Below are 57,671 nucleotides of genomic sequence, written 5' to 3' on the forward strand. Positions count from 1 at the left end.
GGTCTTGTCATGTACTTACACCGCTAGTATCAATGCTGTATATTTTTATTCATTTGTTTTATTGCCGCTTTTTCGAGACGGGATACCTGCGCCTGTGAAATGCCTATTTCATCAGCCACTTCCATTTGAGTTTTCCCTTGGAAAAAACGTTTCCGGATAATCATCATTTCCCGGTCATTCAACCGTTTCATTCCTTCTTTTAATGCAATTTCATCAATCCAATGGGTATCCTTATTCTTCTCATCGCTTAGCTGATCGACGACGTAAATAGGGTCTCCACCATCATTATATATTGGTTCAAACAAACTGACGGGATCCTGGATGGCATCTAATGCAAAAACAATTTCTTCGTGCGTAACATCCAGTTCTTTAGCGATCTCCACAGCAGTCGGCTCCCGTGAGGTTTTACTCATCAACCGTTCTTTCACTTGCAATGCTTTATATGCTATATCCCGTAAAGAACGGGAAACACGAATCGGATTATTGTCCCGAAGGTATCTTCTGATTTCACCAATGATCATCGGAACGGCATATGTCGAGAACTTCACATTTTGCCCCAAATCAAAATTATCAATCGATTTCATTAATCCAATACAGCCTACCTGAAATAAGTCGTCTACAAATTCGCCGCGATTATTGAAGCGCTGTATGACGCTTAGGACAAGTCTTAAATTCCCATTAACCAGTTTTTCTCGGGCGGAAAGCTCTCCAGACTGCAGTTCAGCGAAAAGCTTCCTCATTTCATCATTCTTCAAAACCGGTAATTTTGAAGTATCTACACCACATATTTCTACTTTATTACGTGACACAAATCCTACCTCCTTACAGGGGTGCTGTACAAAAAACAGTATCTCCCCTGCAGGAAAAAAATATGCAGTCGATTCCCAGCAAATAGTATATTCAAATAATAATTAACAAGTAAAAAATGGACAGATAGCTGTATTCCCCATGTTTTTATAAGGCTCAAATTAATTTGGAAAAATAAATGGAAAAATGCTCAAAAAAAAAAGGACCTAATAAAGGACCTCAGGAAATGTAGAAAAAAGTGAATGGACATAATCTCAATTCTTTTAATGAATGTTTGTATAAAGACGTTCCAGAACTCAAGCCCTAACTGAACCCAACAAAGGAAGCCATACCCGACGGAGGATAGCATTAGCCCATGATTGGAATCAACCATTTTCGCCGGTAACGCAGGTAAGTAGCTACCACGATTGCCGTTTTACCATTTTTCTCCACCCTGAATGCATTGGCCCATCTCTTATACCATTCGATTGAATTCTTTTCTCAGCCGTTTTATGATCCGCTTTTCCAGTCTGGAAATATAGGATTGGGATATGCCAAGCATATCAGCAACATCCTTCTGTGTTTTTTCTTCTCCTCCCATTAATCCGAACCTCAGCTCCATAATTTGCTTTTCACGATCATTTAATTGATGTAGGGCTTTTGTAAGTAGCTTTCTGTCAATGGTTGCTTCCAAATCTTTTGTGATTATATCTTCTTCCGTCCCCAAAACATCCGACAGCAGCAGTTCATTTCCATCCCAATCAATATTGAGCGGCTCATCAAATGATACTTCGGAGCGAATTTTATTGTTGCGTCTCAGGAACATCAATATTTCATTTTCTATACAGCGCGAGGCATATGTAGCCAATTTAATTTTCTTTTCCGGATTGAATGTATTGACGGCCTTTATTAATCCGATTGTTCCGATCGATATCAAATCTTCAATATTTATACCTGTATTCTCAAATTTTCGTGCGATATAAACGACCAGACGTAAATTCCGCTCAATCAGAATGGTCCTTGCCGTTTGATCGCCATTCGGCAATTTGTGGATTAGTATTTCTTCTTCCTCTTTCGATAAAGGGGGAGGAAGCGCCTCACTGCCGCCGATATAATATATTTCATCATTCTTCAGGCCTAGTTTTAAACGGAGTTTGTACCAGAGATATTTCAATCTAAAAATCATTTTCTTCAATTTGTTTCCTCCTTCTAAATGGATAAAGAATGAGTATAGTGTAATAGAGAAACACTTTAAGATGCACCCTTCATTGAAATAAGCATTCGAGGATGGATTATACAATCAAAAGAACCATCATGCGATAGTGTTTGTTCAGTAAAAGCCACTAATCCTTTATTGATGGTGCCGGAACTGTCTCCGGATGACAACTTGATCCAATCCGGTCTAAAGGCAACCAATAACTGCTGCTCCTTGCCTACCACTTTATAAGGGATAAACCGAATACGGTCTGCCCACACCACTTGAAAATCAGCTCCCCATTCTTCCATCTTCCCTCCGTTTCGGATGAGCCGATACACTTCTTCAGGCAATTGATCTTTCAAGGCTATAGCAGACGCAACCATGACAGGAATGTTCGTAATCGGCTCATACAGTTGATTCCCTGTATCAATAAACCCTCTGCATTCCAATAACTTCCCTTTCACACACATCTGCACGTCCATCATGCTTTCCTGCATGATATTTGTCATTTCCATTTCTGAAAATACTTTTTTAGCGTAAACCCACCCAAGCGGGAAGCCAAGCATGACAAAGAGCCAGCTGACCGGGTCACCGTAACTTTTTGGCATGTAAAAAACACTCGGCTCAGCAGCTAAAAATTTGTAAGAAAACAAATAATGGACCCCAAGCAAAATACCTCCAGACAAAAAAGTGACAAAATAAAAAAGGAATAAGGCTTTGACAAATACCTTCCAGCGTTTATATCCAAAACCCATCCATACCATAAGCACTGAAACTGCTAATTTGATGATGACTAAATTGGCTATCGCATAATAAGGGGAAAAAGTGAATACTATTAAAAGTGCTCCTATAAGCCCCCCCGCGAAAATACGATAGTACGGGACCCTTCTTTTTAATAAGAGGGATGTCCAATAGAGCAGTAGGCTATCAAAGCCCCAGTTTAATAGAACAATTATATCTACATACGCTACCAAGTATTCCCCCCCTACTGATTTTAAGGCTTGTAATGAAGTATAGCCTATAACCACTGGAAAAGGTTGTCATTTTCTGTACAATAAAAATCGGTTTTTTAAAGGGATTTTGTCGTTGCTTGTTTCACTTTATGCAAGCCGCACATCCCATATGACTAATAATGAAAAACAAAAGCGGAAAGCGCCTGAATATCCCCGACTAGCTTAAGACGTGTTCTGCTTAAAGGCCGGGCTTTGCCTTTAACAGAAACCGGCTTAAGACCTCGAGGGGATGGCGCTTGCAGCTGGATGAGAACAAAAGCGGAAGGGACCGTTTGGCCACGTATGAACTGGACCGCTCACTCTTGAGATAAAGGATACACGAAGAGCAGAGCGATTCGATGTTGACTTATCGTAGAAGATGAGGGGGAAGTTCACTAGTGGCTGGTCCCTATAGCTGGATGAGAACAAAGCGGAAGGGACAAAAGTGTATATTTCTATATCAAAGGAAAAAGGGGCTGCACTTTGAGTGCAGCCCCTTACGTTTTTAAAACCTATTTACGATTACGGTTGCGGTTGCGGAGGAACGTCGGGATATCCAATGTTTCTTCGCCGCCTTGACCAGATTGATGGCGTGAAGGCTCCTGCGCCTCTCTCGCTGGTTGAGATTGTGCAGGCCTTTGCGGTTGTGTTGCAGCCGCCTGATTTTGCCTTACTTGTCCGAAGCTTGGCTTTTGAGGTTTAGCCTGCACTTCCGTTTCGTTGAATCCTGTAGCAATAACTGTCACGATTATTTCATCTTTCAGGTTCTCGTTGATAACAGAACCGAAGATCATGTTTACTTCTTGATCGGAGGCAGATGCAACTATATCAGCCGCTTCCTGGACTTCAAACAAACTTAAGTTTGTTCCGCCTGTAATATTCATCAAGACACCTTGTGCACCATCAATTGATTTTTCAAGCAATGGTGAAGAAATAGCTTTCTTCGCTGCTTCTGCAGCACGGTTTTCTCCTGATGCGACACCAATGCCCATCAAAGCAGAGCCTTTATTGCTCATGATCGTTTTAACATCGGCAAAATCAAGATTGATCAATCCCGGTGTAGCGATCAGATCCGAAATGCCTTGTACACCTTGTCGAAGCACATTATCAGCTTCACGGAACGCTTCAAGCATAGGTGTATTCTTATCAACGATTTCAAGGAGACGGTCATTTGGAATGACAATCAACGTATCAACCGATTCTTTCATCGAAGCGATTCCGCCTTGTGCTTGAGTCGCCCTCTTGCGGCCTTCAAACGTGAATGGACGGGTTACAACTCCGACCGTTAATGCTCCCAGTTCACGTGCAATGCCTGCGATGACAGGAGCCGCTCCGGTACCAGTACCGCCACCCATTCCAGCAGTGACGAAAACCATATCAGCCCCGCGCAATGCTTCCTCAATTTGCTCCCGGCTTTCCTCGGCCGCTTTCTTGCCGACCTCTGGGTTTGCGCCTGCTCCAAGTCCCCTTGTCAATTTGCTGCCGATTTGCATTTTGACTTCTGCTTTCGACAGGTTCAATGCCTGGGCATCTGTATTGACAGCGATGAAGTCAACCCCTTGCACTCCATGCTCAATCATTCTATTTACAGCGTTGTTGCCGCCGCCGCCAACGCCAATTACCTTGATCGTTGCTAATGCATCTAAATTAGATTCAAACTCTAACATGATAATCCTCCTAATTCCGCTAGATTCCTTGGTTTACTTATTCAAAGAAATAACCTAATAATTTTTTAAATTTGCCTTTTTCATTAGGGTCTTTCGCCTGTTTTTCTTTCATTGGCACCGTTTCATTCTGTGCACTTTGACGATATTCCTGTCTCTCAGCTTGCGGAACTGCAGAATTCCCATATGAGACTCCTTGTTGCCTTTCCTTTTGGCATGCATATTTGATCAAACCGACTGCCGTTGTATACTGGGGTTCTCTTGCACCGATATAATTTGGTTCAGCAGTCCGGACACGATTTTGAAGGACATATTGAGCCAACTCCAGAACACCCTGCATTTTAACAACTCCGCCTGTCAAAACGAACCCGCTAGGCACATCTCTGAATCCCTGGTTGTTCAATTCATCGCTGGCCATTTCAAATATTTCCGTTAAGCGGGCTTCGATAATTTCAGCAAGCATTAATTGATTGCAAGGCTGTTTTTGATTGCTTCCAATAATCGGCACCTCGAACACTTCTTCTTCAGAAGCGTCGTCATAAAAGGCATGTCCGTATTTTAATTTCAGTTTTTCCGCATCTTCCATAGTCGTTCGCAATATCACGGATAAATCTTTAGTGATCATATCACCGCCGATTGGAATGACAAAAGAAGAAATCATGCATCCTTCTTCAAAAACAGCGACAGTCGTAGACCCGCCGCCTATGTCTATTAAAGCTACTCCCAAATCTTTTTCATCTTTAGACAGAACAAGGGAGCCTGCTGCTAATGGCTGTAAGACAATCTCAACAATTTCAAGCCCAGCCTTTTCGACACATCGAAGTGTATTATGTAATATGGTCTTAAGACCGGTAATCAGCATACCCTTCATTTCAAGACGGACGCCGATCATACCACGCGGATCATTAATTTCATCCAGTTCATCCACTTTATATTGCAAAGGGATGATATCAATCACTTCGCGATCGGAGGGTATTGTCATTACCTCGGAGGCTTCTCTTACTCTCATGACATCGGCTTGTGTAATTTCTTTGTTTTCACTTGAAACAGCCACTACGCCATGGCAAGGGTGAAGAAGTACATGGCTACCGCTGATGCCAACTATTACCTTCCTAATCTGTAATCCTACCATTCTTTCTGCTTCTTCTACAGCTTGACGGATTGAATGAACCGTTTCATCAATATCAACAATTGCTCCCTTGCGCAACCCGGTTGATTTCACATTGCCTACACCAAGTATGTTAAAAGTGTCATGAACCATTTCGCCAATGATTACTTTTACACTGGATGTACCGATGTCAAGACTAACATAAATATCGTTGCTGTTCATTCCATGGCACCTCCTTGTTTCAAAATTATATAAAATATCTACATTAAACACATTTTATCCTGTTAATAGAATCGTATTACCGTTAGCAAACATATTATGTATTCAATTCGTCACGAACTTTATTTTCCCTTTTTTAATATACATATTTGCTCCATATTAGGTAGAATGGACGATGTATATAAATACGCTAATAGTCAGTGGGAAAGCTAACATTTTTCTATTGTTAACAGCGTGGATTCTTTCAACAAAAAAGAACTGTTGCTATTTACAAGTCTACACCAATCTGTACCTCTAGAAAAGCTTATTTTGCTGTGAAAATGCGTTTATAACAGAAATTAAATTAAATTATCATTTTAGTTTCACTTATTAGAAATTGGTGACTTTCCTTTTTTCCACAAAAAAACGGAAAAATAACCTTTTAAGGGCAAACTTCACAAAAATCAATCGTTAGTCCATATTCCCTTACAAAAATAACCAAACCCCCAATAAACCTTCCTGTTATAGGAAAATACGACTAGTTGCGGCGATTATTTTTTTTCGGCCGGCTGATATTCTTCAAAATAAGAACCAACTTCCAAATGAATGACCCCTTTTACTTTCGGATTCAATTGGGCAATGATCGCTGGATAATGGATGAGTTTATCCGCCACTGTTTTGGATGTTGCGGTCACCTCATAGCCATCGTTCATATACATGCGTATATGGTATTTGTCTGTTTTGGCCGGTTCATAATGTATCTCCGATATCGCATTATTGATTTCCTCCGGCATCTGTCCCAACGCATCCACCATTGACTTAAGCTCTTTTCCTTTTTTGAATCCCATCAAAATTGGAGCATGGACTGGTATATCCCCTTTCTCCAGCGGCTCTAAATAATTTCCATTTGAAAGAATGGGATAGTATTTTGAATCCTTTAGAAGATAACCGAGGCGGCTGTATTCTTCCACTTTGATTTCAACCTTGTTCGGCAGAGAAATGGCAACTTTGGCCTTTTTCACTTCCGGCAATTCTTTTATCCGTTCCGCTATTTGCGCACGGCTCATTTTCCAGACGCTCGTATCTGTGCTCAAGCCACTGGCAGCAATAATTGAATCTTTTGCAACATAACGGTTGCCTTCCACCCTGACAGAACTTACATTGCTTAAAGGAGAAAGAAAATATAATACTAAAATAAGTAATAGAAAGAAAAAGGACAGCAGTATAATCGCCCGCCGATTCGCTTTCTTCTTTCTTCTTTGCTTTAATTTCGGAATTCGGTCTTCAAGAGAAACGACCTTCCCTTTTTCCATTTCTTTCACCTCTTAATATGTATTTCCCCTTTAACTTTTAATTATGGTGTACAAATCATTTGGAGCTCTCATACATGTTTAGAGCATAAAAATCCGTACAGGCCAGGAATGTAAATTTATTTTATACCATTACATGTTACATTTCTATCCATAAATCAAGAACTTCTATATAATATCCCTTGAATAAAAAGATGACCTGTCACATTGGAAGAGGCCAGGTCATCACAATTCCTTTTTCGGTTGTTCAGTCTGTTGCCATTTCAGGTTACCGTTGGTTGGATACTTCTTTCATTAACTTATAAACATGTTCACTAGCTTCCGGCATGCCCAAGCTTTTGGAAGCATCCTTCATTTTCTCAAGTTCGTCCTTCGATAGCAGTAGTTCATCCATGGCAGAAACCAGCTTGGAACCAGTTAGATCTTTTTCCAAGACCATGACTGCCGCTCCATTTTTCACTAATGCATTCGCATTCTTTTCCTGATGGTTATTCGTAACATATGGGCTTGGAACCAGTATGCTCGGGACGCCTAATGCTGTTAGCTCCGCAAGCGTCGTTGCCCCGGATCTAGCGACGACCAGATCAACCCCTGCAAGCACTGCAGGCATATTGTGAATAAAAGGCTTCACTACTACATTCGAAGGATTGCCGATCAGTTTCATCTCATCCATGACTTTCTCATAATGTACATCCCCTGTTACATACAGCAGTTGATAAGGCTTCTCCCCAAGTTCAGCCATTACCTTCAGGACAGCTTCATTAATCGGGCGTGCCCCTCTGCTTCCGCCCACAACAAGGACAGTCGGCTTGCCAATATCTAATCCTAGTTCTTTCAGTCCTGCTTTCCCTCTATATGACACCACTTCTGAAGCACGCGGATTTCCAGTAAGCACAGTTTTTTCTGCAGGGAAAAATGCAGCCGCTTCTTCGAAGCATACAGCTACCTTGGAGCAATAGCGGCTCAGGAATTTATTTGTTAAACCAGGCACACTGTTCTGTTCATGTATAATTGTCGGAATGCCTAGCTTGGCAGCAGCATATACAACGGGTCCGCACACGTAGCCGCCTGTGCCTATAACGACATCCGCCTTAAATTCTTTCAAGATTTTTTTACTGTCACTGACCCCTTTAAGGAAGCGAAAAACCGTTTTTACATTCTCAAATGAAATTTTCCGTTTGAAACCTGTAATATGTATGGACTTAAACGGTATGTTTTCTCTCGGGACCAGCTGGCTTTCAAGCCCTTTTTCAGTGCCGATATATAGAAATGAACAATTTTGATGTTTTTTCTGTATTTCTCTAATTAATGCAAGTGCCGGATAGATGTGACCGCCCGTTCCGCCGCCACTAATGACAATCTTCATAAATTCACCTCATACGCTTTTTACGCTTTCATTAACAATGGCACTCTGCAAAGTGCTATACCCTATTCTACTATAATGCAAACATCTTTAGAAGAAATCTTTCTAACCCTAGCTGTTTGCTTTAGGCTAAATAACAAGTAAATAGTATACCAAGATTTTTTTATTTTTACCAAACAAACCTCTTTTAGGAAACAAAAGGGCAAAGCGCTTTTTTACAACCAACTATCTTAAGACAGTCTCTGACTAAAAACGGCGTTTTGCCTTTATTAAAAATTGGCTTTAAGTCTAAAAGGGGTAGTGGCATATACATAAAAACCTCTTGTTGCACAAGAGGTTTGCCTAATAACGGGAATGTTTGCTGATGTTCAGTAACACGCCAATGGCCATGAGCATCAATGTAAGGGAGGAACCGCCATAACTCAGGAACGGGAGCGTAATTCCAGTTACCGGTATAAGCCCTGTCACTACCCCAATATTGATCATCACTTGGATGGCGACCATACTGACGATGCCAACAGCCAAAAAACTGCCGTATAAGTCCGGGGCTCCCAGAGCGATCCTTATTCCTCTCCATAGAAGCAGACCGAATAGCAATATGACGAAACTGCCTCCGATAAAACCAAGTTCCTCTGACAGAATCGCAAAAATAAAATCGGTCTGCGGTTCCGGCAAGTAGAAAAACTTTTGCCTGCTTTGGCCAAGCCCCAGTCCGAGCAAGCCGCCCGGACCGATAGCCAATAAAGATTGAATCATTTGAAAACCGCTCCCTAGGGGATCTGCCCATGGATCCAAGTATGAAGTAATCCTTTGCATTCTGTAAGGGGCTGAAGCAATCAATGCTATGAATCCTCCGAGCCCGAATGCGCCGAGCCAGACAAAATGGCTCACTCTTGCCCCTGCTACAAAAATCATAACAACACAAGTCCCTACCATAACCGTGCCTGTCCCTAAATCAGGCTGTAGCATGATGAGGCCGAACGCCAAAAAAACCAACCCCAATGAAGGGAATAACCCTTTTTTGATGGTAGTGATATACTTCTGCTTTTCTGACAGGAATTTGGCAAGAAAAGCAATCATCGCCAACTTCATGAATTCAGAAGGCTGAATAGAAAAAGCCCCTACCCCAATCCAGCTCTGCGAACCGTTCCTGGCCATCCCTATTCCGGGGATTAATACTGCAATCAACAGTACAAAACAGACCAGCAGGAAAACCTTAGAAATTTTGCGCCAAGTCCAATAGTCGACTTGCATGATAAAAAACATGGCCACTACCCCTACACCAGCAAATAAAAGCTGCCGCTTCGCAAAGAAAAATGAGTCATCAAACTTATAGGCCGCCCAGACAGCACTGGCACTGTAGACCATGATTAATCCTATGGACAAAAGAGAAAAAGTTACGATCATTAGAAGCAAATCGGGGTTATTTTTTTTAGTGTGCACAGTTCTACACCTCTGAAGGTCAAATTAGAGCCTGTAGCTTGCCAGAAAAAAAGGCTTAACAACCTTTTGAATGGCAGATGACATAAAAACATGGCGGAAGCACATATTTTTAGTTATTACGCCTTTCTTGGTTGTTAAGCCTGATTATGAAAACAATACGGGAATGCATCGTGGCCGGTCCTCATCCTTACAAAAACAAAACCCGGCCTTCATTGCCATACTCTCCTGTACTAGCTCTTATATAAGCTTATGCACAGCTTCAACAAACATGTCTCCCCGAACTTCAAAAGTTTTATATTGATCCCAACTTGCGCAAGCCGGCGATAGAAGAATACAATCGCCTTCATCCGAAAGATCATACGCCACTGGAACAGCCTCTTTTACAGTATCGACACGCTGAATGGCAGATATACCCGCCTCTTTGGCTGCACGTTCGATTTTCGGTGCAGTTTGTCCAAATGTAATGACAGCTTTAACATGCTTAAAGCATGGAATCAATTCATCAAATTCATTTCCTCTGTCCAAGCCGCCCGCAAGCAGGATAGTGGGTTGAGTAAAGGCAGCAAGGGCTTTTGAAGTTGCCAGAATATTGGTCGCCTTACTGTCATTGTAAAACTTGCGTCCATTCACATTTGCTGTAAATTGAAGGCGATGCCTTACCCCTTGGAAGGTAGTCAATACTTTACGGATGGCCCCATTGTCAGCCCCTTGTAATTTACAGATGGCAACGGTAGCCAAAATATTCTCGAGATTATGCGTTCCTGGCAGTACAATATCGTGAATTTCTATAATTTGTTCTCCCCGGAACATTACATAACCACCGTCTAAATACGCACCATCTTCGACGATTTCTTTTGTGGAAAAAGGAACTGCCACTGCCTTTGATGATGAGGCTATGTTTGTTACCCGTTCTTGGTCGGCATTGAAAACAAAATAATCACCGGCGTCTTGGTTCTTGGTGATATTGCTTTTCGCTTTACAATAGGAGTCAAAATCGCCGTGATAATCAATATGAGCTTCATATAGATTTGTAATCAACGCAATTTTGGGCTTAAACGTCTCGACACCCATCAATTGGAATGAAGATAGTTCCATTACAATGTGATTATCGGGTTTTGCCTCCATAGCAACACCTGATGCCACTGTCCCAATATTCCCGGCAATCAATGGCTTTAAGCCTGCTTCCTTCAGTACTTCGTACACTAATGTGGTAGTCGTTGTCTTTCCGTTCGTTCCTGTAATCCCAATGATTGGAGCTTCACTGATCAAATAGGCAAGCTCTACTTCTGTGATGACAGGTATCCCCTTTTCCAAAGCACCTTTAATCAGCGGATTGCTATAGGGAATGCCGGGATTTTTGACAATCACTTCAAAACCTTCATCCAGGAGTTCTAAAGGATGATCTCCGCAAATAACCTTTATCCCTTGTTCAAGCAGGCCCTGCGCCGCCGGATTTTCCGATAGTGGCTTCCGGTCGTTTACAGTCACAAATGCACCCAGTTCATGCAGCAGCACCGATGCGCTGACACCGCTCTTTGCCAATCCTAAAACAAGTACTTTCTTACGCAAAAATGTTTCTGGCGTTTTCATTATAACCACACCTCTAAGTAGATTCCCAGTACAGCCAATAACAGCCCTACTGACCAAAACGTGACAACAACCCGCCATTCGGACCATCCTGACAGCTCATAATGATGGTGGAGCGGACTCATCTTAAAGATTCTTTTACCTGTTGTCTTAAAGCTCGCTACCTGCAAAATAACCGATAATGTTTCTATGACGAAGACTCCTCCGATAATCACCAAAAGCAGTTCTGTCTTTGTCATGAGCGCAACAGTGGCAAGCGCTCCTCCAAGCGCAAGGGATCCTGTATCCCCCATAAAAACCTTGGCAGGATGCGCGTTGAATACAAGGAAACCGAGAAGGGCTCCTACAATGGCAATCGAGAAGATGGCTACATCATACTGGCCATTGTTCCAAGCTAATACAGCTAGTGCTCCAAAAGCAATGGAAGCTGTCCCAGAAACCAGTCCATCCAATCCATCTGTAAGGTTAACGGCATTTGAGAATCCAACCTGCCAAAAAATAATGATAGCTACATAGAACCAGCCGACATGCAGGGACAGATCTGTTCCTGGTATATTGATTTCCGGTGTGAACCCGGTTGTATTTTTGTACACAAAATAAAAGATAACGGCAATCACAATTTGGCCGATTAACTTCTGAAGGGACGTTAATCCTAGATTGCGTTTCATGACAACTTTAATAAAATCATCTAGGAAACCGAGTAATCCGAATCCCAATGTTACGAATAAGAGTAGGAACGTATTAGTTGAAATACTGTCGTATCTGGCAACCATAAACAGCGTTGTTGCCGTGATGGACAATAGAATGACCAATCCTCCCATTGTAGGTGTCCCCGATTTAACTTTATGTGATTGCGGTCCCTCTTCACGAATACTTTGACCAAACTTTAAGCGTCTTAGAAAAGGAATAAAAACAGGAGATAATAGTACGGTAATTAAAAATCCTGTTAGTATAGTAAAAAATATTCCTTGCTCCATCATTCTTTTTTGACTCCCTTTCCTAGTGCGTAAAACGATTTACATGATAGGTTGCTTTTATGGCTATCATTGGCTTAATGCCTTGAAAGCCCTTATATCTGTACCGATTAGTTCCATAACCATTCGTTCACACTCATTTATATTAAGTACATGCATTGAACATGCTATTTTTTTGAATTCCTTTGTAAAATTGCTTCTCTTGCCACTTCGCGGTCGTCAAAATGAGTTCTGACTTTATTCACTTCCTGGTAGGTTTCATGCCCTTTTCCCGCGATCAGGATAACGTCATTTGCTTTCGCTTGCTGTACAGCCCAGCCAATCGCTTCTCTTCGGTCCACAATGACCTTATACGCCTTACCTTCTACGCCTTTTTCCATATCCTTAAGAATTTCTTCTGGAACCTCGGTGCGTGGATTGTCTGAAGTAAATACAGGCTGATCTGCCAACTCACAGGCAATGCGAGCCATAATCGGGCGTTTTGTTTTGTCTCTGTCGCCACCGCAGCCCGCAAGGACATATGTTTTACCAGCAGCAAATTCATTCACTGTTTTCAAGACATTTTCCAGACTGTCAGGCGTGTGGGCATAATCGACGATGACTGTAAAATCCTGTCCTGCATTCACCAATTCGAAACGGCCGGGTACTCCTTCCACTTCCTCTAGAGATGCGATAATTTGAGGAAGTTTCATCCCTAGGCAAAGGCCGACCGAAACGGCAGCCAATACATTGTACACGGAGAATTTGCCGATCAATTTTAATTGGATTGCCATCGACTCGGATACTGTCTCCAATGTAAACCGTGTCCCAGCGGACGTAATGGCGATATCCTTCGCTTTGACGTCTGCATCCTTGTCTATCCCGTACGTGACCACATGGGCAGCTGTAGCATGGATAAAGTCCTCACTTGCCGGGTCATCTCTATTGATGACGGCGTATCGTTTCTTGTCGTCGCTGTACGCATTGCCTAATTGGGAGAACAGCAAGGTTTTGGCATGTTTATACCGTTCCATCGTTTTATGGAAATCCAAATGATCTTGAGTCAAATTAGTAAACACAGCTATATCATAATCACACCCATGGACTCTGCCAAGTTCCAAAGCGTGTGAGGATACTTCCATTACAGCACAGTCGACATCCGCTTCCACCATACGATGGAATATTTTTTGTAGCGTTACGCTGTCAGGAGTCGTATTTTTCGTCTCCAAAACTTGATCGGCTATTTTTGTATACATAGTCCCGATCAATCCTGTTCTCTTATCGTCATCAAGCAATAATTTTTCTATCAAGTGACTGGTTGTCGTTTTTCCGTTCGTCCCAGTTATTCCGATTAATGTCATCTTTTGTGTAGGATGTTGATAGAAACGGTCTGCCAATACAGCCATGGCACGAGTGGTATCTTTAACAATTATGACAGGCACTTCCAGATCTAATTGCTTCTCAGCCACTATCGCAACAGCACCATTCGCAACCGCGGAAGAAGCAAAATCATGGCCATCCACTGTATATCCCTTTACACAAACAAATAAACTGCCAGGCTGAACAAGCCGGTTATCATTCTCTATGGATGTTATTGTTGGATTCTGATTGAAATCACCCGCATATGAAGACAAGGATGACAGCAAAGTATGTAGTTTCATAATTCAACCTCCTTAAGTTTTATTTCAAACATTATTTATCATACCGTAAATCAGTAAAGTTTTCTATGCGAATAACATAATATCTTTTCATAAATTATCTTTCTTTATCAGATTGATCCAAGCAATCATTAATAAAACCTATCAACAGCCAAAAGAATTCAGCCAGTTAAACAAAAGCAGCTGTGAAAACAGCTGCTTTTGAAAAATCAAAGAGGAGAGAACCATCTTTTCATATTAATCACCCAGATATACCCGGATGGTTGCCCCTTCCTTCACCTTTACTCCTGCTTCCGGCGATTGTTTGACGATTTTCTTTCCTTTCCCTGAAATATCGAGTTTAACATTCAAAAGCTGGGTATCCAATTCCTGTTTTGTCATTCCTACTATATTGGGCAGTTCAATCATTACAGGATCATCCCATTTTTTCTTTTTTTCCAATCCATTTGCCCTCGGCTTTACGTCTAAGGCTTGCAATGCATCCTTCATAATATTGCCGACAATCGGGGCGGCTACAACTCCCCCGAATTGCACAGTGTCCTTAGGATTATCGACAGCTATATATACGACGATTTGAGGATCATCCACAGGGGCAAAGCCTATAAAAGAGACAATATAATTATTTTTGATATATTTACCATCTTTAACCTTTTGAGCAGTCCCTGTTTTACCGCCGACTCGGTAGGACTCAATGTAGGCTCCTCCGCCCGATCCCTTTGCTACGACTGATTCAAGCGCTTCTCTGACTTTTTTGGATGTTTCTGCAGAGATCACTTGCCTTTTGGCCTGCGGTGTCTTCCTCATTTTCACTTCTTGCGTTTTTGGGTCGACGATTTGCTTGGCAATATATGGCGTGTATAAAGTCCCCCCATTAACAGCTGCAGATACAGCGGCAACCTGTTGGATAGGTGTGACGGATACCCCTTGGCCGAATGCTGTAGTGGCCTGTTCAACAGGCCCCACCCTTTTTAGGTCAAATAGAATCCCTGTTCCTTCGCCAGCCAAGTCAATTCCTGTTCTTTGGCCAAAACCGAATTTTTTAATATAAGAAAACAATTTATCCTTCCCTAGCCGATTCCCCAACTCCACAAATCCCGGGTTGCATGAATTTTGCACAACCTCCAGGAAGGATTGAGATCCATGCCCTCCCCTTTTCCAGCAATGCAGATTAGCTCCTGCGACCTTTACGGATCCTGAATCATAAAAGTGTTCATTCTCCAAGTCTACTTTCTTTTCTTGTAAAGCAGCTGCAAGAGTTATGATTTTAAATGTGGACCCGGGCTCATAGGTGCTCCAGACAGGAAGATTTCGATTATATACTTCCGAAGGGACACTTTGGTAATCTGAAGGGTTGAATGTCGGCCTGCTGCTCATCGATAATATTTCTCCGGTATTCGGATTCATTGCAATTCCGATCATTCCATCTGGATTATATGTCGCTTGCGCAATATCCATTTCTCTTTCCATAACGGTCTGGATTTTGCTGTCTATTGTTAATTTCAACTTCATTCCGTCAACTGGTGCTTTATAATCATCGGCCATATTTTCTAACCGTTTTCCTTTTGCATCCGCAAAAAATTGGACGTGCCCTTTTTCGCCTTTCAATTCTTTATCGTATGTCAGTTCAACACCCATTAATCCCTGGTTGTCTATGCCTGTAAAACCAAGCACATGGGAAAGGTAACTCCCGAAAGGATAATAGCGGATGGAGTCCTCTGCAATGTATACCCCCTTCAAATCCAAAGCTTTGATTTCCTTCGCTTTTTCATGTGATATTTTCCGCCCTTTGCTTAGCCGGACACTTGATTGGTTTTGGATGATTTCTTTATAGACTACACTGGTTTTCATCCCCAATACGGCCCCTAGCTTTTCAGATACTTCCTTTGCGTCGGCAATCTGCCGCGGCACTACATAAACGGTCGGCGCACTTAAATTTGTGGCCAGTTTCACGCCGTTGCGATCAACAATTTCACCTCTTTTAGGCTGGAAAGGGATGTCTCTGCTCCAGGAATCCTTCGCCTTCCCTGTCAATGTATTCCCAAGAAAAAATTGGACGTAGCCGAGCCTCAGGTCGATCAGCAGGAAAACACATAAGCCTATTAAAAAAAACACTAGCAATCTTTTACGGACAGTCACATTCGAAACGCGCACTTCCAACACCTCCGGTACATGCTATCCCAAACAATATATGCTTGTACCTTTTTCAATAGAACAATGGCTCCTTTTAGTGAATAGACTATACAAAAAAACGCGGCTCCGGGGATCCGCGTTTTCATCATTCTAATCGTACGTTTGGTCTTCGACTGCCTGCTCTTCTTGTTTGGTTGCCGTCGCTTCAGGAGGGCTGAATTGGACAATGAAATAGTCGCCTTTTTTAATCGGCTGCCCGGGTTTAATGTTTTGCTTCCTTGCAAAACCGCTGCCCGTCGTATTTAAATCCATGCCTACTAAATTGACAACTTTCATCACATCCCGTAATGACCAACCGGTCACATCAGGCATTGTTGCTGTCCCGTCCGTTTTCAGGATGATTCGGTCTCCCTCGATTAATTGGGTATCCTTCGCTGGTGATTGGCTGATCACTTTTGTCCCTTTACCGATAACACTTACATCAAATCCATCTTTCTTAAGTGATTCCGCTGCTTCCGAAACGTTTTCTCCCGCATAATCAGCAATTTTTTCCACTTTCTTTTTATTCAGGTTAGCCGGTTTTATATTCAGATAATGCAACGCATTTTGCATGACCGGCTTAAATATTTCAGTCAACCCCTCTGTAGCAGATTTTCCATTCGATAGATCCGGCTGCTGCATAGCCACATACATCGTTAATTTTGGATTATCTGCCGGAACAGCTCCTAGAAATGAAAATAAATAGTTTTCACTTCCTGTTAAATATGCGCCATTTGGTCCCGGTATTTGTGCAGTACCCGTTTTACCTGCAACCTTATAACCCTCAAGTGCGTATTTCGTTCCCGTGGCTTTCTCGTCCGATACAACTGTTTCCATATAATCCAATACGGTCTTTGCTGTTTTGGCCGATATTGGGGTTCCTGCAACTTTAGGCTTATGTTCCTCAATGACTTTTCCATTTGCGTCTGTAATTTTTTTAATCACATACGGCTTCATCATTTTGCCTTCATTCGCAATGGCCGAGAAGGCTTGCATCTGCTGGATTGGCGTAATGACCGAACCTTGCCCGAAAGCGGTGGTTGCTTGCTCAATTTTTCGTTCAAACAGTATTTTTCCGCCTACTTCGTGGGGAAGATCGATCCCAGTCGTCTTATCAAATCCGAATTTAGTCAAATATTTTCTGAAGCGCTCTGGACCTAATTGTTCAAGGGCAACCTTCACGAATCCGACATTCGAGGAACGCTGAAGCGCCTGCAGATACGTAAGGGTCGTTCCGATTGGTATACCGCTATGGTCTTTCGGACGCCCTCCCGGTACTACATAAGGCTTTGAAACATAAGTGGCATTCGGATTGAACACCCCTTCTTCAACCGCCGCTGCAAGTGTAAATACCTTCATAGTAGATCCCGGTTCAATGTTTTCCTCCACCGATAAATTCTGCCATGTTTTATCTAACCCTTCCTTTGTGGATGGACTGAATGTAGGCCTTTGGCTCATTGCATAGATTTCTCCTGTTTTAGGGTTAGCGACAATGGCAATCATCTTTTTGGGATTGTATTCCTTTTGTACCTTCGTCATAGAATCCTCGAGAAAGGTTTGGATTTTTTTATCCAATGTCAATTCAACATTGTCCCCATCCTTGGCCGGAGTCACCTGTTTTTTCTTTGTAGGCAACAAATATCCCCAACGGTCGCTTTCAAAATTCAATGAACCATTTTTTCCTTGAAGTTTATCATTCAGCATTTTTTCCAGGCCTAATTTGCCTACTATTTTCGATTCGCCTGTCTTCTCATTTGATTGTTTTTCCGCATATCCGACAACATGGGAAGCAAAAATGCCGTTAGGATAAAAGCGCTTTGTATCTCTTTCAAATGTAATTCCCGGCAAATCCAATGCTTCAATTTTCTTTTTAACCGTATGTGATATGTCTCTTCCGGCAATACCAAACTCAACTTGGAAAGCCCCTTTTTTTTCAAGCCTTTTGAGAATATCCGATTCATCCATATCTATATATTTGGCAAGCTTCCGTGCCGTTTTCTCAGGGTCCACTACATGCTGTGGATGCTTTTCGTCGACTGTCATCTTTTTGCTCAAAATGGCAACTAGCTTATATGAAGATGTATCTTCCGCAATCACACTGCCATTCCGATCGACAATATCTCCTCGTTTCGCTTCCACTACTTGATGTTTCATCGTCTTTTCTTTTGCCTTGGCTGCCAGGACTTCGCCATTCGCCTTGCCTGAAATTTGGATGTAAAGGAACCTGCCTGCCAACAGAAAAAAGAGCAAGCCGAAGACTGTAAAAAGAATGGCTGCTCCAATATTAATATTTCTATTTTTCATTAATCTTGCACAACCTTAACATTGTTTTCATCTAATTTCAGGCCTAATTTAGATGCTTTTTCCCAGATTCTTTCATATCTGCTTAATTCGCTCACTTGAACCTTAAGGTCGTTGTTTTCTTTCACTTGTTCATCGACTGAAGCTTCTGCCTTCTGAATATCTTTATTGATCGTATAGATCGAATATTGATTAGAGACAATTTTCACAGCCAAGAATACAAGAATCAAGGCAAATGCAACAACAAGCACTTTCTCGCCCAGAGTGACCTTAGCTTTATGTACAACCACTGTGGTGACCGTAGTTTGAGGTTGTTGACTTTGTTGTTTATCTGCCGCGATCTTTCTTGCTAACATGCTCAAATTCTTCCCCTCCACCTATTTAGTCTCTTATCTTTAATCGATATTTGTTTTTTTACTGCTTTTCAGCAATACGCAGCTTTGCGGACCGCGCACGATTATTCATGTCCAATTCTTCTTCGCTCGGCAGAATCGGCTTTCTCGTAACAAGCTTGAGTACCGGCTTGAATTCCTCTGGAATAATGGGCAAACCAGGAGGCAATTCAGGAAGGTCGCTTTCTTTCTTAAATACGCTTTTGCAAATTCTGTCCTCAAGTGAATGGAAGGTAATAACGGATATTCTTCCGCCCTTATTCAATAATCCGATACTCTGCATTAATGAATGTTCAAAAACTTTCAGTTCATCATTAACTGCTATGCGGATTGCCTGAAAAATGCGTTTGGCGGGATGTCCACCTTTTCTTCTGGCTGGGGCTGGGATGCCTTCCTTAATTAATTCCACTAGCTCAAAGGTTGTTTCAATCGGTTTCTTTTCTCGTGCTGTCTCGATTTTTCTTGCTATTTGTTTCGAAAACTTTTCTTCACCATACTGGAAGAAAATCCTTACCAGGTCATTGTATGCCCAAGAGTTAACCACATCATACGCCGATAAGTCGGACGTTTGATCCATTCTCATATCAAGAGGCGCATCATGCTGATAGCTGAATCCTCTTTCCGGAGTATCTAGCTGAGGTGAAGAAACCCCCAAATCATAAAGGATGCCATCTACACCCGTAACTCCCCTTGCATGTAACTCTTCTTCGATATATGTAAAATTGCTTTGAATGAATTCAACGCGGCCACTGTATTTTTCAAGTTTTACTTTGGCATTCTCGATAGCCGTTTCATCTTGATCGAACGCATACAATTTCCCTTTGTCTGATAACTGGGATAATAAGTATTCACTGTGCCCTGCCCCTCCCAAAGTACAGTCCACATATACACCATCAGGCTTAATATTTAATCCATCAACCGTTTCTTTCAATAATACAGTAATATGTTTAAACAAATTTGTTCACTCCAATCGATCTTGTTTGCGCTGCTTTTTAGTCGGACAGCAATAGGTCTAGAGGTCAAAACCCACCATATTTTCAGCAATCTCAGCAAATGAATCTTCAGATTCTGTAAAATAGTCTTCCCATTGCGTCTTACTCCAAATCTCAATTCGATTGGAAACTCCTAGAATGACACATTCTTTTTCCATCTTTGCATATTGCACAAGTGGAGCGGGAATATTGATTCTTCCCTGTTTATCCAATTCACACTCTGTTGCACCAGAGAAGAAAAAACGAGTAAAAGCACGAGCATCTTTTTTTGTCAGTGGGAGTGTTTTGAGTTTTTCTTCTATGAGCTGCCACTCGCTCATGGAGTAACCAAATAAACATTGATCCAGGCCACGGGTAATGACAAACTCTTCACCCAACGCTTCCCTGAACTTAGCAGGTATGATCAAGCGGCCTTTCATATCAACATTATGATGGTATTCACCCATGAACATATCCACTACCCCACTTTCTAGTTTAAATGTACCACATCCCCCCACTTTTCACCACAAAATTTAGTATTCTTTTTCCACAATAAATAATCCTTTAAACAATTTTTTTAAAGTTCGGCAAATTATTTCATAATTTTCTAAAAAAAGCCCGTATAAAACCGTGCAATATCAAGGATTTTAGCAAATCCGCTAAAGAATGCTCATCATTTGTTGTTTAATAAAGTTGGTCAAAATAGGTGAGGGAATTTATGTTAGCATAGTCTTTTCTCTATAACAAAAGTCATTATAATTCGATTTTGCCTACTAAGTACATTGACATATTCCACAGGAAAAAAGGTCCACATTTAATGATTTCCGCAAATAAAAAAACAGGCTGCGCTCAGCCTGTTTTTTACTTATTTATCTTCCCCGATCACTTTTACTTCTGTCTCTAACTGCACACCGAACTGATTATTGACCGTTTCCTGAACATGCTTAATGAGCGCGATATAGTCGCTGGCTGTCCCATTATCCACATTTACCATAAATCCGGCATGCTTAGTGGATACTTGGACTCCTCCTATTTGATGTCCTTGAAGGCCGCTATCTTGAATTAACTTTCCTGCAAAATGATTAGGAGGCCGTTTAAACACACTGCCGCAAGAAGGATATTCCAGAGGCTGTTTCGATTCGCGCAAATAAGTCAACTCATCCATTTTGGCTTTAATTGCAGCATGATCTCCCTTTTTACATCGGAATGTACCTTCCAATACACAATAATGGTTTTTCGCAAATATGCTGGAACGGTAGCTAAAATCAAACTCATCTCTATTCAATTGACGGATAACGCCATCCTGGTCCATTACAATAGCACTTTCAAGCACATCCTTAACCTCTCCGCCATAAGCGCCTGCATTCATAAATAATGCCCCGCCTGCCGTCCCCGGAATGCCGCAAGCAAATTCGAGCCCAGTCAGATCATGCATTAAGGCCGTTTTCGATACATCGATGATGGCAGCGCCGCTCTGAGCGATAATCGCGTCTCCTTCCACTCTAATTTGGTTCAGTTCAGTCAAAATGACCACCAAACCGCGGATGCCTCCGTCTTTAATGATTAAGTTTGAACCATTCCCCAATATTGTAAAAGGAAGAAGGTGATCTTTTGCAAATGCATATGCCGAAACAACGTCGTCGTATGAGCGCGGGAAGACTAATAGATCAGCATGCCCTCCCGTTTTTGTAAATGTATATCCTTGTAAAGAAGCATCATATTGAACGTTGGCATTTGGCATTTTCTGTTTTAACTTGTTGTATAATTCTATTGTATTCACTTAGCTTTCCTCTTTTTTCTAAATTCTCTTTCCAACCTTAGTCTATTGTAACAACTTCAGCATGCCATATTCAATTGGTATTGCCACATTCGTAAAAAATTCAAAAATGCCTTATATGTTCTTTTCGCTATCAGCATATATATGCATGCATTTCACTTTTGGTACCCTTCTTCAATAAAAAGCAGAGGCGGCTCTGAGGCGCCCCCAAAAAGGTAGAGTTTTATATGAAGCAGCCAATTGGCTGGTGTGAACACAGTATTGGACCAGGCTCTTGCCAGCTAATCATTGCCCTTCTATATATTCTTTCACAACCATTAATTGTACTTTTTCATGATATAGCCATAAATAAACACCCCAAAAGTTAGATTTCAACTCTAACTTTTGGGGTGCAGTGCACTCTTCTTTTTATTACATTATAATGACTTTATGGAAGGAATTGCATCTTAAATCCAAATCCATCAATTGCTTGATGAAATCTTCGCCATATTGGTTCATGTAATAGTATATATTCACCAACCGCTCCTGCGGCCCTTCATTCGGGCGCAAAGCATTCGCAATACGGTCATATTTCCCTAACACTATTCTATGCTTAGATTCAAGGCTTTGCTGAATGCGGCTGCGCATAAAGGTTAACTGTGATTCAATGAACGCTTCATTTTTTTCCAAAAGCGGTTCCAAGCCTTTATCAATCAGAAGCGCTGCTTGCGTAACCATTGCATGGTTATTCTTTAATTGCTCAACCATTTTATGGAATGCCACATCCAATTGTTCATCTTCTACTCCTGCCATAAATCGTTTTTTTGCATGCGCCGTTCCTTTAACAAGAGCCTCATACAAATCCATATCCACTTCCAGAAGATCCTTCTGGATTTTACGTTCTAAGATCGATATATTCATACGGGGAACAATGATTGGCAGTTTCATACCCAGATACTCAAATGCTTTTTTTAATTCAGCCCAATAGGCAATCTCGCCAGGGCCAGAAATGAAAGCGAGCACTGGAAACATCTTCTCTTGCATCAACGGCCGTGTAACCACGTTATTACTTAATTTCCACGGTTCCTTCTCCGCTGTTTCAAGCAGCTGATCTATCGAGAATTCAAGTTCATTGTTTTTTCCTTTAAAGCATTTTTTTGCCGGATCATATTCCAGCAATGTTCTTTCCCCATCGCTGTAATAGAAAAGGTTCGCATTATGTCCATCCATTTCAATTGCAGGCTTATATCCATTCTCTGATATGTAGGATTGTTGCTCCAATACAGCAGCATTTATCGGCGCATGCTCTTTGATTAATGTCTGGAAGAAATCAGACTCCAGCTCCCTGAATGAACGGTCGGCTGCATCAATCATCAATAGCCCATATTCATTGAATAGGTCATTGACTATGGCAGTGAAAAAACCGGTAAAATTCGTGGTCCGTTGTGCCATATCATATAGTTTTGCATACAACTCTCTTGTGAATGGGGTTTCTTCGAGTGAAGAAAAAATCCTATTAAGCCATTTTTGGCTGGCTTCCATATCCATTTCCATATCTGAAACCATTACTTTTGTCATTGGAAAAGAAGGATAGGTTACTTTATCGAATTCACCGTTTGATTCCATATATACATGGTTGACCTCATCCAGGTCATGGTCCTCCCCGGCAATCCAAAAAACAGGAATGACAGGCTTTCCAAGAAGCGCCTCCTGCTCGTTGGCCAATTTAATAATGGAAATGACTTTATGGATTGTATAAAGCGGCCCGGTGAGCAAGCCTGCTTGTTGTCCCCCGATCACCACCACTGAATCTTTTTCAGCCAACCTTGCCAGATTCCGTTTCACCTCAGTAGACAGTCCATATTTTTCCATATATACTTCTATCGTATGAGCAAGCTTTTCCCTGTCGAAAGATTGCTCCATTACATCTTTATACCGTTGTTCGTATACCTTAACATCCTTTACATCATAATGAAAAAAATCTTTCATGAGAGGAAGATTCTTAACATAATCTGAAGCAAATTGGTTGATAGATGGCAATACGATTTCATTTATTTCCATCGCAGTACGTCCTTTCCGCAGCTTCTTCACATCATGTTAAAGTATATCATCACACTATGTAATTACAAAAAAATCAGCCCGGAACAGATAGCGGATAAATCGGTCAATAGAGTGTCGAAACTACATTTTTGCATATTCCTATAATAATTAATATAACATATGCACACATAAATACGAGTGCATTAATCCGCCAAATGCCTTTGGCTATCCTACTGAACACTATCTCTTGCCTTACTTTCAAATGTACAGATACAACAATCATGGAAATTAAAATGATTGTTAGCAAGATGAACCAGAAAAAAGAAATATTCCAGATCGTTTTTATCAGAAAATATACAGACAAAATAAATAAGAAAGCTGAGCTATTCATTGCTAAATCGACTGCCGATCGATGGTTCTTCGTAATCTGTTTCGTACTTACAAATACAAGCAGATAGCCGAGAACCGGCAGCGTAACTAATGTTGCGATAATCCAGGAAAGAACAGTCCCCATTTAGTTCTCCTTCCGCCTGCGCTCTATTCCTTTAATCAAACAATACAAATAGTTGATAATGGGAGCGGCGCAGTTTTTTTCTTGTGCTTTATGCAGTATGTATCCAAGTATGGCATCTACTTCCGTAGGGCGCCCTTCCTCCACGTCCTTTCGCATGGAAGATATATTAGCTTGAGTCTTCCGGCAAATGCTTTCGATATGTAATCTTTTGATTTCTGCATCTTTTATGCCGAGTACATCCGATATCTCATTAAACAGAACGAGAAATGCTTCATAATAATAGGGATTATCCAATAACTCTCCATTGGCAGCGCCTAAAACAGCCGTCAGCGGATTGATCGTGGCATTGACACATAATTTATCAAGAAGCATCGATGTATAATCTGCTTCCATTATAAAAGGGAAGTCAGGAACGCCTGCCAGTGGTGATAAAGATGCCAGGTCGCCGGATACAGCAGCAACTTTGAGGACTCCCAATCCCGTGTGAATGACACTGTTATGGCCATCTCTAAGCGCACCATGCTCTACAACTCCGACATAAACATCATTCCTCTTTGCGAGCATTTCACATGCCTCTAAATGGCCCATGCCGTTTTGAAGAAAAAGAAACCTGGTATCCAGCTTTTTCAAATCGTCCATTATGCCTGCCAACTGGTATTGCTTGACTGTCACAATCAGCAAATCCTCCTGGTTCACTGATTGATTTGGAAACTGGCTGGCTTTGCACGCTATTTGGTATGCATGCCCGCTTTTTTTCAAGATAAGTCCATCTTTATTCAATACATCCGCTTGAAGCTTACTTCTGGTATAAATGGTTACCTCATGATTGTTTGATAAATAAGTCCCAGTCAATAATCCTATGGACCCACCGCCTATAATGCCAATCTTCATCATCGAACCTCCATTTAGTCCAATATACATCCATTTTAACAAAAATGAATTTCTAGGGGAATATACCAAAAACCGAATTTTCATAAGCTACATACGATTTGGAAATGTTACCTTGGAAATCATAGTGTAAATGGAGAATTTTAAAGAAATGTGTTATATAATCAATGAGGAAGTGTTTTCCTATTCAGTTTACGGGGAATATTTCTTATATGAATAGAAAAGACAAGCCGGGATTGCTTTCAGGGGAAAACAAAACAAGGGGGAAATGCAAATGAGTTACAAGATCGAACGTCTTTTGGTTAATTACAAGACACTTGAAGAATTCAAAAAATTTAAAGAATATGGCATCCAGGAGCTTTCTATGTTAGAGGATTTGGAATCGAATATCATAGAAAACGATAGTGAATCTCCATTCTACGGCATCTACTTCGGGGACAAATTGGTCGCCAGAATGTCATTGTACAAAAGGCCCGCCAAGGTAGATCAATATTTTACTCCTTCACAGGATTTCTTAGAGCTCTGGAAATTGGAAGTCTTGACTAATTATCAGCACAAAGGATACGGAAAAGCATTGGTTGATTACGCAAAATCATGCGGACTTCCGATTAAAACAAATCCTCGGGTACATTCCAGCGATTTTTGGAGTAAAATGGGTTTCGAACCCGTTGAATACGATATGGAAAGAGATTTAGGCCAAAACCCATTAATCTGGCAAAAAAAATAAGCCCAAAAAGAAGCGTCAACAAAAACGCTTCTTTTTTTATTCCTAACTCTTATTGACACGCTCCAAATTTCCGTTTTTATCCATTTGGAAGCGGACCTTTTGATTTTTTTGCCGATCATCCGAAATAACTAATTTTCTCGCTTTATCCATTATTTCTATCAAAGCGCGATAATCGTCCTCTACTATAACTAGCTTGGCAGATAACTCCCTCACTTCATTCTTCAGCGTCTCATTCTCTTCCTGTAAATAGGCAAGCTGATATGTTACTTTATCGTCTTCTGCACCCTTGGCGAGGGCTTGCTTCTGGAGAGAAACGATAAATGTTAATACTTCCTCTAGCTCCAGCTCCCTTGCAGTATTGTCAACCTCATGTTCACGAACGTTGCTAGACTTTGATCTGGAAGCGCTCCCTTTATTCTCTTTACGCTGTTTTTTCGCCAGCTCAATCCCTGAATGATACTGCTTTCTTACAACCGAATTCCATCTGAAACCGCAAGCTGCCGGAGTTCTAGATAGCTTTAACCCTACCTCCTCAAACGCAATCAATTGGGTACTGCCTTCTCTTATATGCCGTAAAACAATTTCTGCAAGAATCAAATCTTCATCCTGGGTCCATGCATCCTGCCTCGAAACAGACATTCCGACCCCTCCTCGCTTGTTTTACTACATAGTATGCTTGTGATAGAAAAGATAGAAATGAAAAGGAAATATTTTTTTGCACAACAATACTTTTATCTCTTCTTCTCCCGAAAGGCCCGGACAGCATCCATGTGCTGCTCACTCTCCCATAGATACGAACATGCCAATATTTCTTTTTTCATGCGGTCCTCAAGAGAGCTTGCCTCCCACTTCTCTATTAAAACCTGCTTGTACGCAGCAAGAACTTGCGGAAGTTTTTGGCAATAGGAGCCAGCATATTCTACTGCATGCTCCAATGAAGGAACGGACTTCTGGATAAAACCAGCAGAGCAGGCCAGTTCTGTTGAATAAACCTTACCGGAAAAGAGCATTTCCATTGCGTTGGAACTTGCCATTTTCTCGAGGATAAGAGAGGCTCCGCCCCATCCTGTTGTAATGGCCTGATTCCCTTGTATAAACCCAACTTTTGCACCAGGCGCTGCCAAACGGAAATCACACGCCGCAGCAATTTCACATCCTCCACCAACTGCAGCCCCGTTTATATAAGCAATCGTCGGTTTAGGAAAAACGGCAAGCTTATAAAGCACGTCCCCCATTTGCGACAACATCGCGAACGCTTCCTTTTGGTTAGCCAGTGAATGAAAATCATCTAGATCCCCGCCAGAGCAAAAAGCAGCCTCACCAGTGCCAGTAACAATCAATGCATTGACTTGCGGATCATTCGCCGCTTCTTCAAGTGCTTGGCCTAAAGCTGCAATCATTGAAAAGCTGATGGCATTTCTTTTTTCCGGCCGATTCAACCGCAGTATAAGAATGCCTTGTTCCCGTTTTTCCTTCAATAAAATATCTTTCATCATTTATTGCTCCCATCCATCTAAAATCTATTTGTACAGGCACAAAAAAAGGCCATAATGAATCAAATTCATTACAGCCTTTTATTTGAAAGGAAATTATTTGCTTACTACTTCTTTCCCTTTGTATGTTCCACATTCTTTACAAACGCGGTGTGAAAGTTTCATTTCACCGCAGTTTGGGCATTCCACCATACCAGGCACCTCAAGTTTAAAATGAGTGCGGCGTTTTCTTTTAACAGTCTTAGACGTTCTTCTGAAAGGTACAGCCATTATTCCCACCTCCTTAAAAAATGGTTTAAGAAGCAAGGATCGGTTCATCCCGAATCTTCTTGTTAATTGTCATTATTTTTTGTCGTTGTCAAAGAATTTTGCCAAGTCCGCTAAGCGGGGATCCACTTTCTTTTCCTGCTGAACCGACGTCACAACTTCCCAATCATTTCCGGATTGAGGAGCAGCTTTTTCCGGATCGGCATCTTCACAAAAGACTTGCATCGGAACTTCTAACAATAAATTCTCTCTTATAATCGGCATTAAGTCAATTACATCGCCTTTCACAATCGTTGAAAACTCATATTCCTGGCTATCGTAATTGTCATGTAATAAAAAGACTTCTCTTGTCTCAATGTCAAATGGATACTCCACATCAACAAATGTTCTTGCACATGGCAAAATCATCTTTCCTGACAAATGGATATGAAATGTAATGTTCGTTGCATTGATATCCGCTTTGCCAGTGATATGGACGAGAGAAATATCCCGAATTTGCGGGTCTACTTCTTTAATCTCTGAAACATCCACTTTGTCATCCAGAACAAGTCCTTTTCCCCGATACTTCTGAAGTTGAGTTATTGTCCATTTCATTCTTATCACCTCAAGGCAACAAAGGTAATTATAGCTTTCATTTTGAGCATTGTCAATATATTTTCTTTACAGCTATTTACCTTTGTTATCGCAATTATATATTGGCTCTCTTTTATCTTGTGTATTGTAGCATTTAATAATAGGACAATGCAAAGAGAGTTCATTGTACCATTGTCTTTTATCTTCTATAATAAAGCTAATCATCACATTTAGGAAGCGAAAGAAGGAAAAAGCACCTTATGTTGTACAATTCATTACCAACGCTCCTTTTTTCCTATCAAAAGGAGGCTTACCATGAAAGCAGTCGGTTTAGTGGTAGAATATAACCCATTTCATAACGGCCATCGTTACCATGTAGAGGAAAGCAAAAAACAAAACGATGCTGATGTTGCCATTGCTGTTATGAGCGGTTCCTTCCTTCAAAGGGGCGAACCCGCACTAATCAATAAATGGGATCGGGCAAAAATGGCACTGCTCGGGGGTGTCGACCTAGTTATTGAACTCCCCTATATTTTCAGTACACAGCATGCAGTCCACTTCGCAGAAGGATCCATTGGATTGTTGGAGGCCTTGCGCTGCGATACATTCTGTTTCGGAAGCGAAAATGGGACCATCGAAGATTTTATCCAAGCTTATCATGTGGAGAAGGATAACCGGGCCACTCTCGATGCATATATTAAGCAATTCAGCAAAGAAGGCTTTAATTATCCTACATCTGTGAGCATGGCTTGGAAAAAAGTGAACCGGGATACCGATATAGGCATCGACTTATCGCAGCCGAACAATATTTTAGGCTACCAATACGTTTCCGCCGTTTTAAAGAACGGCTACTCGATACACCCATCATTGATTAGCCGTATCGGTTCGAACTACCACGATGAATTTCTTCCGAAAGGACAAATAGCAAGTGCAACAAGCATAAGGAAAGCGATAATGTCCCAGGGCGGAGAGGCAACACAAGCCGCAGAGTTCATGCCAAACGGAACATATACATTATTATTCCAATATCAAGAGGACAATCATTTACTTCATCATTGGGAGTTATATTGGCCCCTGCTTCAATATACATTGCTTTCTACACCGGTTGATCAATTGAGAACTTTTTATGAGGTCGAAGAAGGCATTGAATTCCGCTTAAAAGAGGCAGCCATGTCCGCACGTTCATTTAATGAGTTCATCCATCAAGTCAAAACAAAACGGTATACACTGACCCGATTGCAAAGGATTTGCGTCCATCTACTGACCAAGGCGGAGAAGGAAAAGATGAAAAAAATGGTCAAGGAACCTTCCTATTTGCGCATACTCGGTTTTAACGAAAAAGGAAGGGCTTATCTGCATGAACGAAAGAAACATTTCGGATTGCCGGTGGTGACTAAGGCCGGGTCTTTCCGGCATCCCGCTTTATCATATGATATCCAAGCGGCAACCATCCATTCTTTGCCCCTCCCGCCAGCTGCGAAACAGACTATGATAATAAGGGAATTCAAACAACCGGTCATTCTTTAAATAAAAGAGGATGCGCCCGTCCAAAAATAAAAATAACCCCATTCTCCATAGGTCGTAGTGAAAAAAGGATATCTTATCAAAAAAAGGAACAAGGCATATTCCGGCCATGTTCCTTTTTTTCACTTCATCTTGGATAAATAGTTTAGGGCATCCTCCAGTGTATCGACCGGCACTATTTTCATTTTCGTATGTATGTCCTTAGCCGCCTTTTTAGCGACTTTGTAATTAGAGCCTTTTGCCCCTTTTTCATTTGGAGCAAAGAATACGGCTGCGCCGCTTTTATCTGCTGCAACAACTTTTTGATGGATTCCACCTATCGGTCCGACATTTCCTTCTTCATCCATCGTCCCTGTACCGGCAATGTCCTTGCCCTTTGTAATATCCTCAGGAACCAGTTGGTTATAGATTTCTAGTGTAAACATCAACCCAGCGGAAGGGCCTCCTATTTTGTCAGTATCGATCTTCACCTTAGGATCCGTTTTCACGTCCATATCATCGACCAATGTAATCCCCATGCCTACCTTTCCTGTTTTAGGCAAAACATCCAATTTAATTTTTTGGCTATATCTTTTGTCTTCGCGGATTAAACCCAATGTAATCGTTGTTCCCGCCTTTTTACTGGCAACATAATCGATGAACTGTTTTGAAGATTTCAATTGATGGTGGTCTACATCCGTGATTCGGTCGCCGACCGCCAATACATCTTCAGCCGGCATGCCAGGAACTACGCCGTACACATAAACACCACGATAAATAGTCTCATATGGCTTGCCGGCATGCTTATAAGCACTGACAATGGCTTTGACCTTCGACCCTTCCATTTCATGCAGCTGCCGCATATTGTATTCTTTGTCGCTTTCTTTTTCGCCTCTTATTTCGTCATCCCGATAAATATCCCAGTATTTCATGACTTTCGCCAACCCATAAGTAAAGATATTGGCTTCGCCCATAGAGATGGTCGTCAACTTAAAGTCGCCGCTTTCTTTATATCCATCCTCGACTTTAATGATAGGGGCCAATTCCTTGGCCATGCCAGGTTTAGTTACATAGTAGGGCAGCGGGATAAAATAAGACGCGACAACGGCAATGCAAATAGCTAATGCGAGCGCCTTAAAGATTCTTCCTTGTTTCATTCTTTCTGTTTCCCCTTAGAAATGCTAATTTAAATATGTACAGTATTGCTCGAATAAATATGTACAAATTTGATATGAATCTACATACTAATCTTGGGGGGATTAGTATGTACATAACAATGAATATTGATATCGATTTTGAGATTAAAAGTCTTTCAGACTTACCGAAATTCAAACAGATTATGGAGCATATGAAAATGAAAATCAATAAAAGTAAGCTAGCAAAGGAATTGGGTGTGGATCGGCGGACAATTGATAAATATCTAAATGGCTTTATCCCAAAAAGAAAAAGGGAAAAGCCCTCAAAGATTGATCCTTATTATGAAATAATAGCCGCATTGTTATCAGAAGATTCAAAACAGGTATTTTATTACCGTCGTATGCTTTGGCAGTACCTAAAAGACAATCATGGATTGGAATGTGGAGCTTCAACCTTCCGTGCGTATATAGCTCGTACACCTGAATTTAATGCCTACTTTGAAGAGGATAAACGTATTTCTTCACCCAAAGGGACAGTCCGATTTGAAACGCCACCAGGTAAGCAGGCCCAATTAGATTGGAAGGAAAACATTTTATTCGAAACCAAAGAGGGAGAAAAGATAGAAGTCAATGTGGCGGCTTTCATTTTATCAAATTCCAGATTCCGAACATTTCAATTAAGTCTTTCTAAGTCACAGAGTACCTTACTTTCTTTTTTAACAGATACTTTTGAAGCAATTGGCGGAGTTCCAGCTGAAATCCTTACGGATAATATGAAAACGGTAATGGATGAAGCGAGGACTGATTATCAACCTGGGAAAGTGAATGCGAAATTTGATCAGTTTGCGAGGGACTTTGATTTTAAAGTCAAACCATGTATTGCAGGACGACCGAGAACCAAGGGGAAAATTGAATCCACAATGAAACTCCTTGATGAAATTCATGCGTACCAAGGTCAACTGACAATGGAGGAACTTCATCTATTCATACAGGATTTAGGGAATAGAATGAATCACCAGATCCATCAAGGAACGGGGAAAATACCGATTATGGAATTCAAAAAAGAAAGGAACCACTTACTCCAGCTACCAACTGACAAAGTAAGAGATTCCTATCGCATCAAACATACACATGTAAAAGTCAATGCATCAAACATGATTTCCTACAAATCGAATCAATACTCTGTACCACCAGAATATCAAGGAAAAAAAGTAGGCTTACAGGTGTATGATGACTACTTGTGGATTTATTATAACATGAAACTGATCGCCCAACATCCAATTAGTAACGCTAAACTTAATTATCAAGAGGAACATTATAAGGCAAGCTTACTTGTTTCCACCCCTCATTATCCTGAAATCGACGATTTAGCAAAACGGAATTTAGCAACGATTGGAGAAGTGTATAAATAATGAATCCAACTACAAACTATCAACAATTATTATGGAATCTTGACTATCTAAAGTTAAAGCAAATGAGCTTACATTTAAATGAAATCGTAGACTTCAGCGTAAAGCATCAGATGTCATTTATCGACACATTAATCAAGTTGACTGCGTATGAAATAGACATACGGGAGAAAAACATGACGCAATCGATGGTGAAGGTCGCAGCTTTCCCTCATTTTAAGGAGGTGAAAGATTTCGATTTTACCTTTCAAACATCGATTAACCAACAGCAGATTCTAGACTTCCTTACATTGCGTTTTATCGAGGAGAATGAAAATATTGTGTTTTTAGGACCAAGTGGTGTCGGTAAAACCCATTTGGCCACAGCAATAGGGATTGCGGCAGCAAAGAAACGGACGAGTACCTATTTTATTAAGTGCCATGACTTGATTCAAAATTTGAGGAAAGCTCGATTAGAAAATCGGTTAGAGAGCCGTTTGAAGCATTACAGCAAATACAGACTGTTAATCATCGATGAAATCGGTTATTTACCGATTGATCACGAAGACGCTAAGTTGTTTTTCCAGCTGATTGATCGAAGATATGAAAAAAGAAGTACCATCTTAACAACCAATGTGAATTTCAAAGCGTGGGATGAAATATTTCAGGAACCTAAACTGGCCAATGCCATATTAGACCGCATTTTACATCATGCGACAGTTGTGCCTATGATAGGTGATTCATACCGATTAAAGGATCATTTAGCAAAAGAGAACGAGTAATTCTGTACATCCTTATCCAAGCGAAAGTGTACATATTTATGTTGACATTTACATCCCCTTCCATTCCACAATCTCTTGCTTTATTCGATCCATCTGTTTTCTTGCTTCATATTCCCCTATCGCTATTATTTCTTCAATATTTGTAAATGCCCGGGAATTAAACTGCTCAACCCGCGGCTTAAGCATAATATCAGACGCAAACTCACGATTGTTCACTAACTCCATTTGCATGATGTCCAACGACTGCATGATCACATCGTATATTGAATTAATTTGCAAGTCTTCTTTAACATGCGACACATCAACAGCTATGACAAAGTCAGCACCCATCTCCTTTACGACAGATACAGGCACACGGTCGACAACACCGCCGTCTACAAGGAGATTTCCGTCAATCTCCACCGGTGTAAAAATTCCCGGAATACTAATGCTGGCCCTTACTCTGTCGGCAATCAACCCGTCTTTAAAGACCACTTTTTCCCCAGTATGAAGGTTCGCAGCAACAACAGCCAATGGAATGTCTAAATCCTCTATGTTTTTCCAATGTGTGAAGATCCCGATAAAATCCCGAATCCGATTCCCTTTAATTAATCCCATTTTCGGCACAGTGAAATCCAGGAAATATTTTCTTTTGAATCGGCTCACGATTTTTTGCCATTGCGGCAAATCTGTTCCTGTTGCATACAAACAGCCGATTAAAGCCCCCATCGAACTGCCTGCCACATAAGAGACCGGTATCCCTTCATCCAGCAACACCTTAATTACACCGAGATGCGCAAATCCGCGGGCTCCCCCTGAACCAAGTGCAAGACCGATTTTAGGCATTCCTTCCAAAAGTAAAATCCCCTTTCATCTTACCATGATTATCCTGACGATATGTTCTAAAAACAATGCTTACGCGTATATTTGTGTAAAAGGACAAGAACTCTTTCCCTTTTTACATATATATGTATGTAAATTAGTGTATCATTGCGTGGGTAACCTGCAAAGTTGCACATACCTTCATAGGAGGCCTGTAGGTGAATAAATCATACGTTAAAACGATATTTCTAGCTTTAGGAGCCGTCACACTGGCAGGAGCACTCATAAAATTCCCGCAACAGGCGCTCGAAGCAAGTATACGCGGCTTAAACATGTGGTGGGAAATAGTATTTCCTTCGTTGCTTCCATTTTTCATTATATCTGAGATGCTCATCAGCTTCGGAGTGGTCGCTTTTATCGGTGTATTGCTTGAACCTTTAATGCGCCCTTTGTTTAAAGTCCCCGGAGTCGGAGGGTTCGTATGGGCCATGGGGATGGCCTCTGGTTATCCTTCCGGCGCAAAGTTGACCGCCAGGCTTCGTACAGAAAATCAATTGACGAAAATAGAAGCTGAGAGATTAGTTTCTTTCACCAATTCTTCTAATCCGCTATTCATATTCGGTGCAGTGGCGATCGGTTTCTTTCAAAATCCGACCATCGGCATCGTACTGGCCCTTGCCCATTATGGGGGGAACTTTACAGTTGGCCTTCTGATGAGATTTTACGGGCGTGATGAAGTGAAACGGGAAAAATCAAAGATTCCCTCCATCCGGCACGCTTTAGGCGAAATGCACAGAACGAGAATGAAAGAAAAGCGGCCATTCGGAAAGATACTGGGTGACGCTGTCTCCTCCTCAATTGAAACACTTCTCTTGATTGGCGGATTTATTATTTTATTTTCAGTCATAAATAAACTATTATACATCATGAATATAACAGAAATACTTGCCTCTTTTATCGGTGTTATCCTGACATTATTCCATCTCCCTACAGATTTCAACATGCCGCTTATCTCCGGGATTTTTGAAATCACGCTTGGATCGCAAATGACTAGCGGGGTACAGGGAGTTGCATTGCTGCATCAGGCCATTATTACCAGTTTTATTTTGGCGTTCAGCGGGTTAAGTGTCCAAGCCCAGGCTGCCAGCATTTTAGCTCAGACAGATATTCGTTTCGGCCCTTTTTTCGTGGCCAGAATCCTTCATGGCTTTATCGCCAGCATCATCACTTTGCTTATATGGAAGCCCGTGTATGAAGGGCTAAAATTGCAGGGAAAGCCATCCAATGCCATTCCGGTTTCCTGGATGCCTGAAAATGATTGGTATCATTACCTGCTTGCTTTTGGCCCCCTTATTACGATCTTTTGCTTGGGAGTTTATGTATTTCTCCTATTTCGCCGAAGAACGGGAATTGAGTAAACATAAAATAAACAAAAAGCTGCCTGATAGATTACTCTTAATCGGCAGCTTTTCGTTTATTCAATTTGCCTTCCTTCATGCTTTGTCATTTTTTAAACTTTTCTTTCAAGGCATGCTCTACAGCGTGCGGAACAAGCGAGCTAATATTGCCGTCATATTTGGCAACCTCTTTCACTATGCTGGAGCTTAAGAAGGAATACTGGTTATTGGTCATAACAAAAAATGTTTCGATATAATCATCAAGGACTCTGTTCATCGAGGTTATCTGCATCTCATACTCAAAGTCAGATACGGCCCTTAATCCCCTGATTATCGCATCTGCTTTTATGCTTTTGCAATAATCCATCAACAATCCTGTAGAAGTATCCACCGTTACATTTGGAATGTGTTTTGTCACTTCTTTAATCAGCTCAACTCTTTCCGCAGAAGAAAACAATGGGGTTTTGGCAGAGTTGATCATGACAGCAATATGTACTTCACCGAATACTTTTGCGGCTCTTTCAATAATATCGATATGCCCGTTTGTAATCGGGTCGAAACTCCCTGGACAAACTGCTATTTTGGACATCGATAGCCCTCCTTTACCCTTCAACTTCAGCTTTGACTTTGTATATAGAGATGACAATCATCCCGTACGTTTCCTGCTTCCACAAGTAAAAACGGCCCAGCTCCTCTGGAAGATCCACGTCATCGCTATGTTCGCAAACAAGCATTCCATCGCTATGGATCAGTTGATATTCATCGATAACGGACATAATGCTGACCAGTTTCTGTTTTTTATAAGGGGGGTCCAGCAATATTAAATCAAACGTTTTCTCTCGCTTAATCAACGCCTTTAAGGCACGTTCGCTGTCATTTTTATAAACCTCGGCACGGTCCGTAAAGCGGCATGCCTCCAAGTTGCTCTTCACGGTCGAAACCGCTTTAAATTCCCTGTCTACAAAAATCGCGGAATCCATCCCTCTGCTTAGCGCTTCAATTCCTAGCCCTCCGCTTCCAGCGAATAAATCAAGGGCCTCGCCGCCATCAAAATAGGGGCCGATTATATTGAAAAGCGATTCTTTCACTTTATCTGTTGTAGGCCGGGTTGTTGCTCCAGGCACTGCCTTTAACGGGCGGCCCTTACAGCTTCCTGATACTACTCTCATCTATCTCACCACTATTCACACACAATTTATTATCTTTTTTATCCTAACATAATCAAATTGGGTAAGCCAATATGAAATCTATTGATCGAAAAATGAATAAGGCCATTAATATTGGTCATACTATTAGTAACAGCACCTTATAACAAGGATGTTGTTGCCAACCGCGGAGAAGACTTACGTTTCCCCATAAGTTCTTCCTCCGGTTTCTCCTCTCCCTTTCCCTTCTAATCCTTGTTTTAAAGGAAATAGAAGGACCCTGCAGAATTATCTGCAGGGTTTTTTTCTTGCTGCTATACTCTACATTTTAACTGAAACAATTTTCTCATCCGCTCCAATTTCAGCACCGAAAATGACTCTGAGGTATTCTTTCTTTATATAAAGCTCTCCTTGAATGGTGGTGAGCGGTATTTCAGACACCGCATACACCTTGCCATTCAGCACAAATGTATTTTTATCTGTATAAAGCCGAAAATTGTCATTCTCCTTGAATATCATTACCATATTGCGATTCGCACTATTTATTTGATAGCCCGCTTTTCCCATGATTTGCCCAAAAGGGTATAGGTCATTGTATTTGTACTGGATGATATGGCCATTTATCATTTCCCCATTTACCTCAATCTTTCTCTTATCAATAAAGTAGTAAGGAACTAGAGGTGCATTCTTGCTTTTATTAAGTGTAAAAAAATGCATATCATCATTTTCGATAGAAGATAGGGCATCATCCAGTTTGGCAGACGTCAAAGGTTTCTGGGCAGAACCAACAGCTTGTAAAAAACGGGAGATTTCTATCTCTGAAAGATTTTCTTTCATCATCTTGGCCATATTTTTGCTTTTTGTCGAACCATATTCTTCATTACCATTTAAATTCTTCAAAACGGTGCCAAGCCATGATTCATCACCAAAACGAAAAGGAAATTCTTTTTTCAAGGCTAATTCATCCATAATCATTTTCAACGTATCCAATTGGCTTGTTTCGTTGATCAGCATGAATCCATCAGAAAAGAAAGTCTGGTGTTTATCAGTAATAATGATAGCCGTATCCCGTAATGAGGGATATTGATTGAGCAGAGATGATAATTTCCCCCACTGAACCGGCAGGGTTTCTTCATAATAAATAAATGGGCCATTGTCTATAGATTTCGTTTTTAAGTTCGTTCGTTGATAATAGAGAGGAACAATCTCTCCCTTACCTTCGAATACATAATAATCAATGAATTGCTTATTTGCTCTTCCAGTCATGGCAGCCCCAGCCGCCCATACCCCTTTATAGGTTGAAGCAGAAGTGATGTCAACAGAAGTGGAAGAAATAAGGACTCCATTCAAACTTAGAGACCAATGGTTCAATACAGAAGCCCGAACAGTTGAATGAAAAGGTATACGATACGTAAAAGTGACTGTTTTTTTCTTTTCGGCCACTTCTAGAACCAAGCCTTGGAGGGAAGCACGCTCCGCCTTGAATTCGACGTCCATAGGATTTGTAATTTTATAGGTCCCCTTCGGCAATTGGTTGAAAACCTGTGTAACCTCTAAATAAGAGGAATTCTGGACAATATGGATTTGCTGGTCAATGGAAGGCGGCGCCATTTTTGCCAGCGCTTCTTTATCTTCTGAATATACATTCCATTGCCAAAACACTAATCCACTCAACACTGACACTAACAGCAATAAACCTATATATAAGATCCGTTTCATCGTTAAATCCCCTAACAATATTCACTCTACTATCAATGTACCAACTTTTTTTGGCAAACGAGCCGATAAATATTTACAAATTATAGAATTCTTCATTTTTTCATAGGAACATGTTACAGTTAACCTGTCTATTTTTGTTTACTACGAAAGGAGAATCATAGTATGATTCAACGCTTTATTGAGCTTGGAGAAGGCTATTCCGACCTATACGAATTGATTGAGCTGGGCAGGGCTTCGAAAGATCGCGTCCGTTTTTTGCTTTCCTTACAAACGGAGATTGGCGAAAAAAAAGTCATTTCCCTTGCGATTGTAATGGAACCGACTTCCCCCGGAAACTTCCAGCCGATTTATATTTGCCGTGAAGGGATTCCCAATCCTTCAGCCATACCGAATAAGAGGTTTGATTTATTTCAGGATCTGGCAAAGTCATTGGACAAAAACATTATTGCGCTGGATGTCAAGCCATCTACTTTATTTGCTGAAACCGCTCTTTATTATCAGCATTTAATCGGGATTTTAAGAATGAACCGCTATTTGCCGCCTTTATCCTAACTATCGACTTTCCAGGCGGAAAGTTAAGAAAATATAGTTTTTTTAAATGAATGCCTAAATAGAAACCTAAAAAAGAGGATAGTCAGCTAAGCCAACTATCCTCATCCATATCAACCGCATACCATATAAAAATAGGAATCTGACAGAGCGAACCAGCCTTTTTCCTGATTGGGCGCTCTTTAGATTCCCATTTTATAATCATATTCCTTTGCCTTGTCCGGTTTTGAATTCTCATAATCCGTTTTAATAAATGGCTTCTGAGAAACATCCACCCTCTTAATAAACGAATACGTCTTCAACTTATCGACAGTTGCTCCCACTTCATCCATATTGGTATACAGGACCACATATTTCAATTTTTTTGAAACATAATGGATATTCCCAAAGCGCCTAAGCATTTTAACCTGCTTCAAAGTATGTAAATATACAATTATCCCTTGCCTTGCTCCGATCATACCGAAAACTCCTATACTCTATTTGAAATAAGTGTAGCACAATGTTCTCATAAGTTACAACAGCAATCACTCTTCCATGCCCAGCCGATTTTTATTCAGAAGGGAGAACGGAAAAAATGGATTTAGACTCCATTTGGTTATTATTTGCTGAGTTTCTGGATGAAGCCCCCGCTATATCTGTGGTCGAGCATCGGAAGATCACAGGCATTCCTTTCTTATACGTAACAGTTTCCAGCACTGACATTCCTTTAGATAGCATCGTTTCCATCATCCGCACATGCGCTGGCAAAGCGATGAGGGGAAAACAGCTTCATTGTGAACCGTCTTTGTCCGTTCAGCTGGTTCCCTCCATGTGTTCCGCCACCGTTTCTACGTACCCCAGAAAAAAATGTTCTGCTGTGGAAATGGATGCACAGATTGCATACGGTTCAAAGAATGAATGCCAAGAAAAAAGACCTGGTGAACACCAGGTCTTAAGAGCAGCCGCAGCCGCCGCCCGTACCACAGCTTCCACTCGCGCAACCACTTTCAAAAAACGGATTGCCTCCGGGAGTCTTTATATGGAGCGAAACGGATTGAGCAACAATCACAGATATTTGGTCCAATACCTCCTGTAGGGCATTTTCCGCTTGTTTGAAAGCAATGACGCTTGGATGCATGTCCATTTCTCTCTTTTTGGTCCTTGTCTCTAGATTAATAGTCTTATAATCAGGATGGTACCTGCCAAAACGCTGCACTTCTTCAAACCGTTCTTTCAAATGATTGAAGCTGCGGATCTTATCCTGCGCTTCTCTGTCTTGTCGCAATGTATATAATGAAGCCAAGTAATTCTTTCCGACTTCAGAATCGATAATCATCGATGCCAGTTCTTCACCTTGCTGCATAATTTCCACTCTTTCCATTGTAGCAAGCATAGAAAAACTCACCTCCTGCCCTTATAGTATCACGTTCGAGCAAGGAAATAAAATGCGTTGACTGTCCGGTTCCCCAAAACAGCCATTTAAACAGGGCTATCCTTTACCATTCATAGATTGAATCAAGTTCAACATCATGGAAGCTGCCTGCACACCATTCGTTAATTTATTGATTCGATGGGGAATGGATTTTTCATAATGGTATACAGCCTCCGTCCCAAATGCTTCATATTCTTGTGGATTTCTTGTCAGTTTTCGGTACCACATGGGCTGAAGGCGCAAATACGATAACTGGTCTTTATTTTCCTTGATCCAATTATATATATCTTGCCTCATTGTATATCACCTCTCAATCTCTCCTCATGGAAAATGGATGCTTTGTTTTAGCCTTAGTCTTTTCTTCAGGCTCAGGCGCCTTCTGGAATTGTGAAATCACACCTGATATAGCGCCTAATGCCTGGCTTAAGTTTGCGACATGCTTTTGCATCGATTGGACATCCACATGCTTCAATGAATCAAATATGGCCGTAATGCTATCTTTTTCCTTCTCGCTCTGAGATTCCTCAGCCTTTGTTTCACTTACCGCTTCACTGGCTGCAATTTCTTCATAGCCGTCCCATACTTCATGGTCCTCTCCCAACAAAAACCAATCTTCATAAACTTCCTGCCAAGTATAAAGGCCCCTTCTGACTTCTTTAACCAGAGAGGGATGATTTCTAATGAAGAGTTTAAATTGGTTCAAGGATTGCTGGTCAGACATCGCACTTCACCCCATCCTCACAAAAATAATCATTATCCAATCTTTTAGTCTTCGCCTATAACACCGTATGCCGGAGCCCTTGAAAATGTGTATATCCACGTTTATTATTTCAACCTTTTAGGAAAATGGATAATCCAACAAAACGGATATGTACCACAACTGCTTTAGACAGGCATTGCTAAACGCCTTATCCACTCCTATTAGGACTGCCACTTTCAACTGGACCATGAAATACCGTAAATCCCCATTTACAGCAATAACAACATTTTTTCTATCGTTCATCAAGAAAAACCGTCACCGGTCCTTTTAGGCGGTGATTACTCTTCTTGTTTTAATCTCATCCAAAAAGGGGCGTGACAAGAATATTATGACACCGTAATGGCATGTATACGATTAGACATCCCTCGCAGTCCAGCATTCTATACTATCTTATCTCAAAACAAAAGCCGCCTAAAAGGCAGCTTTTCATGAATTACTTTTCTATGAAATTCTGTGTATAATACTTTTGGTAGACCCCTACCCCAAGGTAAGTAAAGTCTTTGTTCAACAGTGCTTCCCTATGTCCCTTGCTGTTCAGCCATCCTTCAAAAGCAGCCACTCCGTCCACATACTTCGCAGCAATATTTTCACCGGCCATTCGGTATTTTACTTTGCCTGCCTGAAGTCTTTTGGCCAAGTCTCCATAAACAGGTGAATCATGGGAAAAATAATCTTCTTTAAACATATCCATACTGTGCAAGTAAGCAACCTGAGCAGTGGCTTCATCCCATCTTACAGGGTCAAGGCCAAAACGTTTACGTATAATGTTGGTCACATCAAATATCTGCTGTTCATCTCCAGCTTGTATCTTTTTCCATTGCTCATCGGTCAGTTCCTCTTCTTTCGGCAGCTCGCCTCTGTAGATCAGTTCATACGGCCTTTGCTTAATGAGTGTCTCTTTATCAAGGAAACGGACGCTTGACAATTCGCCGGTAAATTTATCTATATATACTTGTGCATATACATCGCCAACTTTTACAAGTGGCCGTATGCCCAGATCTTCTTCTGATAACTCAAACCGGTATGAATTGCCATTCCATTCCAAGTCAGTAGTTGTTTCCAGGCTAAAGGACTGAAATAGCTGGTCCACTTTTTGCCCGATAGAAAAAGGGGCAACATTCGTCTTTTTGCCGAGTGCATATACTGAAACAACTTTATTGTCCTTGATGGCAATCTGCATGTAGTAGTCATCATTTAAACTATATATCCACCATTCATAGCCATAGGAGGAAGGATCTTTACGTGCGGGCGGGCCATATTTTTCTGATACAGCCGATCCACTTTTTCCGATCAATAGAGACAACCCTTCTTTTGGTTGGTCATTTTCATAAACCTGTTTCTGGTTAATCTCCATCTTGGTTTGTGTCGGGCTTACAGATCGATTATCCGTTAATGGGACTTCTTTATTTTGATTATCGAAATAAAGGCTTGCAATAAAAATAATAATAACTAAAATGAAAATTTTCCCAATAATTTTCAGAGATTTTCTCTCCTCTCAAAATACAGATCATTTATATGTATTATACCATCCAAGTTTATCTGTCGAAAATATGATATTAGGGGCTAATTGACAGAATATACATGTCTCTTAGCGCACATAATGTTTTTTGTATTTTACTACACGGTATGCTTGTTATCAATATATGCTTTCATATAGGGAAAAACGACTCTATCTTCCCCATTTGTAAATTTGATTTCTATTTTATCTCTTCATTGCAACTTACGCTATTTCATACTATTATTAAAATATGGAAATATTGTAAGTTGTTATATAATTTTACATTTCTACTAGAATACTGCATCCGAAACAAGAAGTATACTTTGGGAGGGTATGGCATGAGATTTGAAGATACCAATTTAGAACAATATCAAGCTGAAATCAATAGGCTGGATGAAGTAATGAATGAACACGGGTTGATCCGTGCTGAACAATGGGACTATGAAAGAGTAAATTATGATCGTAAAATTGAACTCAGTAAGGATATTTTTTATTTGCGTGTACAAGGCTATGCTGTCGAAGGAGATGTTGGTGCCCACCGCGCCGTTATCCAATTAATGGTTCCTATTCTCGGCAAGCATTATTACCCACATGGTCTAGAGTATGGCGAAGCGGAATATTTCCCCCCTTCTCTCGTAAAAAAATGTGAAGATATTTTGAAAGCGGTCTCTACAGAAGTCCGCGCTTTTGCAGTACATATTTAATATCAAATCTTAGCAAAAGAAAGGTGCCCTGCAGCTAGCCAGGGCACCTTTCTTTTGCCACGAAACATTTTCGTCATAATTGTTTCACAAGTAAAACATGGGAATACATAAAGCTGCCTTGTTTTCTTCAGCTTTTACCTTTTATAATAAGGAAACAAAGCTTATAGGTGAAAACGCCTAATCGGAGAGGAGAAAACATTGAATCGCATTTTTACCAAACAACGAATAATTGCTGTAGCAGTTCTTGCTGCGATAGCCGCCGCCTGCTATTATGTATTGCCCGTTTCCATCCCATTGATAGCCGCTTTAGTAACCTCACTCTTGCTTGCGCCATTAGTAAAGCTGCTGCAAATAAAATTCTCCTTAAAGCAAAAATGGTCGGTTATGCTTGTATTTCTGTTCTTTATTGCATGTATCGGTCTTTCTGGGTATTTTATCATTACCAAAGTTATTACTGAAGCTGCACAAATTATTGAAAATGCTCCCCATTATGTCCAGGAAATCAATAAGGAATGGAAGATCATCGAACAGGATATCATCGACGCTTCCGAGAATCTTCCGAAAGCGCTCAAGGAAGCTGTCAGCAGTCAGGTACAGACATCTTTCGATTATATTACAAATGAACTTGGCAGTTTAATAACCATTGAGAATGCAACCAATTTTGTCAAATCAGTGCCATCCTATTTAGTTTCATTAATTGTCTACTTAATTGCCCTGTTTCTCTTCCTCATTGATCTGCCAGCACTTAAAACAGGCATGTATAATTTGATGAAGGATACAACAGCTGAAAAAGTAAAATTTATGAACCGGCGCCTCTCAAGTGTTGTGTTCGGGTTCTTTAAAGCTCAATTTTTAGTCAGCATCATTATCTTCATTGTTGCACTTGCCGGATTGTTCTTTATCAAGCCGGAAATCGCCCTTGTCATGGCCTTGGTCATATGGGTAATCGATCTAATCCCCATTATTGGGTCCATCGTTATTCTGGCGCCTTGGTCGATTTTCGAAATAATGGCAGGAAACTCCCAGTCGGGTACCCAATTAGCCATATTGGCGCTAGTCCTTCTTATCATCAGACGGACAGTTGAACCGAAGGTGATGGGCAACCATATCGGGCTCTCACCTCTGGCGACCTTGATCGCTATGTATCTAGGCTTGAAATTATTCGGGATTCTTGGCTTTATCATTGGTCCTTTGATCTTAATTGCTTTTACTGCAGCAAAAGAGGCCGGCCTGATTAAAATGAATTACAAGTTTTAATGAACCAAAGGCATATGTTCCCGTATGCCTTTTTTAGTCCTTCTGTTTAACTTCAAATGCCCACAGCAAGTAGGGATGTTCATTCTTCTTTAAGTAGAAACCATATTTTTTCAAGGTTTCCATTTTGAAATTATCACTATATAGCACCTCGATGACCACTTGTTTAAATTGCCCTGAAAAATTTTTCATCACATATCCTAAAAAAAGCCTAAGACTTTCTTTGAAGTATAACCGTTCTTCTTTGTGCCCCATAAAATACATCTCAAGAAAAGCGATGGACGAGTCCTTCAAGGAAGGAAATAACAAGAAATCTCCTATCATTTTTTTTTGTATCAATTCGGCCAGTATCCATAAAAAGAAAGGCGAAGGTTTTTCCTTTTCCATATCTTCAATCAAAAACGGGAGGAATGAACGAAAACGATAGGAAGGCCATTGGTCGGGGATTTCAATAGGTGAGCGTACAACCAGTTCATCTCTGAACAAAACGATAGATTTTGCCATATCCAAAGAACAGTTCATGATCATTATATTTTCAGTTTTATAATCTTTCATGATTCTCCCTTCCGTTCCATTATTAGATCAATCCGTAAGCGAGCTTTGCTAACAAAGGTTTAAATCTAAAAAAAGATGTTGCTTTATTATATTAAGCAACATCCTCTGTTCATTCCTATTTTTAAAATCCGAGTATAGCCTTGATGACGGAAGTTGTTTCTCCGCCTTTATAGAACACGTACAATAGCAGATATACAGCCACACCCATAATGGCCGTGATAAACCAAATAACTGACGTAAAAGGTCCTATCTTTCTATGGAAGGCATAGTTTTTCTTGAAGCCTGCCCATAAAGTCATAATGCCAAGGACAGCTCCCAAAGTAGCCAACGTAATATGGATGATTAAAAAGACCGTATAATAAATCTTGATTGAATCTGGTCCTCCAAAAGCGGTATTGCCCACGAAAACTGTTCTGCTGACATAGATCACGAAAAATATTGTGGCAAAAACAGCAGCAGTAATCATTGCCTTCTGGTGAGCTGCGATCTTCCTTTGCTTGATCAGCACCCAACCAATGGCCACCGTAATAGCGCTCAGAACAATGAATCCTGTACTGATAGTAGGTAGAATCGGTAACATATATAATTAGACGCCCTCTCATGAATATAATACATCTTTATTCTAATAGAGTTGACGATATATTTCAATAATTGTAACAACAATGACAAATTTTTGATTTTTAAGAATCGGACCCCTTATTTACCTGATTCATCCAAAGGCTTCATCTGGATAACCGGATTCATATCAATCTCTGACTCTCTTTCCTGGCGCGCCCATGAAAAGAATATTTGCGCCAGAACTACACCAAAAACAATTTCTTGGATAATTTTCATAATGACTCCGCCAGTTCTCTGGTCCTCCAGCAAAGGCATGGTATTAAAAAGGCTTGGCCCTGTGATGCCAGCGTTTGCCCAAATCGTGCCCGGCACGCATAATTCCATGGCAGACATCCAATGTTCAGGATTGCTGTACGTTTCATACATTGGATGATTGGCAAAAATAATCAATCCACAGGCAGGCGTCAACAACATTCCATTTGCAAAAATATAACCGATCCTCTTAATTCCGTAAAATCCCTGGTGTTCCTCCAATTTGTTGGTGACCGGCCACCACATAAATAAGGAGGTGATAAATAGTAACACTGTATAACTAGAATGATAGAACATATTCATTTTAATTGCATCGAATATGGCTGGAATGTGATAAAAAGAAAAAGCGGCATTGAATACAAATAAGGCAATTAACGGTTTCGTAAAAAAACCAACTATTGCTCCGATGGTTTTTATGGATAAAAGTTTTCTCCATAGCCAATCCGGAACAGCATTAATCAGCATCGGCGGCACAACCAGAAATAAAATCGCCATCTGTGTCATATGGACACTGAACATAATATGTCCAAGTAAATCAACCGGCGACCCTTTTAACGTATAAACCAAAAGAAGTACAGTAATGAATAGCACTGCCTGTTTGATAGTTAAAGGCTCACTGTCCTTTGCAATTGCTGATCTGTAAATGACGGTTATACAAAAAAAGAGAATACCAACCAGGATAAGTGCAATAGCAAAATAGGGACTCCATAAAGCTTGGAAACCAAAAATCTCGAGTGACATTTTTCCACACTCCTCTTCTATGCTCTAATATAAATGCTGAAATCTGCCTGTTTTTTGAAAAAAGGCTGGTGGTGGAACGCATCCTCCCAGAAAGAAGAATTCATTTCACCGCCAACCTTATCATCCTTTAAAGCCAAACAATGGTCAAAAATGTCAAGATGGTCAACGCGCCAACCGTTAAGCCTGAATAAAGGAATATGCTCGTAATTCCATGCCCTTTATGGCTCATATGCATAAAATAATAGAGCTGGAAAATAACCTGTACGACAGCCAATAATAGAATAGTCGGCAAAATAAACCATCGAGAAAAACCGTCATACCCGACTGCAACAAATGAAACCAGTGTCAAAAAAATCATTAAAGCAAATGAGATGACCTGGTATTTCATCTCTTCCGCATTCTTCTTGCGGCGGTATTTAAGATCGACTTCCTGGCGAACTGAATGAGTTTGATTATTATCCATATTTATCCCACCATTCCCATTAAGTAGACTACTGTAAAAATAAATACCCAAACAACATCAATAAAATGCCAGTAAAGGCTAGCTGTATAGAATTTTGGAGCATTATACAGATTCAGGCCTCTCTTTGCATTCCGTACCATCAACGTGATGATCCAACATAAGCCGAATGCAACGTGCCCGCCGTGAAACCCTACAAGTGTGTAGAAAGCGGAACCAAAGGCAGAACTAGTAAATGTAAAATGAAATTCATGGACATAATGGTTAAACTCATAGATTTCTACACCAAGGAAACCGGCACCCAGCAAAACAGTTACAAGAAGCCATGCCTGCATGCCTTTGAAATTATAGTTCTTCATGTGGTACATGGCATACACACTGGTCAATGAACTTGTCAATAGCAATAATGTAGCCACAATGACGAGATCCATCTGGAACAAATCTTTGGCGTGTGGCATGGAATCATTAGGGACTTTATCTTTTAGCGCTAAATAAGTGGCGAATAAGGTCGCAAATAAAACGGTTTCTCCGCCAAGGAAAAGCCAAAATCCGACGAACTTATTCTTCCCCTCAAGTGTAGCCCTCTCAGGCGAGGAAGGCCACGTTGCTTCAGTGAATTTTTCATCTGCGTGCATTATGCGATCCCTCCTCTTTCCTCATCTTCTATTAATTCTTCTTTATGGATATGATGTCCCAGGTCATCCCTGACAGATCGGAAGAACATGGAAATAAATGTCACGAGCATGCCCCCGATTAATACAGGAAGCGCCCACGCAGTCCCGCTCTTCACATACATTGCACCAAATGCGGCAATGAAAAGCCCTAGAGAAATAAGAAGCGGGATGATCGATGGATTTGGCATATGAATGTCGCCCAAAGGCTCTGCCGGTGTCATCGTTTTCTTTCCTTCCATTTTTTCAAGCCAGTAAGCATCCAATCCACGGACTAAAGGCAATTGTTTAAAGTTATAATGAGGCGGCGGTGATGGAATGGACCATTCAAGAGTCCGTCCGTCTCCCCAAGGATCATTGCCTACTTTCACATTTTTCACAGAAGTCATAACAACATTGACTAAAAGAACAATGACGGCAACAGCCATTAAAAACGCACCGATCGAACTGATCAAGTTTCCATTATTCAAACCTTGATGGTCCAAGTATGTGAATACACGGCGAGGCATCCCCATTAATCCTAAGAAATGCTGGATAAAGAATGTCATATGGAACCCGATCAGGAACAGCCAAAAAGAGACTTTCCCCATCGCTTCATTCAACATAGTGCCAAACATTTTCGGCCAATAAAAATGGGCTCCTGCCAATAAACCGAATACAACCCCGCCTACAATTACATAATGGAAATGGGCAACTACAAAATAAGAATCATGGTATTGATAATCAGCTGGTGCAGCAGCATTCATGATACCAGTTACTCCACCCATTACAAAGGACGGAATGAAAGCTATGGCATAAAGCATTGGTACGGTGAATTTGATGCTTCCACCCCACATCGTAAACAGCCAGTTGAATATCTTAATACCGGTAGGCACTGCAATTGCCATCGTAGCAACTGCGAACAGCGCATTCGCGATAGGCCCGAGTCCTACAGTAAACATATGGTGGGCCCATACCATGAAACCAAGGAAACCAATTAAAACGGTTGCGAACACCATGGAAGAATATCCGAACAATCTTTTTCTAGAAAATGTAGCAAATATTTCCGAGAAAATACCGAACGCCGGCAAAATTAATATATATACTTCCGGATGCCCGAAAATCCAGAAAAGATGCTCCCAGATGATCGTGTTTCCACCCATTGCAACCTGAAAGAAATTAGAGCCGAACATGCGGTCAAAAATCATTAAGAACAAACCGACGGTCAATGGAGGGAATGCAAATAAAATAAGTGCAGAAACAACAAATGAAGACCACGTAAACAGTGGCATTCTCATGTAGGTCATACCTGGAGCGCGCATATTGATGATGGTGACTAAGAAGTTTATCCCTCCGATTAATGTACCTGCACCCGATATCTGCAAGCCGAGTGCATAAAAGTCTATTCCATGCCCTTCGGATGCCAATGAAAGTGATGCATAGGAAGTCCATCCTGCATCCGGCGCACCGTCAAAGAACCATGAAAGGTTTAGAAATACCCCTCCGAAAAAAAACAGCCAAAAACCCAATGAATTTAGGAACGGGAATGCAACATCCCTAGCCCCGATCTGTAGCGGCACAACTGCGTTCATAAAGGCAAATACCAGTGGCATTGCCGCTAGGAAGATCATCGTTGTACCATGCATGGTCATTATTTCATTATATAGGCCGCCGCTTATGAAATCGTTATTCGGCTTAATAAGCTGGATCCGTATGAACATCGCTTCCAATCCGCCAATTACGAAGAACAGTCCGCCGGCCACTAAATATAAGTGAGCAATTTTTTTATGGTCGACTGTTGTTAAATAGTCCCATATAAAACTGCCGAACCCCTTTTTTTGAGCGTACGTACTCACGTTTTTACCTCCCTTTGTTTCCTTTATCCCCAAATCACTTCTCTACTTTCAATGCCATTAAATAAGCTGCCAATGCATCAAGCTCATCTTCATTCAATTTATCGTATGAAGGCATTTTGTTTCCAGGTTTCAAATCTTGTGAATCTGTAAGCCATCTTTTAATTTCTTGTTCATTATGGTCCAGTATGCCTGCCACTCTTTCACGGTCTCCAAATGTTGAAAGGTTTGGAGCTTTTCTTGCAGCCATCGGCCGGCTATCATTAGGCGTTACAGCATGGCAGCCAATGCAGCCTTGGTCTGTGAACAGCTTTTCACCCTTCTGGGCAAGTTCGCCCTCCACTTTAGGAGGCTCTTTTGCATCCTGCATGGCAGCTGTCCATGAGTTAAAGTCATCCTTGGACATCGTTTTCACCTTGAAATCCATGTATGCATGCGAAGGTCCGCATAGTTCTGCACATTTTCCATAGAAAATATTGCCGGCTTCGTCTGCTTTCTTATTGTCGAATTCCAAGTAAAATTTGTTGATGCCATCGACATTGGTATCCATCTTGCCGCCTGCTGCCGGTAACCAGAAGGAATGCTTAACATCAGATGATTGAAGATTAAAGTAAACCTTTTCATTTGTCGGAACGACCAAATCCTGGCTCGTGACGATGCCTAAATCCGGATATTCAAATTCCCACCAGTACAAATTGGATCGAACATTGACCACTAGCACGTCCTTTGTCTTTCCGTCTTTATCTTTCTTATTCATGGCAGATACATCAGCCAATTTGAATGTATCGGTAACGACCGGTACAGCCAAAATCAATAATAGGATAATCGGTATGATCGTCCAGATCAGTTCAAGTTTATGGTTTCCCTCTACCTGCACAGGTATCGACTTATCACCTTTCCTGCGTCTGAATTTAATTACGACATACAGGAAAATGATTGTGACGACAATAATAACCAGAACCATGATGAGCGTGCTGAGAATCATCAGATTGTATTGTTTGTCTGCAACTTCACCGGCAGGCTTCAATGCCGACAGGCTTGGTTTGCCGCAACCTGCTAACATAAGCGTCATAAGTGTAAACAAGCCAACTAAACGCCATTTTTGAAGCACTTTTTTCATACGTGTGAAACCCCTCTTTCTTTTGAATTTGTTCTCCTGATCCCAAAAAATTAAAAATCAACTGAAAATTCCCTCTATTCTAAACCTTTTTAACATAAAAGAGGGAACCTCCCTTGCTGAATTGTTACTCCGGCTGACAGATTCCTAGAATGTAAAATATGTATGTGATCATTTCATTGTATGTATTGGCCTGTCAACCTCATAACATTTGGCCACATCAACGGAGTCGGCGGCGGGTATCCCCACCGCCCATCGTCGATGAACCCTATATCAAGGTTACAATAACCATTGAAACAAAGAGAATCGTTAAATAATTTAACGAATAGATAAACATGCTTTTTGCCCATTTGATATCATCTTTCATCTTAAATCCGTATAATCCCAAGGCAAGCCAACCTATATTCAGGAGCGCTGTTAAAACCACTAGCGGAGTCCCTAAAGAAGTTAAAAAGAATGGGATCGGCATAAGGAAAAGCACCCAGAGATTGATGGATATTTTGGTCCGTTTAAACCCTTTTACAACGGGCAACATAGGCACTCCCGCTTTTCTGTATTCTTCACAGCGTCTCATTGCCAATGCATAAAAATGAGGTGGCTGCCATATGAAAAGAATCAAAAACAGTGTCCAGGCAACAATCCCCAAGTGTGAATCTACGGCAGCCCAGCCAATTAATGGCGGCATTGCACCGGAAAAACTTCCAATAACCGTATTTGAAACTAGTTTTCTCTTGGAAAAAGTATAGACAATACTATATGCAAAAACGCCTATCAATCCGAAAATTGCAGCCGTTATTGTCGTTAGTGCAAGCAAAACCGTCCCAACTGTTACCAAACTGATTCCAACCAACAATACCTTTGAAGCATTATACTTGCCTGTCACAGTCGGTCTAGTGCTCGTTCTTTCCATCAATTGATCGATATCGCGGTCAATATAATTATTAAGCGTTCCGGCACCCCCAATAATAAGTGCGGTTCCCATTAATGTATAAAAGACCGTATCCAAATTCCCCAAAAAGCTCATATTGGCAAAATGAAGAGCAAGCCACATTCCCGTGAACGTTGTGATTAAATTAGATTTAATGATGCCAATTTTAATCAATGCCAGGAAATCATCCCAGGCAGTAGTCTTTGCCAGTCCATTTTGAAGGCTATGATCATGAGCCGTAGCCTTTGTATTCGACATATTTCTTCCCCCTCTACCTTAAATAAACAAACACAAAAAAAGCAATTGTATCTATAATCCCATTATTCCATACATTCCTATATTTGTATCAGTTGGCGCTCAACCAATGAATGACAGAAGCAGCAAAAAACAGTCGAATATAAACCAAATTATACTAAAATTGCATTTAAATAACAATTTTTTCTATACAAAATCTATTAAAACATATTTAAGCTTCTTTTTGTGAACTTTTTTTGGATAATTTTTGACTTATTTGTGTCTTGTTGAAATTCGGGGCCTAAGTTCTCTTTTCATAAAGGCAACGGCCACCTTTTTATTCATATGCCGCATTTCACCCGTTTAAAAACTAGTATAGTATTCAAAATATAGAAAAATTATCCTTTTATATTTCTATCAGATATTCCGTGCTGTTTCAACACGTTTTTCATTTTCTGATAATCCAACTATTAATATCGCTTTTATATTTAGCATTACTCCAAAACTTATTTTCCCATGATTTCCATAATATATAAATTTTTATTTGAATAAGTAGACTAATTTCTTTATGATGGTTATGAGAGCATTTGGAAATTATCTTAAAATGATTCTGTTTATCTTAAGAAATTTGATTTCAATATGACATGCACGGCTTTTTCAATGCTTATGTGCCATTCCGGCCGGGTATGAATGCCATTTGAATTTGTCATAAATACGCCAAATACTCTTTCAATATAAATGACTAATTAGTTAAGAAGGTGAACTCACTGTGCATCGCGGTTTAAAAAGATTCGCAATTCTGACAACGATTGGCATGCTTCTCATTCTTCTCGGGGGAGCGCTCGTGACAAAAACCGGTTCCGGAATGGGCTGCGGTAGGTCATGGCCATTATGCGATGGGCAAATAATACCTGACCATATCACAATGGAAATGGTCATTGAATGGTCGCATAGGGCCGTTTCAGGAACAGTAGGCATTATGGTTCTCATTTTGTCTTATTGGAGTTGGAAGGCGCTTGGCCATGTTAGAGAGACAAAGTTTTTGTCCATCCTCTCCTTCACGTTTCTGCTGCTTCAGGGGCTAATTGGAGCTGCTGCTGTTTTATGGGGTCAATCCGATTTTATTCTTGCACTTCATTTCGGCATATCACTTATTTCCTTCGCAGCTGTTTTTTTATTGACTCTGCTCATTTACGAAGTAGATAAAAAGTTTGATTCTGAATTGATTATTATGGATGGTAGAATGGTTTTCCATACAGTAGGCATTCTTCTTTATATGTATTTTGTGGTATATACTGGAGCATTGGTACGGCACAGTGAATCAAGTTTGGCATGTTCATCATGGCCGCTCTGCAGGAATGATTCAAGCTTTATGCCAGCAAACACGTTTGAGTGGATTCAAATGGGCCACCGCGCCTTGGCTGGATTTGCATTCATCTGGATATCATCTGTGGCCTGGATCGCCTTCAAACATTATAAACATCAAAAAGTTATTTTATATGGCTGGATCACCTCGTTCATTCTGATTTGCCTTCAAGTGATTGCAGGGGCGTTTATTATTTTTACTCGCTTAAATTTGTTGATTGCGCTTTCACACGCCTTTTTTATTTCCTGTTTATTCGGCGTATTAAGTTATATGCTTTTGCTTGCATCCAGAAGCCGGCGAAATGCCTATTCAAAAAAAACGAAGCCGGAAAATGCACAAATTGGCAAACAAATCTCCTAAGGGATTCCTATTTGGACATCCTATATAAGCGGGTTGAAACATGAGGAAAATACCATTGACCTCTTGATTCAACCCGCTTTATTTTCATATCGGCTATGATGGGATGGGCCATTACTTCATACCTCAACATCAACAGCGGTTATCCATTAAAGGCTTTCTTTCCTCTTCCTTTTTCATTAGTAACCAAGCTAGCTAGCCAGTTGATTTCTACATGTGTTAATGATGTATGGTTTTGCAGGCAATGCATTTTAATTCCCTATAAAACCTTATCCCAAAACGAATTACATTAGAGGCATTCCCTCCTGTAAGCATGTCAGCTTTTCCTAATTGGGCAATACGGTTATTCCTTTTCATAGTAAGCTAAGTCATTCAAAATGAAATGAAGGACAAACTAGCCAGTGGCCTCTTCTCTCCCCTTGCTTTCTCCATTTGTAACATAAAACACTTAGCTTTCAAATATATGAATTTGCCCTCTTATAACTCCTATAAAATGGTTGCTATCAACAAGAACGCACCGCCTTTTAAAGCGGTGCATTCTTGTTGCATATGAATTTACTCATTAAGTACAGCAATAGATAAACGCTGCCTACATCCGCACTTCATTAGACATGCTCGTTCAGTTTGTTTAGTTCTTCTCAACTTCCATCAATAGGTCGCCTGTAGAGATAGGCTCTCCATTATTTGCATGTACAGCCTTCACTATTCCATCAAAAGGTGCTTGTACAGTTGTTTCCATTTTCATTGCCTCAGTGATGATCAAATGGTCCCCCTTCTTCACCTTCGCACCATTTTCAACCAAAACTTTAACGATAGTTCCCGGCATAGTGGCGCCGATGTGTGTAGGATTAGCATGATCAGCTTTTGGCTTCACGGCGACTGTGGATTTAATGCTTTCGTCTTTAATATTGATTTCACGTTGCTGACCATTCAGGTCGAAATACAGAGTCCGAGTCCCATCAGGATGTGCTTGGGAGATGCTTACTAATTTAACAATCAGCGTTTTTCCTTTTTCAATTTCCACTTCGACTTCTTCACCGATATTCATGCCATAAAGGAAGGTCGGTGTATCGAGGCGGGATATATTGCCGAACCGTTCAACTGTCTTAGCGTATTCCAGGAATACTTTAGGGTATAGAGCATAGGCGATGATATCAAAGCTTGTGACAGGGCGTTTGATTTCCTTAAATAACTCTTCTCTCAATTGATTGAAATCAACATCTTCAAGCAATTCACCAGGACGGATAGTTATCGCTTCTTTTCCTTTTAGTATCACTTTTTGAAGTTCTTTAGGGAAACCGCCTACTGTTTGGCCCAGCATTCCTGAGAACAATTCAATAACTGAATCAGGGAAATCAATGCTTTCTCCTTTAGTAATTACAGATTCTTCATCCAGGTTATTCTGTACCATGAAGAGCGCCATATCGCCGACTACTTTTGAAGAAGGTGTTACCTTAACGATATCTCCGAACAATAGATTGACTCTTCGATACATATCTTTTACTTCTTCCCACCGTTCCCCGAGACCTACAGCTTTTGCCTGTTGCTGCAAGTTGCTGTATTGCCCGCCAGGCATTTCATGCTTATATACATCCGTATGGGGAGCTATCAGTCCACTTTCAAATTCCTTATAATATTTTCGTACATCCTCCCAGTAATTGCTTAACTTTTCAGTCGCTGCGATATCGATTTTAGGTTGGCGATCTGAACCTTCAAGCGCATAACATAACGTATTCATGCTAGGCTGTGAAGTCATTCCTGCCACTGAGCTAATAGCCGTATCGACAATATCCACACCTGCATCAATCGCTTTGCTGAGAGTCAGAATTCCATTGCCGCTTGTATCATGTGTATGCAAATGAATTGGAATATCAATGGCTTCCTTCAATTCAGATATTAAACGATAGGCTGCCGAAGGTTTCAACAGACCTGCCATATCCTTGATGGCCAATATATGGGCACCTTGATCTTGCAATTCCTTGGCAAGATTTTTATAGTATTCAGTTGTGAACTTAGTGCGTGTAGGATCTTCTATATCGCCTGTATAGCAAATAGCAGCCTCAGCGATTTTCCCATTTTGTCTGACTGCATCAATTGCCGTTTCCATTCCTTTAACCCAATTGAGGCTGTCAAAAATACGGAAAACATCTATTCCGCCCTGTGAAGATAATTGCACAAATTCACGTATCACATTATCCGGATAATTTTTATAGCCAACAGCATTTGCCCCTCTAAGGAGCATTTGGAATAAAACATTCGGCATTTTTTCTCTAAGGGCCAATAGACGGTCCCATGGATCTTCTTTCAGGAATCTATATGCAACATCAAATGTGGCCCCACCCCACATTTCAGTAGAGAACAGATTTGGCAGTAGCTTCGCAGTCGGCTCAGCAATATGGACCAAGTCATTTGTACGCACGCGAGTCGCCAGCAAGGATTGATGTGCATCACGGAATGTGGTGTCTGTGACCAACACTTCTTTTTGCTCTTTCACCCATTGCACTAATCCATCTGCACCGCGTTCATCGAGAATTTGTTTCGTTCCTGGCTGATAATCAGCCCCAAACGGCAAGACAATTCCCCGCGCACGATCAAAATCCGGTTTTTCCTTATTTTCAATCCCTGGAAAGCCATTAATTGTAACGTTTCCGATATAGGATAGCATTTTGGTCCCTCTGTCTTTTCGGACCGGGAACACAAAAAGTTCCGGTGTTTGATCAATAAAGGATGTATCAATGTTTCCATTCTTGAATTTTTCATGCTTAATGACATTCTCAAGGAATGGGATATTTGTTTTAATGCCGCGAATCCGGAATTCTTTTAGGTTACGGATCATCTTGTTCGATGCTTGCTCAAACGTTAACGCCCATGTTGAGACTTTCACAAGCAAGGAATCGTAATATGGAGTAATGACAGCGCCTTGGTACGCATTGCCTGCATCCAAGCGGACACCGAAACCGCTCGCAGAACGATAAGCCATGATTTTTCCGGTATCAGGCATAAAATTGTTTAATGGGTCTTCGGTTGTAATACGGGATTGGATCGCATACCCGAATAAAGGAATATCCTTTTGCTCAGGAATATTTACCTTGTCGCTATGTAAGCTATATCCTTCAGCGATGAGGATTTGTGATTGAACAATATCAATTCCTGTAATCATTTCAGTAACCGTATGTTCTACTTGCACACGCGGATTCACTTCGATGAAATAAAACTTCCCGCCTGAAACAAGAAACTCTACAGTTCCTGCGTTCACATATTTTACATTGTTCATTAATTTGACAGCTGCATCGCATATTGCGTGGCGAAGCTCATCCGGCAATGAAACAGACGGCGCCAACTCTACAACCTTTTGGTGGCGTCTTTGTACGGAACAATCTCTTTCGTATAGATGAACGATATTCCCTTCTGCATCACCTAGAATTTGAACTTCAATATGTTTTGGGTTTTGCACATATTTTTCTACATAAACTTCATCGCTTCCGAAAGCAGCTTTCGCCTCTGATTTCGCACGATCATATGCATCCTGAACCTCTTCAAGGCTATGCACAATCCTCATGCCGCGGCCGCCGCCGCCCAATGATGCTTTAATAATGATCGGGAATCCATGCTCATTGCCGAAAGCAATCACATCATCAACGGAATTTACAGGGCCATCGCTGCCCGGGATAACCGGGATATCAGCCTGAATGGCTTGAGTACGGGCTTTGACTTTGTCGCCAAACATATCTAAATGCTTCGTTTCAGGTCCGATGAAAATAATGCCTTCTTCTTCACATCTTCTGGCAAAATCGATATTTTCCGAGAGGAATCCATACCCTGGATGAATCGCATCTACATTGGCATCTTTAGCGATTTCAATAATCCCTTCAATATCAAGATAAGCATCAATCGGCTTCTTGCCTTCACCGACCAAGTATGCTTCATCTGCTTTAAACCGGTGGTAAGATTCGGAATCTTCCTTCGAATAAATCGCTACTGTGCGGATATTCAACTCCGTACATGCTCTGAATACTCTAATGGCAATTTCGCCACGGTTGGCGGCAAGCACCTTTTTAATACGTCTTTCCAATCTCAACACCCACTTTTTAAAATTTAGTAGAAATATGTGAACAAAGAAACCATGGTTTGGTCCCTTTGAT

At 40.9% G+C, this 57,671-nt stretch carries 53 protein-coding genes; 9 read left to right on the top strand and 44 right to left on the bottom strand.

Annotated features, from left to right (window positions below):
- Positions 1-29: 29 nt before the first annotated feature.
- From sigG to ABC357_RS11845, 20 genes are all read right to left on the bottom strand, one after another.
- Complete coding sequence (gene sigG, locus ABC357_RS11750) at positions 30-809, bottom strand: RNA polymerase sporulation sigma factor SigG (RefSeq protein WP_412887682.1); 780 nt, start codon at positions 807-809, stop codon at positions 30-32.
- Between the two features lie 452 nt (positions 810-1,261).
- Complete coding sequence (gene sigE / locus ABC357_RS11755; RefSeq protein ID WP_412888649.1) at positions 1,262-1,972, bottom strand: RNA polymerase sporulation sigma factor SigE; 711 nt, start codon at positions 1,970-1,972, stop codon at positions 1,262-1,264.
- A gap of 65 nt (positions 1,973-2,037) precedes the next feature.
- Complete coding sequence (spoIIGA, locus tag ABC357_RS11760) at positions 2,038-2,958, bottom strand: sigma-E processing peptidase SpoIIGA (protein ID WP_412887683.1); 921 nt, start codon at positions 2,956-2,958, stop codon at positions 2,038-2,040.
- Positions 2,959-3,488: 530 nt separating this feature from the next.
- Positions 3,489-4,643, bottom strand: coding sequence for a cell division protein FtsZ (gene ftsZ / locus ABC357_RS11765; protein ID WP_412887684.1), 1,155 nt, complete (start codon positions 4,641-4,643; stop codon positions 3,489-3,491).
- A 37-nt stretch (positions 4,644-4,680) separates the two neighbouring features.
- On the bottom strand, positions 4,681-5,970 hold the full coding sequence (ftsA, locus tag ABC357_RS11770; protein ID WP_412887685.1) for a cell division protein FtsA: 1,290 nt from the start codon (positions 5,968-5,970) through the stop codon (positions 4,681-4,683).
- A gap of 527 nt (positions 5,971-6,497) precedes the next feature.
- Positions 6,498-7,259: a cell division protein FtsQ/DivIB gene (locus ABC357_RS11775; protein WP_412887686.1), complete on the bottom strand. Its 762-nt coding sequence runs from the start codon at positions 7,257-7,259 to the stop codon at positions 6,498-6,500.
- A 265-nt stretch (positions 7,260-7,524) separates the two neighbouring features.
- Positions 7,525-8,622: an undecaprenyldiphospho-muramoylpentapeptide beta-N-acetylglucosaminyltransferase gene (gene murG, locus ABC357_RS11780; RefSeq protein ID WP_412887687.1), complete on the bottom strand. Its 1,098-nt coding sequence runs from the start codon at positions 8,620-8,622 to the stop codon at positions 7,525-7,527.
- Positions 8,623-8,961: 339 nt separating this feature from the next.
- Entirely contained in the window at positions 8,962-10,062 is a 1,101-nt protein-coding gene (spoVE, locus tag ABC357_RS11785; protein ID WP_412887688.1) for a stage V sporulation protein E, read from the bottom strand.
- Positions 10,063-10,299: 237 nt separating this feature from the next.
- On the bottom strand, positions 10,300-11,652 hold the full coding sequence (gene murD, locus ABC357_RS11790) for a UDP-N-acetylmuramoyl-L-alanine--D-glutamate ligase (RefSeq protein WP_412887689.1): 1,353 nt from the start codon (positions 11,650-11,652) through the stop codon (positions 10,300-10,302).
- Entirely contained in the window at positions 11,652-12,629 is a 978-nt protein-coding gene (gene mraY / locus ABC357_RS11795; protein WP_412887690.1) for a phospho-N-acetylmuramoyl-pentapeptide-transferase, read from the bottom strand. Before mraY ends, murD begins: the two co-directional genes overlap by 1 nt.
- Before the next feature lie 161 nt (positions 12,630-12,790).
- The gene (locus tag ABC357_RS11800; RefSeq protein WP_412887691.1) at positions 12,791-14,263 is read right to left on the bottom strand and encodes a UDP-N-acetylmuramoyl-L-alanyl-D-glutamate--2,6-diaminopimelate ligase; all 1,473 of its coding nucleotides are present in this window, start codon (positions 14,261-14,263) and stop codon (positions 12,791-12,793) included.
- 234 nt (positions 14,264-14,497) lie between these two features.
- Positions 14,498-16,411, bottom strand: a complete 1,914-nt coding sequence (locus tag ABC357_RS11805) for a stage V sporulation protein D (RefSeq protein WP_412887692.1) — start codon at positions 16,409-16,411, stop codon at positions 14,498-14,500.
- Positions 16,412-16,540: 129 nt separating this feature from the next.
- Entirely contained in the window at positions 16,541-18,733 is a 2,193-nt protein-coding gene (locus ABC357_RS11810; RefSeq protein ID WP_412887693.1) for a penicillin-binding protein, read from the bottom strand.
- The gene (gene ftsL, locus ABC357_RS11815; protein WP_412888650.1) at positions 18,733-19,086 is read right to left on the bottom strand and encodes a cell division protein FtsL; all 354 of its coding nucleotides are present in this window, start codon (positions 19,084-19,086) and stop codon (positions 18,733-18,735) included. Before ftsL ends, ABC357_RS11810 begins: the two co-directional genes overlap by 1 nt.
- Before the next feature lie 58 nt (positions 19,087-19,144).
- A complete protein-coding gene (rsmH, locus tag ABC357_RS11820; RefSeq protein ID WP_412887694.1) occupies positions 19,145-20,077 on the bottom strand; it encodes a 16S rRNA (cytosine(1402)-N(4))-methyltransferase RsmH in 933 nt (310 codons plus the stop codon).
- A gap of 57 nt (positions 20,078-20,134) precedes the next feature.
- A complete protein-coding gene (gene mraZ / locus ABC357_RS11825) occupies positions 20,135-20,566 on the bottom strand; it encodes a division/cell wall cluster transcriptional repressor MraZ (RefSeq protein WP_412887695.1) in 432 nt (143 codons plus the stop codon).
- 392 nt (positions 20,567-20,958) lie between these two features.
- Positions 20,959-21,873 (bottom strand): UDP-N-acetylmuramate dehydrogenase, encoded by a 915-nt coding sequence (gene murB / locus ABC357_RS11830; RefSeq protein ID WP_412887696.1) that lies wholly within the window; start codon positions 21,871-21,873, stop codon positions 20,959-20,961.
- Between the two features lie 408 nt (positions 21,874-22,281).
- Positions 22,282-23,910, bottom strand: coding sequence for a bacillithiol biosynthesis cysteine-adding enzyme BshC (gene bshC / locus ABC357_RS11835; protein WP_412887697.1), 1,629 nt, complete (start codon positions 23,908-23,910; stop codon positions 22,282-22,284).
- Positions 23,911-24,013: 103 nt separating this feature from the next.
- A complete protein-coding gene (locus tag ABC357_RS11840; RefSeq protein ID WP_412887698.1) occupies positions 24,014-24,403 on the bottom strand; it encodes a DUF3397 domain-containing protein in 390 nt (129 codons plus the stop codon).
- Complete coding sequence (locus ABC357_RS11845; RefSeq protein WP_412887699.1) at positions 24,404-25,294, bottom strand: 2-dehydropantoate 2-reductase; 891 nt, start codon at positions 25,292-25,294, stop codon at positions 24,404-24,406.
- Positions 25,295-25,565: 271 nt separating this feature from the next.
- Between ABC357_RS11845 and ABC357_RS11850 the strand changes: the two genes are divergently transcribed.
- A complete protein-coding gene (locus ABC357_RS11850; RefSeq protein WP_412887700.1) occupies positions 25,566-26,018 on the top strand; it encodes an N-acetyltransferase in 453 nt (150 codons plus the stop codon).
- Between the two features lie 42 nt (positions 26,019-26,060).
- Here the strand turns inward: ABC357_RS11850 and ABC357_RS11855 are convergent, their stop codons facing one another.
- The 4 genes from ABC357_RS11855 to ABC357_RS11870 all read right to left on the bottom strand — a co-directional run bounded on the left by ABC357_RS11855 (position 26,061) and on the right by ABC357_RS11870 (position 28,372).
- On the bottom strand, positions 26,061-26,657 hold the full coding sequence (locus ABC357_RS11855; RefSeq protein ID WP_412887701.1) for an RsfA family transcriptional regulator: 597 nt from the start codon (positions 26,655-26,657) through the stop codon (positions 26,061-26,063).
- 92 nt (positions 26,658-26,749) lie between these two features.
- The gene (locus ABC357_RS11860; RefSeq protein ID WP_412887702.1) at positions 26,750-27,514 is read right to left on the bottom strand and encodes an enoyl-CoA hydratase/isomerase family protein; all 765 of its coding nucleotides are present in this window, start codon (positions 27,512-27,514) and stop codon (positions 26,750-26,752) included.
- 93 nt (positions 27,515-27,607) lie between these two features.
- On the bottom strand, positions 27,608-27,781 hold the full coding sequence (rpmF, locus tag ABC357_RS11865) for a 50S ribosomal protein L32 (protein WP_412887703.1): 174 nt from the start codon (positions 27,779-27,781) through the stop codon (positions 27,608-27,610).
- A 72-nt stretch (positions 27,782-27,853) separates the two neighbouring features.
- Positions 27,854-28,372, bottom strand: coding sequence for a YceD family protein (locus ABC357_RS11870; RefSeq protein WP_412887704.1), 519 nt, complete (start codon positions 28,370-28,372; stop codon positions 27,854-27,856).
- Between the two features lie 294 nt (positions 28,373-28,666).
- On the opposite strand from ABC357_RS11870, the gene ABC357_RS11875 reads away from it, so the two are divergent.
- Complete coding sequence (locus tag ABC357_RS11875) at positions 28,667-29,878, top strand: nucleotidyltransferase (RefSeq protein WP_412887705.1); 1,212 nt, start codon at positions 28,667-28,669, stop codon at positions 29,876-29,878.
- 119 nt (positions 29,879-29,997) lie between these two features.
- On the opposite strand, the gene ABC357_RS11880 is transcribed toward ABC357_RS11875, so the two are convergent.
- Positions 29,998-31,011: a SepM family pheromone-processing serine protease gene (locus ABC357_RS11880; protein ID WP_412887706.1), complete on the bottom strand. Its 1,014-nt coding sequence runs from the start codon at positions 31,009-31,011 to the stop codon at positions 29,998-30,000.
- Positions 31,012-31,118: 107 nt separating this feature from the next.
- Between ABC357_RS11880 and istA the strand changes: the two genes are divergently transcribed.
- Together istA and istB are read left to right on the top strand one after the other, a co-directional pair.
- Positions 31,119-32,402, top strand: a complete 1,284-nt coding sequence (istA, locus tag ABC357_RS11885) for an IS21 family transposase (protein ID WP_412885845.1) — start codon at positions 31,119-31,121, stop codon at positions 32,400-32,402.
- Positions 32,402-33,160 (top strand): IS21-like element helper ATPase IstB, encoded by a 759-nt coding sequence (gene istB / locus ABC357_RS11890; RefSeq protein ID WP_412885551.1) that lies wholly within the window; start codon positions 32,402-32,404, stop codon positions 33,158-33,160. Before istA ends, istB begins: the two co-directional genes overlap by 1 nt.
- Positions 33,161-33,208: 48 nt before the next feature.
- On the opposite strand, the gene ABC357_RS11895 is transcribed toward istB, so the two are convergent.
- Entirely contained in the window at positions 33,209-33,985 is a 777-nt protein-coding gene (locus tag ABC357_RS11895) for a patatin-like phospholipase family protein (RefSeq protein ID WP_412888651.1), read from the bottom strand.
- A 194-nt stretch (positions 33,986-34,179) separates the two neighbouring features.
- Between ABC357_RS11895 and ylbJ the strand changes: the two genes are divergently transcribed.
- Positions 34,180-35,379: a sporulation integral membrane protein YlbJ gene (ylbJ, locus tag ABC357_RS11900; protein WP_412887707.1), complete on the top strand. Its 1,200-nt coding sequence runs from the start codon at positions 34,180-34,182 to the stop codon at positions 35,377-35,379.
- 85 nt (positions 35,380-35,464) lie between these two features.
- On the opposite strand, the gene coaD is transcribed toward ylbJ, so the two are convergent.
- From coaD to ABC357_RS11915, 3 genes are all read right to left on the bottom strand, one after another.
- Positions 35,465-35,947 carry a pantetheine-phosphate adenylyltransferase gene (gene coaD, locus ABC357_RS11905; RefSeq protein ID WP_412887708.1) on the bottom strand — a complete coding sequence of 161 codons (483 nt, stop codon included), beginning with the start codon at positions 35,945-35,947 and terminating at the stop codon, positions 35,465-35,467.
- Between the two features lie 13 nt (positions 35,948-35,960).
- Positions 35,961-36,527 (bottom strand): 16S rRNA (guanine(966)-N(2))-methyltransferase RsmD, encoded by a 567-nt coding sequence (gene rsmD / locus ABC357_RS11910; RefSeq protein ID WP_412887709.1) that lies wholly within the window; start codon positions 36,525-36,527, stop codon positions 35,961-35,963.
- Positions 36,528-36,824: 297 nt separating this feature from the next.
- The gene (locus ABC357_RS11915) at positions 36,825-38,222 is read right to left on the bottom strand and encodes a stalk domain-containing protein (RefSeq protein ID WP_412887710.1); all 1,398 of its coding nucleotides are present in this window, start codon (positions 38,220-38,222) and stop codon (positions 36,825-36,827) included.
- Between the two features lie 162 nt (positions 38,223-38,384).
- On the opposite strand from ABC357_RS11915, the gene ABC357_RS11920 reads away from it, so the two are divergent.
- Positions 38,385-38,774, top strand: a complete 390-nt coding sequence (locus tag ABC357_RS11920; protein ID WP_412887711.1) for a DUF7147 family protein — start codon at positions 38,385-38,387, stop codon at positions 38,772-38,774.
- 179 nt (positions 38,775-38,953) lie between these two features.
- On the opposite strand, the gene ABC357_RS11925 is transcribed toward ABC357_RS11920, so the two are convergent.
- From ABC357_RS11925 to ABC357_RS11950, 6 genes are all read right to left on the bottom strand, one after another.
- Entirely contained in the window at positions 38,954-39,229 is a 276-nt protein-coding gene (locus ABC357_RS11925) for a YlbG family protein (protein WP_412887712.1), read from the bottom strand.
- Positions 39,230-39,702: 473 nt separating this feature from the next.
- A complete protein-coding gene (locus ABC357_RS11930; protein WP_412887713.1) occupies positions 39,703-40,143 on the bottom strand; it encodes a YlbF/YmcA family competence regulator in 441 nt (146 codons plus the stop codon).
- Positions 40,144-40,239: 96 nt separating this feature from the next.
- Positions 40,240-40,479 (bottom strand): YlbE-like family protein, encoded by a 240-nt coding sequence (locus tag ABC357_RS11935; RefSeq protein WP_412887714.1) that lies wholly within the window; start codon positions 40,477-40,479, stop codon positions 40,240-40,242.
- 13 nt (positions 40,480-40,492) lie between these two features.
- Positions 40,493-40,903: a YlbD family protein gene (locus ABC357_RS11940; protein ID WP_412887715.1), complete on the bottom strand. Its 411-nt coding sequence runs from the start codon at positions 40,901-40,903 to the stop codon at positions 40,493-40,495.
- Positions 40,904-41,020: 117 nt separating this feature from the next.
- Complete coding sequence (locus ABC357_RS11945) at positions 41,021-41,185, bottom strand: hypothetical protein (protein ID WP_412887716.1); 165 nt, start codon at positions 41,183-41,185, stop codon at positions 41,021-41,023.
- A gap of 190 nt (positions 41,186-41,375) precedes the next feature.
- On the bottom strand, positions 41,376-42,422 hold the full coding sequence (locus ABC357_RS11950) for a CAP domain-containing protein (RefSeq protein WP_412888652.1): 1,047 nt from the start codon (positions 42,420-42,422) through the stop codon (positions 41,376-41,378).
- 356 nt (positions 42,423-42,778) lie between these two features.
- Between ABC357_RS11950 and ABC357_RS11955 the strand changes: the two genes are divergently transcribed.
- Together ABC357_RS11955 and ytvI are read left to right on the top strand one after the other, a co-directional pair.
- The gene (locus tag ABC357_RS11955; protein WP_412887717.1) at positions 42,779-43,144 is read left to right on the top strand and encodes a YugN family protein; all 366 of its coding nucleotides are present in this window, start codon (positions 42,779-42,781) and stop codon (positions 43,142-43,144) included.
- Between the two features lie 198 nt (positions 43,145-43,342).
- Entirely contained in the window at positions 43,343-44,401 is a 1,059-nt protein-coding gene (gene ytvI / locus ABC357_RS11960) for a sporulation integral membrane protein YtvI (RefSeq protein WP_412887718.1), read from the top strand.
- A 33-nt stretch (positions 44,402-44,434) separates the two neighbouring features.
- On the opposite strand, the gene ABC357_RS11965 is transcribed toward ytvI, so the two are convergent.
- The 8 genes from ABC357_RS11965 to cyoE all read right to left on the bottom strand — a co-directional run bounded on the left by ABC357_RS11965 (position 44,435) and on the right by cyoE (position 51,830).
- The gene (locus ABC357_RS11965; RefSeq protein WP_412887719.1) at positions 44,435-44,953 is read right to left on the bottom strand and encodes a hypothetical protein; all 519 of its coding nucleotides are present in this window, start codon (positions 44,951-44,953) and stop codon (positions 44,435-44,437) included.
- 121 nt (positions 44,954-45,074) lie between these two features.
- Entirely contained in the window at positions 45,075-45,533 is a 459-nt protein-coding gene (locus ABC357_RS11970) for a DUF420 domain-containing protein (protein ID WP_412887720.1), read from the bottom strand.
- 116 nt (positions 45,534-45,649) lie between these two features.
- Entirely contained in the window at positions 45,650-46,564 is a 915-nt protein-coding gene (gene ctaG, locus ABC357_RS11975) for a cytochrome c oxidase assembly factor CtaG (RefSeq protein WP_412887721.1), read from the bottom strand.
- A gap of 127 nt (positions 46,565-46,691) precedes the next feature.
- The gene (gene ctaF, locus ABC357_RS11980) at positions 46,692-47,027 is read right to left on the bottom strand and encodes a cytochrome c oxidase subunit IVB (RefSeq protein WP_412887722.1); all 336 of its coding nucleotides are present in this window, start codon (positions 47,025-47,027) and stop codon (positions 46,692-46,694) included.
- A 2-nt stretch (positions 47,028-47,029) separates the two neighbouring features.
- Positions 47,030-47,659, bottom strand: a complete 630-nt coding sequence (locus ABC357_RS11985) for a cytochrome c oxidase subunit 3 (RefSeq protein WP_412887723.1) — start codon at positions 47,657-47,659, stop codon at positions 47,030-47,032.
- A complete protein-coding gene (gene ctaD / locus ABC357_RS11990) occupies positions 47,659-49,530 on the bottom strand; it encodes a cytochrome c oxidase subunit I (RefSeq protein WP_412887724.1) in 1,872 nt (623 codons plus the stop codon). Before ctaD ends, ABC357_RS11985 begins: the two co-directional genes overlap by 1 nt.
- A 34-nt stretch (positions 49,531-49,564) precedes the next feature.
- Positions 49,565-50,647 (bottom strand): cytochrome c oxidase subunit II, encoded by a 1,083-nt coding sequence (gene coxB / locus ABC357_RS11995; RefSeq protein ID WP_412887725.1) that lies wholly within the window; start codon positions 50,645-50,647, stop codon positions 49,565-49,567.
- Positions 50,648-50,912: 265 nt separating this feature from the next.
- Positions 50,913-51,830 carry a heme o synthase gene (cyoE, locus tag ABC357_RS12000; protein ID WP_412887726.1) on the bottom strand — a complete coding sequence of 306 codons (918 nt, stop codon included), beginning with the start codon at positions 51,828-51,830 and terminating at the stop codon, positions 50,913-50,915.
- A 745-nt stretch (positions 51,831-52,575) separates the two neighbouring features.
- On the opposite strand from cyoE, the gene ABC357_RS12005 reads away from it, so the two are divergent.
- Positions 52,576-53,532, top strand: coding sequence for a COX15/CtaA family protein (locus ABC357_RS12005; protein ID WP_412887727.1), 957 nt, complete (start codon positions 52,576-52,578; stop codon positions 53,530-53,532).
- A 625-nt stretch (positions 53,533-54,157) separates the two neighbouring features.
- On the opposite strand, the gene pyc is transcribed toward ABC357_RS12005, so the two are convergent.
- Positions 54,158-57,601, bottom strand: coding sequence for a pyruvate carboxylase (gene pyc, locus ABC357_RS12010; RefSeq protein ID WP_412887728.1), 3,444 nt, complete (start codon positions 57,599-57,601; stop codon positions 54,158-54,160).
- Between the last annotated feature and the right edge of the window lie 70 nt (positions 57,602-57,671).

The organism is Bacillus kalamii (assembly GCF_047238185.1).
Taxonomy (GTDB): domain Bacteria; phylum Bacillota; class Bacilli; order Bacillales; family DSM-1321; genus Bacillus_AD.

Bases quoted from the DNA above. Each gene is read 5' to 3' on its own strand.
- ftsL (WP_412888650.1), bottom strand. From the start codon at position 19,086: ATGTTAGCAAGAAAGATCGCGGCAGATAAACAACAAAGTCAACAACCT.
- ABC357_RS11800 (WP_412887691.1), bottom strand. From the start codon at position 14,263: ATGAAACTACATACTTTGCTGTCATCCTTGTCTTCATATGCGGGTGAT.
- ftsZ (WP_412887684.1), bottom strand. From the start codon at position 4,643: ATGTTAGAGTTTGAATCTAATTTAGATGCATTAGCAACGATCAAGGTA.
- ABC357_RS11925 (WP_412887712.1), bottom strand. From the start codon at position 39,229: ATGATCGGAGCAAGGCAAGGGATAATTGTATATTTACATACTTTGAAG.
- ctaG (WP_412887721.1), bottom strand. From the start codon at position 46,564: ATGTCACTCGAGATTTTTGGTTTCCAAGCTTTATGGAGTCCCTATTTT.
- ABC357_RS11875 (WP_412887705.1), top strand. From the start codon at position 28,667: ATGAAAGCAGTCGGTTTAGTGGTAGAATATAACCCATTTCATAACGGC.
- ABC357_RS11945 (WP_412887716.1), bottom strand. From the start codon at position 41,185: ATGAACGATAGAAAAAATGTTGTTATTGCTGTAAATGGGGATTTACGG.
- mraY (WP_412887690.1), bottom strand. From the start codon at position 12,629: ATGATGGAGCAAGGAATATTTTTTACTATACTAACAGGATTTTTAATT.
- ABC357_RS11855 (WP_412887701.1), bottom strand. From the start codon at position 26,657: ATGTCTGTTTCGAGGCAGGATGCATGGACCCAGGATGAAGATTTGATT.
- ABC357_RS11935 (WP_412887714.1), bottom strand. From the start codon at position 40,479: ATGAGGCAAGATATATATAATTGGATCAAGGAAAATAAAGACCAGTTA.
- ABC357_RS11840 (WP_412887698.1), bottom strand. From the start codon at position 24,403: ATGGGGACTGTTCTTTCCTGGATTATCGCAACATTAGTTACGCTGCCG.
- ABC357_RS11880 (WP_412887706.1), bottom strand. From the start codon at position 31,011: ATGAAACAAGGAAGAATCTTTAAGGCGCTCGCATTAGCTATTTGCATT.
- mraZ (WP_412887695.1), bottom strand. From the start codon at position 20,566: ATGTTCATGGGTGAATACCATCATAATGTTGATATGAAAGGCCGCTTG.
- istA (WP_412885845.1), top strand. From the start codon at position 31,119: ATGTACATAACAATGAATATTGATATCGATTTTGAGATTAAAAGTCTT.
- murD (WP_412887689.1), bottom strand. From the start codon at position 11,652: ATGAAAACGCCAGAAACATTTTTGCGTAAGAAAGTACTTGTTTTAGGA.
- cyoE (WP_412887726.1), bottom strand. From the start codon at position 51,830: ATGTCGAATACAAAGGCTACGGCTCATGATCATAGCCTTCAAAATGGA.
- ABC357_RS11860 (WP_412887702.1), bottom strand. From the start codon at position 27,514: ATGATGAAAGATATTTTATTGAAGGAAAAACGGGAACAAGGCATTCTT.
- ABC357_RS11845 (WP_412887699.1), bottom strand. From the start codon at position 25,294: ATGAAGATTGGCATTATAGGCGGTGGGTCCATAGGATTATTGACTGGG.
- ctaF (WP_412887722.1), bottom strand. From the start codon at position 47,027: ATGGATAATAATCAAACTCATTCAGTTCGCCAGGAAGTCGATCTTAAA.
- ABC357_RS11920 (WP_412887711.1), top strand. From the start codon at position 38,385: ATGATTCAACGCTTTATTGAGCTTGGAGAAGGCTATTCCGACCTATAC.
- ABC357_RS11870 (WP_412887704.1), bottom strand. From the start codon at position 28,372: ATGAAATGGACAATAACTCAACTTCAGAAGTATCGGGGAAAAGGACTT.
- ABC357_RS11810 (WP_412887693.1), bottom strand. From the start codon at position 18,733: ATGAAAAATAGAAATATTAATATTGGAGCAGCCATTCTTTTTACAGTC.
- rpmF (WP_412887703.1), bottom strand. From the start codon at position 27,781: ATGGCTGTACCTTTCAGAAGAACGTCTAAGACTGTTAAAAGAAAACGC.
- ABC357_RS11970 (WP_412887720.1), bottom strand. From the start codon at position 45,533: ATGTTACCGATTCTACCTACTATCAGTACAGGATTCATTGTTCTGAGC.
- ABC357_RS11965 (WP_412887719.1), bottom strand. From the start codon at position 44,953: ATGAAAGATTATAAAACTGAAAATATAATGATCATGAACTGTTCTTTG.
- coxB (WP_412887725.1), bottom strand. From the start codon at position 50,647: ATGAAAAAAGTGCTTCAAAAATGGCGTTTAGTTGGCTTGTTTACACTT.
- rsmD (WP_412887709.1), bottom strand. From the start codon at position 36,527: ATGAGAGTAGTATCAGGAAGCTGTAAGGGCCGCCCGTTAAAGGCAGTG.
- istB (WP_412885551.1), top strand. From the start codon at position 32,402: ATGAATCCAACTACAAACTATCAACAATTATTATGGAATCTTGACTAT.
- ABC357_RS11775 (WP_412887686.1), bottom strand. From the start codon at position 7,259: ATGGAAAAAGGGAAGGTCGTTTCTCTTGAAGACCGAATTCCGAAATTA.
- ftsA (WP_412887685.1), bottom strand. From the start codon at position 5,970: ATGAACAGCAACGATATTTATGTTAGTCTTGACATCGGTACATCCAGT.
- ABC357_RS11940 (WP_412887715.1), bottom strand. From the start codon at position 40,903: ATGTCTGACCAGCAATCCTTGAACCAATTTAAACTCTTCATTAGAAAT.
- coaD (WP_412887708.1), bottom strand. From the start codon at position 35,947: ATGTCCAAAATAGCAGTTTGTCCAGGGAGTTTCGACCCGATTACAAAC.
- murG (WP_412887687.1), bottom strand. From the start codon at position 8,622: ATGAAGATTGTCATTAGTGGCGGCGGAACGGGCGGTCACATCTATCCG.
- ABC357_RS11895 (WP_412888651.1), bottom strand. From the start codon at position 33,985: ATGCCTAAAATCGGTCTTGCACTTGGTTCAGGGGGAGCCCGCGGATTT.
- ABC357_RS11985 (WP_412887723.1), bottom strand. From the start codon at position 47,659: ATGCACGCAGATGAAAAATTCACTGAAGCAACGTGGCCTTCCTCGCCT.
- ABC357_RS11955 (WP_412887717.1), top strand. From the start codon at position 42,779: ATGAGATTTGAAGATACCAATTTAGAACAATATCAAGCTGAAATCAAT.
- ABC357_RS11930 (WP_412887713.1), bottom strand. From the start codon at position 40,143: ATGCTTGCTACAATGGAAAGAGTGGAAATTATGCAGCAAGGTGAAGAA.
- sigE (WP_412888649.1), bottom strand. From the start codon at position 1,972: ATGATTTTTAGATTGAAATATCTCTGGTACAAACTCCGTTTAAAACTA.
- ABC357_RS11915 (WP_412887710.1), bottom strand. From the start codon at position 38,222: ATGAAACGGATCTTATATATAGGTTTATTGCTGTTAGTGTCAGTGTTG.
- ABC357_RS11850 (WP_412887700.1), top strand. From the start codon at position 25,566: ATGAGTTACAAGATCGAACGTCTTTTGGTTAATTACAAGACACTTGAA.
- bshC (WP_412887697.1), bottom strand. From the start codon at position 23,910: ATGGAAATAAATGAAATCGTATTGCCATCTATCAACCAATTTGCTTCA.